Source organism: Nonomuraea sp. JJY05, assembly GCF_043496855.1.
In the GTDB taxonomy this organism is placed as follows: Bacteria; Actinomycetota; Actinomycetes; order Streptosporangiales; family Streptosporangiaceae; genus Nonomuraea.
In genome coordinates this window covers 1-57,508 of record NZ_JBIEIS010000024.1, presented here as the reverse complement: position 1 = coordinate 57,508, position 57,508 = coordinate 1, and the positions used below count along the sequence as shown (strand labels likewise).

The following is a 57,508-nucleotide window of genomic DNA, read 5'->3' as shown; positions in this document are numbered from 1 at the left end:
TCTCCAGCAGGTCGGCCAGCATCGACTCGAACCGTTCGAGCTGGGCCTGCATGAGCTCCGCCGAGCGGGCGGCCATCGGGTCGAAGTCCTCGCGGGCGTCGTAGAGCAGGTCGGCGGCCATGCGCACGGTCGTCAGCGGCGTGCGCAGCTCGTGGGAGACGTCGGAGACGAACTGCCGCTGGACCTGCGAGAGCTCCTCCAGCTGGTGGATCTTCAGCGCCAGGTTGGCGGCCATCTCGTTGAACGAGTTCGCCAGGCGGGCCAGGTCGTCCTCGCCGCGCACCTTGAGCCGTTCGTCCAGCTTGCCGGAGGCCAGGCGCTCGGCGGCCTGGCGCGCCAGCCGTACGGGGGCGACGACCTGGCGGGCGACCAGGTACGCGATGGCGGCGAGCAGCAGCACGAGCCCGAGGCCGACCACGACGATGGCCAGCCGGACGTTGGACAGCAGCTCCTCTTCGTCCGTGAACGGGAAGAAGTGGTAGACCTCGTAGCTCTGGCCGCTGGACGGCACGTGCACGGTGCCGCCGACCACGTACGTGAGCCTGGGCTGGCTCTCGCCGACGAACTTGATCTTCTCGATCGAGCCGACGGTCTTCTTCTGCACGTTGTGCCGCAGGCTCTCCGGCACGTTGGACGGCACGACGCCCCCGGACGCCCGCGACTGGCCGGGGATCGCCTTGTTGAGAATCAGCACGTCGTAGCGCTTCTTGGAGCCGTTCTCGCCCGATCCGGTGACGATGTCCATGACGTCGTCGAGCGGGTTGGCCGAGCCCTTCTTGCCGCTGTCGGGCTTGGTCGGGTCGTCGGTCTCGGGCGCCAGCGCGTCGGCGATCTGGAGGCGGTCGGCGAACGCCTCGCTGGCGGAGGAGCGCTGGCTGCTCTGCACGACCGACCGGTTGATCTGCTCGGACAGGAACGTGCCCAGCACGACCACCACGATCACGGAGATCACCAGCGTGCTGGTGACCACCTGGAGCTGGAGCGACCGTCGCCACACGCTCCGTGTCCTGCCTGCCGCACGGCGCACCCGCCGGCGAACGCCGCCGAGAATCTGGCGGAATGTCCGTCGGCGGGAACGCTTCTTCTTCGCCGGGGGCATGGCAGGACGAGTCGTGGACTAGGCGGGGCCGGCCTTGTAGCCGACGCCGCGGACCGTCACCACGATCTCGGGGTGCTCGGGGTCCTTCTCGATCTTGGCCCTGAGCCGCTGCACGTGCACGTTGACCAGCCGCGTGTCGGCCGCGTGGCGGTAGCCCCAGACCTGCTCCAGCAGGACCTCGCGGGTGAACACCTGGCGCGGCTTGCGGGCCAGCGCCACCAGCAGGTCGAACTCCAGCGGCGTGAGGTTGATCGTCTCCTCGCCCCGCTTGACGGAGTGCCCGGCCACGTCGATGGTGATGTCGCCGATCTGGAGGATCTCGGGCGTCGGCTCGTCGGTGCGGCGAAGCCGCGCCCGTACCCGGGCCACGAGCTCCTTCGGCTTGAACGGCTTGACGATGTAGTCGTCGGCCCCCGACTCCAGGCCGAGAACGACGTCGATCGTGTCGCTCTTGGCCGTGAGCATGACGATCGGGACTCCCGACTCAGCCCTGATCCTGCGCGCGACGTCGATGCCGTCCGCCCCCGGCAGCATCAGGTCGAGCAGGACCAGGTCCGGGCGTGTATCCCGGAACGCATCGAGGGCCTTGTCGCCGTCGGAGACAAAAGACGGCTCGAAGCCTTCCCCTCGCAGGACGATCCCCAGCATCTCGGCGAGAGCGGCGTCGTCATCGACGACCAGCACGCGACCTTTCATGGCCCCTCATTCGTTCTACGCATTGTGGGACATACCCGCACGATCGCTGAAGGTTACCCTTGGTCGGCCCATGAGTGTGACATGAGCCATGCAAAAGGCGAATTTTAGGTTCGCCCCCTGCGACCGCAATCTCAAGTCTGCGGTAACAGAGCAACTTCCTGCCATCCCCTGGCCCTGAACCTTGACCGGATTCGCCGCGGAATACGGCAAGGATGCGACGGCGAATGCGCTCAGCGACACCAATGCCCCGTTCAGCATGCCAGGATTGGGATATGTCAGACGGTCACGGTCCCCCGCCCGAGACGCCATCAGGCTGGTCGGCCGAACAGCCTCCGCCCTACAGCGCCCCGCCGGCCTCCCCGTGGACCGCGCCAGGCGCGCCGCAGCAGACGCCCTACGGGCAGCCGTACGGGGAGCCCCTTCAGCAACCTCAGCCACTGGGACCCGGGCCCCAAACACCCTATCCGCCCCATCCGCATCCTCAGCCCGGTTACGGCTACGCGCCGCCCCCGCCGGCGCTGAGACCGGGGATCATCCCGCTGCGCCCCTTGGGCCTCGGTGACATCCTCGACGGCACGATCAAGCTGATCCGGTCCAACCCGAAGGCCGTGCTCGGCCTGTCGGCCGTCGCCGCCCTGCTCGCCTCCGTGCCCCTGGCCGTCGGCCAGGCGTTCGTGCTCGACACCATGAGCGGCGCGCTCGACGACCCCGAGAGCGCGTACATCTCCTCCGACGGGCTCACCGGCGTGTACGGCATCGCCGCCCAGTACGGCAGCACGCTCATCTCGTACGCGGTCCAGTTCGTCGTGGTCACGCTGCTGACCGGCGTGCTGACCAGGATCCTCGGCCGGGCCGTCTTCGGCGGCGGCATCACCGCCAAGGAGGCGTGGCAGCTCGTCAAGGGCAGGGTGCCCGCGCTGTTCGGCGTCGTGGCGCTGATGGCCGTCATCATGCTGGTGCCGCTGGTCGTGATGGTGCTGCTCATCGTGGTGATCGCGATGAACTCCTCCTCCGGCGGGGCAGGCATGGTCCTCGGGCTGACCTTGCTGTTCATGGTCGCCTACCTCGGCTACTACCTGTTCTTCACGACCCGCTTCGCCTTCGCCTCGCCCATCGTGGTGCTGGAGAGCAGAGGGGCGATCGAGGCGATGCGGCGCTCGTGGCAGCTGGTGAGCGGCGACTTCTGGCGCGTCTTCGGCATCCTGCTGCTCACGTCCATCCTGGTCGGGCTCGTGGCGGGCATCCTGTCGGTGCCCTTCACGCTGGCGGGCACGCTGTTCGGCATGTTCGGCGCGGGATCGACGGCCACCACCGTCGCGTCGGCCGTGCTCATCGCCATCGGCGGCACGCTCGGATCGATGCTCACCTATCCGTTCCAGGCCGGGGTCGCCGGCCTGCTCTACGCCGACCGGCGCATGCGCAGCGAGGCGTTCGACCTCGTGCTGCAGACGGCTGCCATCGAGCAGCAGCGCCAGGGATGGGTGCACGCCTCCGCGGACGAGCTCTGGCACCCCTCCAACTCCGCCAGGCCGTGAGCCCGATCGACAGGGAGGAGGCCGCGCGCCGGGCCGCGGAGGAGCTCCTCAAGCCTGCATACGAGAAGGAGTCCCTGCTCGACCTGATCTACCGGCGGGTCATGCAGTTCCTCGGCGACCTGGTGGACACGGCCGCGGGCGGGGGCACCGCCGGAGGCGTCATCGCCTCCGGCATCATCGTGCTGATCATCCTCGCGCTGATCGTGCTGATCTCGTGGCAGCTCCGCAAGGCCACCCGCAAGAACGCGCTCGCCGTGGGCGGGCTCTTCGGGGAGCGGGTGATGACGGCGGCCGAGCACCGGGCGGCGGCCGCCGGGCTGGCCGCCGAGGAGCGCTGGACCGAGGCCGTCCAGGAACGGCTCCGCGCCATCGCCCGTGACCTGGAGGAACGCGCGCTCGTCGACGGCATGCCGGGGCGCACGGCCGACGAGCTGACCCGCGAGGCGGCCCTCTCGCTGCCCGACTTCGCCACGAGGCTGGCGGCGGCGGCCCGGTCGTTCGACGACGTGACGTACGGCGGGGTGACGGGGACGCGGGAGGCGTACGAGGCGATGGCCGACCTGGACGAGCAGCTCCGCCAGGCCAGCCCGGTCCCGGTCGGGGCCGGCGCGGTGGCCACGGCCTGGACCCCGGTCGGCGCGGCCCCGGGCGAGCGGCCCGGGGCAGGTGGGACTGCATGAGCGTCCTCACGCGGCCCACCGGCGGCGCGTCCTACTCGACCTCCCCTACCGCGCGCTCCACCTGGCGCGGCAGCCGGATCATCGTCCTGCTCGGCCTCCTGATCGTGGTCATCGCGGTCGCGGGCGTCCTGTTCGGCCCGGAGTCGCGCCCGTCGCGGGCTCTGGACCCCGACGACACCACGTTGGCGGGCTCCAAGGCGCTGGCCGAGGTGCTCAGGTCCCGGGGTGTCACGGTGGACCGGGTCGACTCCGTGGAAGCCGCCGCCGCCAAGGCCACGGGTGGCAACCGGCTGCTGCTGATCACCGACATGTCGTACTTCGATGAATACGAGCTGTCCCGGATCCAGGGCGACCGGCTGATCGTCGGCAACGTTCCCGGTCTCGACGCCCTCGCCCCCGGTGTGCGCAGCGAGCCGGGCCTGGTGCGCACGCGCTCGCGCGAGCCCGAGTGCGCGCTGCCCGCCGCCCGGGCCGCGGGCAGCGTCCACCTGGGCGGCGCCGTCTTCAATGGCCCCTCGGGGGCCACCGGCTGCTACCCGGCCGGCGACGGCTACACGCTGGTCAGCTTCCCCAACGCGGGCGGCGTCACCACGCTCGTCGGCGACGGCGCCTTCATGACCAACCTGCGCCTGGCCGAGGACGGCAACGCCGCGCTCGCGCTCAACCTGATCGGCACCGGCAGGCCCGTGACCTGGCTGGTCCGTCCCGCGACCCCGCCGCCGATCGCCGAGCTGCCGGGCGAGCGCGGCAAGTCGATGTACGACCTCATGCCCGAGAGCATCCGCTGGACCGTCTACATGTCCCTCATCGCCCTGGCCGTCACGGCGTTCTGGCGGGGCAGGCGGCTGGGCCCGGTGGTGACGGAGAAGCTGCCTGTCGTCGTGCGCGCGGCCGAGACCGTCGAGGGCCGCGGCCGGCTCTACCGGGCCAGGCGCGCGCGCCGGCGGGCGGCGGAGTCGCTGCGCGAGGGCACGATCGACCGGCTGACGCCCAGGCTGGGGCTCGGATCGGGGGCCGGGCCGAACGAGGTCGTCGCGGCGCTCGCCGCCCGCACCGGCCAGGACGCCCAGCAGGTCGGCGCGGCGCTCTACGGGCCGCCGCCGGTGGACGACGCCGGGCTCGTCGGGTTGGCCGGATATTTGGACTTCATCGAAAGGCAGGTCAGTGAACTCTGAGGAGACGTTCCGCGTCACGGGCTTCGGCGACTCGGCCAGGGAGGCGCTGGGGGCGTTGCGCGCCGAGGTGTCCAAGGCCGTGGTCGGCCAGGACGCGGTGGTGACGGGGCTGGTCATCGCACTGCTGTGCAAGGGGCACGTGCTGCTCGAAGGCGTGCCGGGCGTGGCCAAGACGTTGATGGTGCGTACGTTGTCGGCCGCCCTGGCCCTTGACTTCAAACGGGTGCAGTTCACGCCGGACCTGATGCCGGGCGACGTGACCGGCTCGCTGATCTACGACGCGAAGACCGCGGAGTTCGAGTTCCGCGAGGGGCCGGTGTTCACGAACCTGCTGCTCGCCGACGAGATCAACCGCACCCCGCCGAAGACCCAGGCGGCGCTGCTGGAGGCGATGGAGGAGCGGCAGGTCAGCGTCGAGGGCTCGGCGCGGCGGCTGCCCGAGCCGTTCGTGGTGTGCGCGACGCAGAACCCCGTCGAGTACGAGGGCACCTATCAGCTCCCCGAGGCCCAGCTCGACCGGTTCCTGCTCAAGCTGACCGTGCCGCTGCCGCCGCGCGAGCAGGAGATCTCGGTGCTCGAACGGCACGCCCGCGGCTTCGACCCGCGCGACCTGAGCGAGGTCAAGACCGTCGCCACGGCCGACGACCTGGCGGCCGGGCGGGAGGCGGTCTCCAAGGTGCACGTGGCGCCCGAGGTGCTCGGCTACATCGTGGACGTGGCCCGCGCCACCAGAAACTCGCCGTCGCTGCAGCTCGGCGTCTCGCCGCGTGGGGCCACGGCGCTGCTGGCGGCCTCGCGGGCGTGGGCGTGGCTGTCCGGGCGCCCGTACGTGACTCCTGACGACGTCAAGGCGCTGGCCAGGCCCGCGCTGCGGCACCGGATCCAGCTGCGGCCGGAGGCCGAGCTGGAGGGTGCGACCGCCGACGGCCTGCTCGACGGCATCCTGGCCTCCGTCCCGGTCCCGCGCTGATGGCTCTCACGGGACGGGCCGGGCTGGTCGCGGCGATCGGGATCGTCGTGGTGCTGCTGGCGCCCCAGCCCGGGGCCGCGCTGGCCGGGGTCTGCCTGCTGCTGGCCGCCGCGATCGTGGTGGACCTGGTGTTCGCCGGAGCCGTGCGCCCGCTGAGGTTCCACCGTTCCGGCGACACGCTCGTACGGCTCGGCCAGCGGGCCACGGTCGAGCTGATCGTCGAGAACCCGGGCCCCAGGCGGGTGCGCGGCGCGCTCAGGGACGCCTGGCCGCCGTCGGCGGGCGCCACGCCGCGCGTCGCCGACCTGGACGTGCCCAAGGGCGAACGCCGCAAGATCGTCGTGACGCTCGCCCCGACGAGGCGCGGCGACCGCTCGTCCGTGGCGGTCACGGTGCGCTCGCTCGGGCCGCTGGGCCTGGCCGCCCGCCAGGGAAGCCACCAGGCGCCGTGGTCGGTACGCGTGCTGCCGCCGTTCCTGTCACGCAAGCACCTGCCGTCCAGGCTGGCCCGGCTGCGCGAGCTGGACGGCCAGCACCCGGCGCTGGTGCGCGGGCAGGGGACGGAGTTCGACTCGCTGCGGGAGTACGTGGTGGGCGACGACGTACGCTCCATCGACTGGCGGGCCACGGCGCGCCGCCACGACGTGGTCGTGCGCACCTGGCGCCCGGAACGCGACCGCCGCGTGCTGATCGTGCTCGACACCGGCCGTACCTCGGCGGGCCGGGTGGGCGACGCGCCGATCCCCATGGCCGGGGCCGCCGCGGGCGGCGCCGGGCTGCTGGTACGGCCGGATCCGCGGCCGGCGCCCGGCTGGCCGCGGCTCGACTGGTCGATGGACGCCGCGCTGCTGCTGGCCGCGCTGGCCGCCAGGGCCGGTGACCAGGTCGACTTCCTCGCCTACGACCGGGCCGTACGCGCCTGGGTGAGCGGGGCGTCGCGGACCGAGCTGCTGTCGTCGCTGGTCAACGTGATGGCGCCGATCGAGGCGGAGCTGATCGAGGCCGACTCCCAGGGCATGGTGGCGGCCATCCTGTCGCGGGCCAAGCGGCGCTGCCTGGTCGTGCTGCTCACCGATCTCAACGGGGCGGCCCTGGACGAGGGGCTCATGCCGGTGCTCTCCCAGCTCTCCTCGCGCCACCTGGTGCTGGTGGCCGGAGTGTCGGACCCCCGGGTGGCGGCCATGGCGGGGCTCCGGGCGTCGGCCGAGGAGGTGTACGACGCGGCGGCGGCCGAGCACGCCCAGCTCGAACGCAGGCGCATCACGGCCCGCCTGCGGCGGCACGGGGTGGAGGTCGTGGACGCGCCCCCGGAGGACATCGCCCCCGCGCTCGCGGACGCGTACCTGGCCCTGAAGGCGGCCGGACGGCTGTAGGGGGCGGGCCGCCGTACGGGCGAGGCGGCCGTACGGGCCGGGTCCGGGGCGTCAGGCCGTCGGGGCGAGCAGCGCCACCGAACGTCGGGGGACGTCAGGCCGTCGGGGCGACGTCCGGGGCGCGTTCGAGGTCGCCGGTCTCGTTCTGGCGGAGGGCGCGGCGGCCGAACGCGATCACGTACAGCAGGAAGACCGCCTCCGCGAGCACGCCGATGCTCACGCGCGCCCACGTCGGCAGCCCGGAGGGCGTGACGAACGCCTCGATCAGGCCCGACACGAACAGCACCACGACCAGCCCCAGCGCCACGCTCATCACCGCCCGGCCCTGCTCGGCCAGGGCCTCCGTCCGCCGGCGCGGCCCGGGGTCGATGACCGTCCAGCCCAGGCGCATCCCGACGGCCGCCGCCAGGAACACGGCGGTCAGCTCCAGCAGCCCGTGCGGCGTGATCAGGCCGAAGAAGATGTCCAGCTTGTCGCGGGAGGCCATGAGACCGCCGGAGACGCCGACGTTCGCGGCGTTCATGTAGAGCACGTACGGGATCGGCAGGCCGAGCAGCACCGAGTAGATGATCGTCTGCGCCGCGACCCACGCGTTGTTCGCCCACACCTGGCTGGCGAAGGAGGCGGCCGGGTGCTCGGAGTAGTAGTTGACGAAGTCGTGGTCGACGAGCTGGGCGATCTCGTCCGGCGAGCCGATCGACGCCTGGACGTCGGGGTTGGCCGCCACCCACGCGCCCATCACCCACGCGACCGCCACGAACGCCACCGTGCTGCCCAGCCACCACCATCGCGCCCGGTAGGCCACCACGGGGAACGACACCGTGAAGAACCTCACCAGCTCCCGCCAGGCGGGCGTGTGCGCCCCGGTCACCGCCGACCTGGCCCGCGCCACCAGCGCCGACAGCCGCCCGATCAGCATCGCGTCCCTGGACGAGGAGCGCACAATGGACAGATGGGTGGACACGCGTTGGTACAGGTCCACCAGCTCGTCCACCTCGGCGCCCGTCAGCGACGAGCGGCGCTTGACCAGGTGATCGAGCCGGTCCCACACGGGGCGGTGTGCTGTGACGAACGCATCGATGTCCACCCGAACATTCTGGCCGCTCAAAGACCAGTACATAGCCGTTAGGCTCCACATATGTCTGAGGTTGTGACCGGCGACGCGGTCGTCGTCGAAGTGCGGATCGCCCAGATGCCCTCGCGCGCGCTGGCGATCGTCATCGACATGGCCGTGCAGTTCACGGTGCTGATCGCCGCCTACGCGATCTTGGGCGCGTTCTCGGTCATCTCGGACTCGGCCATGCTGGGGGCCGCGATGATCGTGTTCATGGTGCTGGTGCTGGTCGGCTACCCCGTGATCTTCGAGTCGCTCACCAGGGGACGCAGCCTCGGCAAGCTCGCGCTCGGGCTCCGGGTGGTCAGCGACGACGGCAGCCCCGAGCGCTTCAGGCAGGCGCTGTTCCGCGGCCTGGCCGGGGTCGTGGAGTTCTGGATGCTCTCCGGGGCGCCCGCGCTGATCGCGTCGCTGGTCTCGCAGCGGGGCAAGCGGCTCGGCGACGTCTTCGCCGGCACCATCGTGATCTCCGACCGGGCGCCGCGCGAGTCCGGGCAGCTCATCGTGATGCCGCCGCCGCTGGCGGCCTGGGCGGCGACGCTGGAGCTCTCCCAGCTCCCCGACGAGGTGGCGCAGGCGGCCCGGCAGTACCTGTCGCGCTGGCACGACCTGTCACCGCAGGTCCAGCATGAGATGGGGGTGCGGATCGCGACCCAGGTGGCGTCCTTCGTCTCGCCCGCGGCGCCCGCCGGGGTGCCGCCGCACGCGTACCTGAGCGCCGTCCTGGCCGAGCGCCGCAGGAGGGAGCAGGTACGTTTCGCGCAACGCGCCGCCAACGGCCGCCCGCCCCAAACCCCCTACACCCAACCAGGCCCGTACCAGCCCCAGCCCCCGGCGCCCTACCAACCCCAGCCCCGGCCACCCGCACCGGAGCCGCCAAGGGCGACTCCGGGCGGGTTCGCTCCGCCTCAGTGAGCGAGGCGATCGATGGCCGGATCGGTCAGTTGTGCCACCAGTTGCGGTACGACTCCTGCGTCTGCACGTTCAACCGGTCGGTGCGGACGTGCCTGGCGCCGTTCGTGAGCGGATCGTTGACCTTGACGACGTCGAGACCCTCGTGGAAGTCGGCCGCGTAGATGTAGCCGTTGTAGTAGTAGGCGGACCAGATGCCGCCGCCACCGCCGGCCGAGCGGGGACCGCGCTCGAAGTAGCCGATCTCCCTCGGGTTGGCCGCGTCGGTGAAGTCCCACACCGACAGCCCGCCCATGTACCAGGCCTGGACCATGATGTCCCGGCCCTTGACGGGGATCAGCGAGCCGTTGTGCGCGACGCAGTTCTCGCTGTCGGCCTGGTAGCGCGGGATCTTGAAGTAGCTCTTGAACGTGAACTGCCCGTTCGAGATGTCGTAGATCGCGTCCGCGCCGCGGTTCGGCCCGGTGGCCTCGTTGCAGGTGGCCCCGCCGCCGCCGCCGAGCTCGTCGGTGAAGACGACCTTCTTGGCGTCGTTGCTGAAGGTGGCCGAGTGCCAGAACGCGAAGTTCGGGTCCGTGGTCCTGGCCGTGACCTTCGGGTTCAGCCGGTCCGAGATGTCGAACAGCACGCCGTCACCCATGCACGCGCCCGCCGCGATGTCCTTCTCGGCGTAGGCGGTGATGTCGTGGCAGCCGCTGGTCGGCAGGAGCAGGCCGGGCTGGGTCTCGTTGCCGCCGTCGGGGAAGACCACCGGGGTGGCGGCGACCGCCGCGGACGCCGGGTCCCTGAGCGGCACCTTGATGATCGAGATCTTGTCGTGCGGCGGCAGGCAGTCGGGGAACGTGGCGTTCGGGTTGTAGGACGAGACGTAGATGTAGACGTTCTTGTTCCGGTCGCGGCCCTTGCCCGGCACCAGGGTCAGGGTGTGGGAGCCGCAGTTGGTCTCGACCGACTTGATGTACTTCGGGCTGGCCTTGTCGGAGACGTCGAAGATGCGGACGCCTTCCCAGGCCTCCTTGTGGTCGGCGGTCAGCGCCGTGCTGTTGCACGAGTCGTCGCTGCGCGAGGAGTCCACGGCGGTGAACAGCAGGTTGCCGTAGACGCTGACGTCCATCTGGGAGCCGGGGCAGACGACGGAGCTGACCGGCTTGGCCTTCTTGGGGTTGCTGATGTCGTAGATCGAGAAGCCGCCGTAGTTGCCGACGTAGGCGTAGTCGCCCTGGAAGGCGATGTCGGTGTTGATCGTGCCGGCGATCGGGGCGGGCTTGGGGATGTTCAGTACGTGGGTCACGTTGGGGCTGGTGACCACGGTGTCGGGCGGTGGGATGTCGGCGGCCAGGGCGGGGACGCTCGTCAACGCTAACGCGACGGCGGCCGCGGCCATGACGAGGGCACGGCGCGGATTGGACACTCCGGGACTCCTTATTGATAGGTCCGGATAACTGAAAGCGGCGAGGACCCGGTCGGGGTCCTCGCCGCCCGGTGATCAGTGGCCGTGTTCGGGATACGACGTCTGGGTCTGCGCGTTGAGTGAGCGCATCTTGACGCCGTTCGCCCGGTCGGTACGCCAGTCGTTGATCTTCAGCACATCCAGGCCCAGGTTGAAGTCGGACCCGTAGATGTAGCCGTTGTAGTAGTACGCGGACCAGAAGCCGCCGCTGAGCGCCGGCGCGGTGCTGTCGGGACCGCGCTCGAAGAACGCGATCTCCTGCGGGTGGGCCGAGTCGGTGAAGTCCACCACCGAGATCCCGCCCTGGTACCACGCCTGCACCATGATGTCGCGGCCCTTGACCGGGATCAGCGAGCCGTTGTGCGCCACGCAGTTCTCGGTGTCGGCCTGGTGGCGCGCGATCTTGAAGTAGCTCCTGAACTGGAGCTGCCCGTTCACGATGTCGTAGTAGGCGTTGGCCCCCCGGTTCGGGCCGATGGCCTCGTTGCAGGTCGCCCTGGTACCGCCTCCGAGCTCGTCGGTGAAGATGACCTTCGTGCCTTCGTTGTTGAACGTGGCCGAGTGCCAGAAGGCGAAGTTCGTCTCATCGCGCACGGTCGCGGTGACCTTGGGCTGTTCGGGGTTGCGGATGTCGAGCAGGATGCCGTCACCCATGCAGGCGCCCGCGGCGATGCCCTTCTCCGGGTAGGCCGTGATGTCGTGACAGCCGGTGGTGGCGGACTTCCCGTCCGGGTACGGCAGCTGGACGCCGCCGTAGCCGCCGTCGGGGAAGAGGTTCGGCGTCGCGATCACGGTGGCGGCCGTCGGGTCGCGCAGCGGCACCTTGATGATCGAGATCAGGTCATGGGGCGGCTGGCAGTCGGGGAACGTGGCGTTCGGGTTGTAGGACGAGACGTAGATGTAGACGTTCTCGCGCTTGCGGTCGGGCACGAGCGTGTTCGTGTGGGAGCCGCAGTTGGTCTCGACCGACTTGATGTACTTCGGGTTGGCCTTGTCGGAGACGTCGAAGATCCGGATGCCCTCCCACGACTCCTTGACCGACGCGGGCTGCGAGGTGCTGTTGCACGAGTCGTCGCTGCGCGAGGAGTCCACGGAGCCGAAGAGCAGGTTGCCGTAGACGGACATGTCCATCTGGCCACCGGGGCAGACGACCGAACTGACCAGCGACGTCCGCTTCGGACGCTTGATGTCGTAGATCGAGAAGCCGTAGTAGTTACCGACGTAGGCGTAGTCGCCCTGGAAGGCCATGTCCGTGTGGATGTCGGCCAGAGCCTCGGGCTTGGGCACGTTGGTGACGTGCTTGATGTTGGGGCTCATGACGATCTCGCCAGGAGCCGGGATGTCCGCGGCCTGAGCCGGTAAGACGGTGCCGGCCATCGCCACGACCGCCGCGACCAGGGTGAGGGCCCTGCGGAGGGTGAACACTCGCAATCCTCCTATAAAGGGGGCATAAATCTACGCCATCCTCGCGTTTCCTCCATCGACTGGCCAAGCCGACAACTTGTCAAATTTTGTTCCTGTTCACCCTCTTTTGCTTTGTCCGCTTATGACCTAGAGTGCGCATTCTCGACCGAGTCAGTCAGGGAGGTTGTGGGTGCGCGCCGCGCTCATTGTGGTCATGGGCACGGTCGTTGCCCTCTCCGGCTGCACCTCCTCCTCCCCGCCGCCGGCTCCACGGGCCGACTCGACCGCGCCCGTGATCGCTCCCGGCCGCCCCGGGGAGCAGGCCAGGACGCTGGCGCCGAGCGAAGCCGCCACCGCCGTCCCCTCGGCCACGGCCAACGCGGCCGACATCAAGTACGTCCAGGACATGATCGTCCACCACCGCCAGGCCCTGGACATGTCGCTCCTCGCCCCCAGCCGGGCCGAGTCGGCCCAGCTGAAGAACCTGGCCGGCCGGATCAAGGACGCCCAGGGGCCGGAGATCCAGTTCATGACGACGTGGCTGCGGGAGCAGCAGCAGACGGTGCCCGACCACCACGCCGCGCACGAGGGCATGCCGGGAATGGCCACGCCCGCCCAGATGGAGGCCCTGAAGGCGGCCAAGGGCAAGGACTTCGACCGGATGTTCCTGGAGCTCATGATCAACCACCATCTGGGGGCGATCAAGATGTCGGAGCAGGTGCTGACGAGCGGCTCGCACATCCGGATCGAGGAGCTGGCCGGCGACGTCAGCGTGACGCAGACCGCCGAGATCCGCCGCATGCAGCAGATGCAGTCCGCCCTCTAGGAGGGCGGGGACGGTGAGGACGAGGGCCTCGTCCCAGCGCTAAACTACACTATCCCTGCAGGTAGTGCATGCAATGTGTGAGGAGAATGTTACGTCTATGGCAGATTCAAACGCTCCATCCGCATCGCCCGCTCCTACCCCCACGCCTACAGGAACGCCGACACCGAGCCCCACAGGAACACCCTCGCCCAGCCCCACGACCTCGGAGCCCAGCCCGAGCCCGACGTTCCCGAGCCCCACGCCCACTCCGAGCCCCACGCCCACTCCGAGCCCCACGACCCCGACGCCGAGCCCAAGCCCGACGTCGCCAAGCCCTTCCCCCACGCCCACACCGACACCCACCAGACCGCCTGGGGCATCGCCGGTTCCCACGTTCCCCCTCCCCACCCCTTCGCCGAGCTCCCCCGGCCTTCAACGCCCGGGCATGCCGAACACCGATGTCCGCGGAAGCACCTTCACCACGGCGGCCGGCGGATTCGTCGCCGAGCACGACGAGCTGGCGAGGGACGCCCGCCGGATTCTCGACGCCATCGCCGCCCTGGGCGACTTCGCCGGCACGGATGAGACGGCGAACACCTTCAGACAGGGCTATTCCACCGCGTTGAAGAAGGCCGAGACGTACGTCAACGCGTTACGCGACGTCTATCCCGAGGTCGCCGAACGGCTGGCCGGCATGAAGACCGGCTTCGACGTCGCGCACTGGGCGACCATCGAATCCCTGCCGAAAGTGTCCGACCCGCCCGAGTACTCGAAGTCGGACAAGAAGTTCACCCCTTGACGTTGTTCGGAGACCCGATGCCCACACCAGACGACGGCGCCCCCTTCCTCGACGAGGAGATGCAGCGCCTTCTCGCCCAGTTCCAGGCCGATGTCCGGCCGCTGCAGGAGCTGCGCGAGAGCCTCAACGACATCCGCGGCCGCGGTGAGGCGGCCAATGGCCAGGTGAAGGCCGAGGTGCTGCCCAGCGGCGCGCTCGGCGGCCTGCGCATCGACCCGCGGGCGATGCGGCTCGGCGCGGACGCGCTGGCGGAGGCGGTGCTCGCCGCCGCGAGCGACGCCGCCGCCGACCTGACCAGGCAGCTGGCCGGGACGTTGACGGACGGCCTGACCCCGTTCGCCGACGAGGTCAGGCGGTTCAGCGAGGACTAGCCACATGCACCGGCGGTCAGTACCCGCGCCAGCGCCTGAACTGGTCCTGGCCGGCGGCGACGCCCAGCTTGGCGAGCATCTGCTCCCAGGTGGGCAACAGGCTGACCGGATCGTCGATCACGTCGCCGGGCCGGTTGAGCGCGTTCGCCGTGGTGGTGAAGATGGAGGACCCGGTCAGGAACACGATGGCGTTCGACGCCGCCTTGTTCTTCGGCAGCAGGTTCGCGGCCTTTCCGAAGTTGGCGGGATCCACGTGGTAGAAGACCATCGCCGCGGCGAAATTCTTGAACATGTACTCGCCGCGGTCACCCATCGACCCCATGTCCTCGCCTCTCAGCCCCTTGATCCCGTCAACGAGCAGCTGGTCGAGGACCGTGTAGGCGAAGCTGCCGCCCACGGCGTAGATGAAGCGCTTGCCCACCGCATGATTGAACATCCTGAGCAGCAGCCCCGCCTGCTTCCTGCGCATCGCCCAGTTGATCAGCGTCTGGACCTTCTTGTCGATGGCCGGCCAGCAGAAGAACATCAGCAGCTCGAGCCACTGGATCATTGCCATCGTCCTGAGCGCGTGCTGGGTCTGCTCCAGCATGTCCGCGTAGTCGTCGACCGCGTCGGCCAGCCCTCGGAGGTACGCGGACACGTGCGGCGGATAGGGCCCGACCTCTTCGTTGAAGTATTTCCTGAAGGCGTCGATCCCCGCGCCGGAGCTGGGCGGCCGCCACACCGTGCGCGCGACCTCCTCCACGTCGTCCAGGCTGACGTCCACCCGCGTGGCCAGCTGCCGCAACAGGCTTGCGGCCTCGCGCGCCTTGGCCGGGTCTCCGTCGGGGTAAACGACGGACAGCATCTGCAGGACCACGCCGGCGACACCGGCGGCGGAGAAGACGAACCCTGCCTTCGGAAGGAACTTGGGGGACGGACTCACGCAGCAGACCCTTTCTCCACCGCTGGACATACCAGGATCATCCGATCATCCTGGAATATCACCAGCCACGCCAACCCCACAGCGCGCTGGAGCCCGTCTAGGAGCCGACCCTCCAGGAGTGCAGGTACTCCTCTTGCTCAGGGGTGAGCTCGTCGATGCCGATCCCCGCCGCGGCCAGCTTCAGCTTGGCGACCTCGTGGTCGATCTCCTCCGGAACGTCGTAGACGCCGGGGTCGAGGCGGGAACGCTCGCCGACCAGCCAGGCCACGGCCAGGGCCTGCGCGGAGAACGACATGTCCATGACGGCCGCGGGATGGCCTTCGGCGGCGGTGAGATTGACCAGCCGCCCTTCGGCGAGCAGCAGCAGCCGCCGGCCGTCGGGCATCAGGTACTCGTCGGTGTTGGGCCGCACCCCGCGGTGCACCTCGGTGGCCAGCTCGTCCAGCGCCCGCACGTCGATCTCCACGTCGAAGTGCCCGGCGTTGGCCAGGATCGCGCCGTCCTTCATGACCGACAGGTGCTCGGCCCTGATCACGTCGCGGTTGCCGGTCACGGTGACGAACAGGTCGCCGGCCATCGCCGCCTGCGCCATGGGCCGCACCTCGTACCCCTGGAGGGTCGCGTCGAGCGCCTTCACCGCGTCGATCTCGGTCACGATCACTCGCGCGCCGAACCCCTTGGCCCGCTCGGCCACACCCCGCCCGCAGAACCCGAACCCGGCCACGACCACCGTGCGCCCGGCCAGCATGGCGTTGGTGGCGCGCATGATGCCGTCCAGCGTGGACTGCCCGGTGCCGTAGCGGTTGTCGAACATGCGCTTGGTCCGCGTGTCGTTCACCGCCACGACGGGGAACTTCAACGCGCCCTCGGCGGCCATCTGCCGCAGCCGGATGATCCCGGTGGTGGTCTCCTCGCACCCGCCCGTGACGTGTTCGAGCAGGTCGGTACGTTCGGTGTGGAGAATGTTCACCAGGTCGCACCCGTCGTCGAGCACGAGGTCGGGCTCGAGGTCGAGCGCCTGGTGGATGTGCCGGTAGTAGGTGGCCCGATCGACGCCGGCCCGCGCGTGCACGGCGATCCCGTAGGCACGCAGCGCCTCGGCCACGTCGTCCTGCGTGGACAGGGGGTTGGACGCGGCGAGCGCGATCTCGGCCCCGCCCGCCTTCAGGGCCCCCATCAGTACGGCCGTCTCGGCGGTGACGTGCAGGCAGGCGGCGATCTTCAGCCCGTCCAGCGGCCGTTCGATGCCGAACCGCTCCCCGATCGCGGTCAACACCGGCATCGAACGAGCGGCCCAGGAGATCTGCCGCTCGCCACTTTCCCAGAGATCCATGCCAGCCCTTTGAGCGAAGAAGACGGCCAAGAATACGCGTCGTCACGGCGAGCGACCCGTGAGCCTTCACGACCGGCCATGACGGACGGCCACCGACGTCGGCGCGTGCGGCCCGCCGTGCTTGGCCGTAAAAGACGACGGGGTATAGCGGAAAGCTCCGGGAGGCGAGAAACCCCTCCCGGAGCTTGCCGAAAGCAGAAGATCAGTACCGGTAGTGGTCGGACTTGTAGGGGCCCTCGACGTGGACGCCGATGTAGGCGGCCTGCTCCTTGGAGAGCTCGGTGAGCTTGACGCCCAGGGCGTCGAGGTGCAGGCGGGCGACCTTCTCGTCCAGGTGCTTGGGCAGCGTGTAGACGCCGATCGGGTATTCGGCCGTCTTCGTGAACAGCTCGATCTGCGCGATCACCTGGTTGGTGAACGAGTTGGACATGACGAAGCTCGGGTGGCCGGTGGCGCAGCCGAGGTTCATCAGGCGGCCCTCGGCGAGGACGATGATCGAGTGGCCGTCCTCGAAGACCCACTCGTCGACCTGCGGCTTGATGGTGTTCCTGACGATGCCGGGCAGCTTGGCGAGGCCGGCCATGTCGATCTCGTTGTCGAAGTGGCCGATGTTGGAGACGATCGCCTGGTGCTTCATCTTCGCCATGTGGGCGGCGGTGATGATGTTGAAGTTGCCGGTGGCGGTCACGAAGATGTCGGCGATGCCGACGACCTCGTCCAGCGTGGTCACCTGGAAGCCGTCCATGGCCGCCTGGAGCGCGCAGATCGGGTCGATCTCGGTGACGATGACGCGGGCGCCCTGGCCGCGCAGCGCGTCGGCGCAGCCCTTGCCGACGTCGCCGTAGCCGCACACCACGGCCACCTTGCCGCCGATGAGCACGTCGGTGGCGCGGTTGAGGCCGTCGATGACGGAGTGGCGGCAGCCGTACTTGTTGTCGAACTTGGACTTGGTGACCGAGTCGTTGACGTTGATGGCCGGGAAGAGGAGCTGGCCGTTCTTGTGCATCTCGTAGAGACGGTGCACGCCGGTCGTGGTCTCCTCGGTGACGCCCTTGATGCTCTCGGCGATCTTGGTCCACCGCTTGTCGTCGCCGACCGTGCGGGTGAGCAGGTCGATGATGACGTGCCACTCCTCCGGGTCCTCGGCGGTGGCGGCCGGCACGGCGCCCGCCTTCTCGTACTCGGCGCCCTTGTGCACCAGCAGCGTGGCGTCACCGCCGTCGTCGAGGATCATGTTGGGGGCGTCGCCGCCGGGCCAGGTGAGGGCCTGCTCGGTGCACCACCAGTATTCCTCCAGCGTCTCGCCCTTCCAGGCGAACACCGGCACGCCCTGCGGGTCGTCCGTGGTGCCGTTGGGGCCGACGACCACCGCGGCGGCGGCGTGGTCCTGCGTGGAGAAGATGTTGCAGCTGACCCAGCGGACTTCGGCGCCGAGCGCGACGAGCGTCTCGATGAGGACGGCCGTCTGGATCGTCATGTGCAGGGAGCCCATGATCTTCGCGCCGCGAAGGGGCTGGGAGGCCGCGTACTCCTTGCGAATCGCCATGAGGCCGGGCATCTCGTGCTCGGCGAGCCGGATCTCCTTGCGCCCGAAGTCGGCAAGTGAAAGGTCTGCGACCTTGAAGTCCATCGGGTTTCCCCTCGCGTCACTGATGGTTGTCCCGACGAGTTTAGGCGGCCCTTCGAGGGGTGCGCATCTCGGGGCGGTCGAAACTGACGTAAGAATGTAAGAATGCGTATCACGGAGGCCGCGAAGCGGCTCGGCATGTCCCCTCGAATGCTCCGGTATCGGGAGGCGCTCGGTCTGTTGCCGCCCGTGCGGGAGCAGGGGGCGCACCGGCGGTTCGGGCCCGACGAGCTGGCGGCGGTCGCGCAGGGGGTGGAGCTGGAGAAGCAGTTCGACGTCTCGCCCGCGGAGCTGGCGTTCGCGCTGCGGGTGCTCAGCGAGCCCACGGTGGCGGCGGCCGTCCGCGACCTGGGGATACGGATCGGGCGGATCCAGGTGCCGCGCCGGGCCCTCGACTTCGAGAAGGAGAAGGCGCTGCGCCTCCTGCGCCCCTCGGGCCGCTGACCCGTTCACGCCACGAGTTGCTGGGCCAGCCACGGGAGGGCCTGCGGGAGCTCGCGGTTCCAGGTGTTGAAGTTGTGCCCGCCGCTGGGCAGGATCAGCGAGGACGCCCGCATCGGCGGCTTCACCGCACTCAGGAACCTCATGGTCGCCGGATAGTCGCTCTCCCCCTTCCGGCTGCTGGTGACGAGCACGTTCACGGGGGGCGCGGGCAGGTTGGCCAGCCGCCACATGAGATCGTTGCGCTGCTCGACCGACTTGTCCCCGTGGAACAGGTCGCCGGTGGTGCCGTCGACGATCGTCTTGAAGTAGCCCGATTGGGAGACCGCCGCCGAGAACTGGTCGGGATGGCTCATGACGATCTTGAGCGCGCAGTACCCGCCGGTCGAGCCGCCCAGGATGCCCCACGAGTCCCGGCCCTCCGCCACCCGGTAGTGAGTGGTCATGTCATGTTTGACGTCGTTCGCGAAGTACGCCTGGACCTGCGGCCCGCCCGGCACGTCCACGCACTCGGTGTCGCGCGGCAGCACCACGCTGGGCCGCATCATGACCAGGACCGTGGGCTTGACCTGGTGCTGGGCGATCGCCTTGGCCATCCGGCCCGGCAGGTCGAGCCGCGTCATGAGGTTGCGCGGGTCACCCGGGTAGCCGGTGAGCGCGAGGATCGCGGGGAAGCGCTCCGTGGTGTGCTTCAGATACGCCGTGGGCAGGAACACGTACGCCTCCTCGCTCAGGCGCGTGGACGGCCCCGGCATGATCACCTCTTCGATCCGCCCGCCCGGGACCGAACGGGTGCTGAGCACCTGCAGCCCTGAGGCGGCGACCGTGATCGGCGCCGTCGCCGTGTCGGTGCCCAGGAGATCGCTCCAGGAGCTGTAGAAGGCGAAGTACTGGTTGACCGCCAGCCCCAGGGCGGCCAGCGTGAACGCCTGGCAGACGGCCAGCGCGCCCACCCGGCCCAGCACGGCGCCCCAGCGCGCCGCGCTCAGCCGCGGCCACTGCCAGACCGTCGTCGCCAACGCCGCCACCGCCAGCACCGAGAAGGTGACCAGCAGGCCGATTGAGTTCAGTCCCATGAGGCATTGGATACAGGGAGGGCCGTAAGCAGGGAGTTAACATGGAGATTACCCGGCCGGGTCTTCAATTTCGGAGTGTGAAGCGCTCCTGGATTCCCGCCGTCGCCGCCTACGCGTCGTTGGTGGTCGGCCTGCTGGACATCAGCAAGGCTGTGTTCCCCCGTTTCGAGCACAGCCGCATGGGTGAGTGGACGGATCTTCTGCCCGGCATCGTCACGACCGTCGCCAGAGCGTCCTCCCTGGTCGTCGGCATCATGCTGATCATGCTCGCGCACGCGCTGCGCCGAGGGAAGGTGCGGGCCTGGCGCGCGGTCGTGGTGCTGCTCCCGGTGAGCGCCGCCGTGAGCTTCGTCCACCTGCGCCCGGCCTCCGCCGTGATCAGCCTGGCCCTGCTGGCCCTGCTCGTGTGGGGCAGGGCCGAGTTCTCCGCGCTGTCCGACCCGCGCTCGCGCTGGCGCGCCCTGGGCAACCTGCTCGTGCTCGGCGCCATCGACGTGGGCCTCGGCTATCTCATCGTCAGCGCCCGCCCCCACGTGATCGTGGGCGATCCCAGCGTGCTCGACCGCCTCGAACACGTCCTCCTCGGCCTGTTCGGGATCGAGGGCCCGGTCACGTTCACCGTCGAACGGGTCTCCGACCTGGTCTACTTCTCCCTGGTCGCGCTCGGCACGCTCACCGCCGTCTCCACGCTCTACCTGGCGCTGCGCCCCGAGCGGCCGGCCGCCGAGCTCACCGAGGACGACGAGCGGCGCCTGCGCGCCCTGCTCGCCCAGCACGGCGAACGCGATTCGCTCGGCTACTTCGCGCTGCGGCGGGACAAGAGCGTGCTGTTCTCCCCCTCGGGGAAGGCGGCCATCGCCTATCGCGTCGTGTCCGGGGTAATGCTGGCCAGCGGCGACCCGATCGGCGACCGCGAGGCCTGGCCGGCGGCGATCAAGGTGTTCATGAACGAGGCCAGGCGGCACGCCTGGGTGCCCGCCGTCATCGGCTGCGGCGAGACCGGCGGCGAGGTGTGGACGCGCGAGGCCAGGATGTCCGCGCTGGAGATCGGCGACGAGGCCATCGTCGAGGTCGCCGACTTCACGCTGGAGGGCCGCGCCATGCGCAACGTCCGCCAGATGGTCAACAGGACCGAGCGGAACGGCTACACGTGCCATGTGCGCCGCACCGCCGACCTGACCGCCCAGGATCGCGAACGCATCCGGCAGGCGGCCGACTCCTGGCGCGGCACCGAGACCGAGCGCGGCTACTCCATGGCGCTCGGCCGCTTCGGCGACCCGGCCGACTCCCAGTGCCTGGTGGCCACCGCCCACAAGGACGGGGAGCTCAAGGCCGTGCTGCACTTCGTGCCGTGGGGGCCGCACGGCATCTCGCTCGACCTGATGCGGCGCGACCGCGGCGCCGAGCCGGGGCTCAACGAGTTCCTGATCGCCAAGACCCTCCAGGCGGCGCCCGCCCTGGGCATCGCGCAGGTCTCACTGAACTTCGCCATGTTCCGCGCGGTCCTGGCCCGCGGGGAGCGCCTCGGGGCCGGACCGGTGCTGCGGGCCTGGCGGGCGATGCTGATCTTCCTGTCGCACTGGTTCCAGATCGAGTCGCTGTATCGGTTCAACGCCAAGTTCCGGCCGATCTGGGAGCCCCGCTTCGTGGTCTATCCGAACGCCCGCGACCTGCCCCGCATCGGGGTCTCGGCGTTGCAGGCCGAGGCGTTCATCACCCTGGGCCGGCCCGGCAGGCCCCGGCTGCGCCTCCCGCGCCTTCGCCCGGCCCAGCTCACGTCGTGAGCTTCAGGAGGCGGACGTGCTGCGCAGGCGGTCCAGGTCGGGCTCCAGGTAGATCACGCGGGCGATCGGCACGGCCTCGCGGATGCGGCGCTCGGCCTCGTCGATGCCCTTCGCGACCTCGGCCGCCGTGTCGTTGTACTCCACCGCGATCTTGGCCGCCACCAGCAGCTCCTCGGGACCCAGGTGCAGCGTGCGCATGTGGATGACCCTGGCCACCTCGGGCGAGCCCTCCAGGGCGGACCGGATCTGGGCCTCCATCTCGGGGGTGGCGCCCTCGCCGACCAGCAGCGACTTGGTCTCCATGGCCAGCACCACCGCGATCACGGCCAGCAGCACGCCGATCATCAGGGTGCCGATGCCGTCCCAGGTGCCGTCGCCGGTGACGACCGCCATCGTCACGCCGAACAGCGCGAAGATCAGACCGAGCAGCGCGCCCAGGTCCTCCAGGAGGATGACCGGCAGCTCGGGCGACTTGGACCGGCGGATGAACGAGACCCACGACTGCTTGCCGCGTACCTCGTTCGACTCCTTGATCGCCGTGCGGAACGAGAAGCTCTCGGCGATGATCGCGAAGATCAGCACCGCGAACGCCCAGATCGGCGCTTGCACCGGCTCCGGAGCGGAGAGCTTGTGGATGCCCTCGTAAATCGAGAACGCCGCGCCGATGGTGAACAGCACGACAGCCACCACGAAGGCGTAGAAGTAGCGTTCGCGGCCGTAGCCGAAGGGGTGTTCCTTCGTGCTGGCCCTGGCCGCCCGCTTGCCGCCCACCAGCAGCAGCACCTGGTTGCCCGAGTCGGCGACCGAGTGAATGCCCTCCGCCAGCATCGAGGACGACCCGGTGAAGAATGCGGCCACGAATTTGGACGCGGCGATTGCCAGGTTCGCGGTCAAGGCCGCAATGATCGCTTTAGTACCGCCGCTCGCGCTCACCGGTCTACTCCACTCATAAAGATCACGTACAAAGGCCTGAAAAGGGATCCTATTGCGAAATTCTGGCCTTCAGCTCAGTGATCGCTGACACAGGGGTCGGATCGACGGCATATCCCAGCGCCAGATACGTGCTCGCGTAGTCGCCGAGCGAGATCAGCGTGGCCATCCGTTCCAGCGGGTGCACGCCCTCCGCCGACAGCTCCGTCACCGGGACGTCGCGCTCTCGCGCCAGCCGTACCGACGCCTCGCGCCGCCGCGTCACCTGGGGATGCTCCTCGACGTCGCGCAGCACGACGAGCCGGAGCGTGCGCCCGGCGGAGTCGGCGAAGATGTCGCGCTCGGCCAGCGGCCCGTCGAGGACCTCGACCTGGTTGTGGCCGGCCTCGGGCAGCTCGCCGTGGGCGGCGGGGTATTTCGCGTTGGTGTTGAGCTGGCAGGCCAGCCGGTACGCCGCCACCGACGCGACCGGCGACGACCCCCAGATCATCGGCACGCTCTCGGCCAGGTCCATGGCGAGCGACTTGCCGGGGTTGATGAACGACTCGCTGGACGGCCGGCACCGGTGCGCCATGTCCTCCAGCGTCTTGGCCATCCGTTCGAACAGGTCGGCGTCGGCCTGGACGAGCCGCAGCGCGGCGGCGGCCACGATGACCGGGACGGCCAGCAGCCAGAGGCTCGACCTGGACTGGCCGGTGACCGGCACCGGCACGTAGATCGCCGATGCCTGGGTGGCGACGGCCTCCAGCGGGGAGCCGGGGGCGCCCACGCCGAGCAGCGCGCATCCGCGCCGCACGGCCTGGGTGGCGACGGACACCGTCTCCTCCGCGTCACCGGAGCCGGACACGGCCACGACCAGGTCCGTGGCGCCCACCCAGCCGGGGAGCTGGTAGGAGCGCAGCGTGACGATCGGCAGCGGCGCGCCGTTGCCGACGATCGCCGCCAGGATGTCGCCGACGATGCCCGAGCCGCCCACGCCCGCGACCACGATGGCGCGCGGCCGCCCGTGGTCGGCCAGGCGGTCGACGCGGGTCTCGACCGCGGTGCGATAGCCGGTGCGTACGTGCGCCGCCGAGGAGGCGACCGCCGGCAGCATCCCGCCGGGATCCGCCTCGCTGAGGTGGCGCTGGTCGTCGAGCCGCTCCGGCTCCCAGGTCACGGCTTCCTGGCCTCGTCGACGAGCAGGACGGGGATGTCATCCCGTACCGGATAGATCAGGCCGCAGCCCGTGCAGACCAGCTCCTCGGCCTCGTTCTCGGCGCGCAAGGGGGCCTTGCACGCCGGGCAGGCCAGGATCTCCAGCAGCCAGTCGTCGATCTTCACTCTGACACCCTTCCCACGATGGCGAGGACCTCGTCCCTGATCGCCCTCATTGTGCTCTCGTCGGCCGCCTCGGCGTTGAGCCTGAGCAGCGGCTCGGTGTTGGACGCCCGCAGATTGAACCACCAGCCCGACCCGGTCACGGTGAGCCCGTCGAGCTCGTCGAACTCTCCCCGAGCCGCGAACGCCTCCCGCACCCGCCGCAACGCCTCGCCCTGGTCCGCCACGGCGCTGTTGACCTCGCCGGAGGCGTGGTAGCGCGAGTAGGCCTCCACCACCTCCGACAGCGGACGCTCCTGCTCACCCAGCGCGGCCAGCACGTGCAGCGCGGCCAGCATCCCGGAGTCGGCGAACCAGAAGTCGCGGAAGTAGTAGTGGGCCGAGTGCTCGCCGCCGAAGACGGCTCCCGTGCGGGCCATCTCGGCCTTGATGAACGAGTGGCCGACCCGCGTGCGCACGGGCACCCCGCCCTGCTCGCGCACGATCTCGGGAACGGCCAGGGACGTGATCAGATTGTGGATGATCGTCGACCCGGGGTGTTTGGCCAGCTCCCGCGTCGCGACCAGCGCCGTGACGGCCGACGGCGAGACCGAGCGCCCCTGCTCGTCGATCACCCAGCACCGGTCGGCGTCACCGTCGAACGCCAGCCCGATGTCCGCCCCGCCCTCGACCACGGCCCGCTGGAGATCGACGAGGTTATGCGGCTCGATCGGATTGGCCTCGTGGTTGGGGAAGTTGCCGTCCAGCTCGAAGTAGAGCGGCGTCAGCTCGATCGGCAGGCCCTCGAACACGGCGGGGACGGTGTGCCCGCCCATGCCGTTGCCCGCGTCGACGACCACCTTCAGCGGCCTGATGCGCGACAGGTCGACGAGCGTGCGCAGGTGGTCGGCGTAGCCCTGCAGCAGATCCTTCTCGATCACCGACCCGCCGGGCGTGGCCGTGCCGCCCACCAGCTCGGCGGCCCTGTCACGGATGTCGACGAGCCCCGTGTCGCCGCCGATCGGCACCGCGCCGGCCCGGCACATCTTCATGCCGTTGTAGCGGGCGGGGTTGTGGCTGGCGGTGAACATCACCCCGGGCAGCCCCAGGCTGCCGCTGGCGTAGTAGAGCAGATCGGTGGAGCCCAACCCCGCGTGCACCACGTCCGCGCCACGCGAACGGGCGCCCCTGACGAACGCGTCGGACAGCGGACCGGAGGACTCGCGCATGTCGTGCGCGACCACGATCGACTCGGCCCCTGTCACCTCGACGAAGGCCGCGCCCACGGCCTCGGCGGTCGGCTCGTCGAGCTCGTCGGGCACCACTCCGCGAACGTCGTACGCTTTGAAGATCTTGGCGAGGTCGCCCACTCTCCAGCTCCGCCCTTGGGTCGATTCTCCTGCGTAATCGAGCCTACCGGTCGCGGTGCTGCTGAGCCGACCTCAGAACGCGCAGGTGCCCCCTGCGACCGACCTCCACGCCCTGACCGACCGGCTCACCCCCGCCGGGGGGCGTGGGCCGCGCGGCCTCCCTGACCGCGTTGGCCAGCGCCTCGAGGTCGTCGGAGCTCGGGGAGGCACCGTCCGTCGGCAGCCGTACCACCTCCCAGCCTCGGGGAGCGGTCAACCGCTCGGCGTGTTCGGCGCACAGGTCGTAACAGTGTGGCTCCGCGTACGTCGCCAGGGGGCCGAGAACAGCGGTCGAGTCGGCGTATACGTACGTGAGCGTGAAGACGGCAGGCTGACTGCAGGCGGTGCGGGAACAGCGGCGGACGGGGCTCACGGAGGGACCGTATCTGGTAAGTGTGCGAGGCGCCACTATCTGAGCGCTCTTAACGAGCGTGTCGCCACAATTCGGACACCTGTCGCAGCCTTTCCACCCACATGCCCCGAAGACACCGGCCCTCCGGACCTTGGGGGATCACGCAGAGGTGGTGAACGGTGACGCTTGATCAGAGCCTAAGGGGATCAACGCGTGGTGCGGAGCGGCAACGCCGCACCAGAGTCCCCAGAGCTCACCCTCCCGACCCCACTCCACCCGGCCACCGCGCCCTGGAGACGCCCGACACCGCGCCCCGGAGACGCCCCACACCACCGGGACACCGCGACACGGACGACGCCCCAGCACCCATCCCGACGCCGGGACACGGACAACACCTCAATGCCTCCGCCTCCGCCGACCCTCGCCTCCCCGTGGAGCCCCACCCTGCCCCCGCGGAACCGACACCACGGACCGACTCCCCGAACCTCTCGAGGTGCCGGCAACCACCCAGAACCTCCGAACATCACCCAGAGGCGCGGGGACGTGACACCATTCCTCAGAATCGACAGGCCATCCCCGTACACTTGCTTGCGTGACACAGAAGCGCGGTCCCAGACGGCGCGATCGCCACGGTCGCGGCCTCCGCGGCCCGCTCGCTCCCTCCCACGTGCCCATGGCCAAGTCCCGGAGCGAGCGCTTCGACGACCTCGTCCTGGACGCGGTCGACCGCCTCCGCCCCCGCTGGGAGCGCCAGCTGTCGGCGGTGGAGTTCGCGGTGGAGGAGGTCCCTCCGCTGAGCGAGCTCGGCGACGGCCCAAGCCTGGGCACCGACCCCATCCCCTTCGGCCGCGCCGACGCCGCAACCGGCCAGAACCCGGCGTCGATCGTGGTCTACCGCCGCCCCCTGGAAGCCCGGGCCAGAGACCGTGACACCCTGGGCGCCATGGTCCACGACACGGTGGTGGAACAGGTGGCCACCCTCCTGGGCCTCTCCCCCGAAACCGTCGACCCCGGCTACGACGACCGCCGCTGAACCCCGCAACTGCCTAGGCCTCCGCCAAGTCAAGGCGCTTCGCGCGAATCGGTTCCGAGTAGCTGGCCCGCCCCCTTTCCATCTCCCAACGGCGAGGTCCTCGCACCGGGGCGCGCTTCGCGATGGAGAGCTCAGGCAGCGCCCTATGGGAGCAAGCCCACACCCCGGGCGAAGGGTCTCCCGGCCCCTCGCGCTCCCCGCCCCCCGGCCAATTCCGCCATGGTGATCTTTGACCAGCGGATCGCTTCCAGGCCCTGGAGAAATCAGTCGCGAAAGCGTGGGTGGGAGCCGTACCGTCACGGTCTATGAGGCTCCTCTCCGTCAATATCGGCAGACCCCGGCCCAACCCCTGGAAGGGTCTGAGCGCGACGGGCATCGACAAGCGGCCCGTCGACGGCCCGGTCGCGGTGAGGGCCCCGGGTCCGAAGGGCACCGGTGAGGTCGGTCTCGCGGGCGATCGGGTGTACGACGTGAAGCACCATGGCGGCGTTCACCAGGCCGTCTACGCGTACGCCCGCGAGGATCTCGACACCTGGGAGGCCGAGCTGGACAGGCCGCTCACAAACGGCGTCTTCGGGGAGAACCTCACGAGCCTGGGTCTGGACGTCAACGGTGCCCTGATCGGTGAGCGCTGGCGGATCGGGTCGGACGTCGTCCTGGAGGTGGCGTGCGCGCGGATCCCGTGTGGGACCTTCCAGGGCTGGTTGGAGCGTGACGGCTGGATCAAGCGTTTCACGCAGGCTGCACGGCCGGGCGCGTATCTGCGCGTGATCGAGCCCGGTGATATCCACGCCGGCGATCCGGTCGAGATCGTGCACCGGCCCGATCATGACGTGACCGTCGCGCTCGTCTTCCGTGCGATGACCCTGGAGCCGGACCTACTGCCGCGACTGCTCGTCGCCGAGGCACTACCCCCAGAGGAGAAGGAACTGAGCCGCAGGCGCTCCGCGCAGAAGACCTCAGACTGACCCTGCGTTTCCGGTGCGCTCCCTCTGATTTTCCAGCTGTTACGAGCCCCGCCCTACGGACGGCCCTCCAGCCACACCAGCACTGTCAGCCGGAGTCGGCTTCACCGAATCGATGCCAACAGCCCCGGTGAGGTCGGCATCGCTGAGGTCCGCTCCGGAAAGGCTCGAGCCAGTCAGGTCGGCGTTCCGCAGGATGGCGCCGGCGAAGGTGGCTTCCGTGAGGTCGCATCCAGTGAGGATCGCGCCCTCGAGGTTGGAGCCGGCGAAGCAGAACCGGCTCAGGTCGTGCCCGGCCAGGTCGGCCGCCCGTAGGTCGATCTTCTCCAGTTCGATGCTGTCGCCCGGAAGAACCATCGTTCGTCGGCTGAGCACCGCCATCACCGCACCGATATCGTCGCGAAGCCCTCCGTGATAGCGCTTCCGTTCAAGGTCGACCTCCTGCATCGGGCGGCTCGGTGGCCACGGCGCGTGCAACCGGACGAAGGAGGCCAGCAGGGCGGCGGCGTGACCGCGATAATGCGGCGCGGCATACGCGATCTGCTCCATCGCATAGACACCGCCCATCCGGGTTCCGACGTGATCACTCGCCAACTGCTCGATGGCCTTGGTGAACAGGTCGATGAACTGTCCCTCCCTGCTCACCCGGATCTGGCGCAGCGTCATCACGGCGCCCAGCGCGACACTCCCCAGCGCCACCAGCGCAGCCAACGCCTGCAGCAAGGTCACCCGCACGTCGTTGATGGCTTTGAGCCGGTCACCGGCCGAGAACCCTGGCGCGCCGCTCCCAAGGTCCTGCCGGACAATCCAGGCGGGGAGAAAGAAGACACATGCGACGACCAGGACACCCACCACGACCCCGATCAGAGTCGTCAAGACAGCGCGCCGCTTCACAGCTCGAAGCATGACTGCACCACTCCGAAGTCACTCGCTGACGCAGAACCCTCATCGAACCCCAGGACGGTCATGGCTGACATCCTCCCTCTCCCAGATCGAGATCAGGTCAGATCGCGGCGACGCTGTCCGCGAGGCGCGCGGTAGGCAGATCCGCCGGGCTCCTCCACGCGACCGCGATGACCTCTTCGAGCTGCGGCGCGATCTGAGCGTCCGTCGCCCAGAAGGCGAAGCGGAAACGTGCAGGTGTGCGGGCTCGCGTTTGGCGAAATTGGCAGGGATTTCGTGAACGTCGATGTCCACAGGGACGATGTCGTGCGCAGGCCGGGGAGACGGCGTGCTGCCAGGTCGTGCTCGCTGTCCAGGGCCTCGCTCAGGAGGTGGACGTCAGCAGCGCCGTCGGGGTGAGCACCGAGGTAGCGCCCCAGAACGGCACTGATCTCCTCATGAGTGACGGTCATGGCACCCATAGAAGTCGGCCGGTCAGGCGGCCGCAATCGACTGCCGGAATCCGACTGAAACCTCCCGCGTGCCGGGACCGTAGTCTCATTGGCCAGTCGGACCAGGACTGAGACCAAGGCTTGGACGGCGAAGACGACGGGGCCGGATCCGCCACCCCGCCTGGTTGCCGTTCGCTGGGCCGCAAGGACCCGAGATGGCGACAGGCACTCGCGCTCTCTACAGGCCCTTACTTGATCCGCTCCAGCAGGCGAATGGTGACGCTGTCCCCAGGTCCCTTCCCGATCAGCTCCCGCACGTCGTTCTTCACGGGCAGCTTGTGCGTGCCATCCCCCAGCGCCATGAACGAGCTCCGGAACGGATGACCGTCGATGGTCCCCCGAATCTTCACCAACCCCCGCGTCCCGAAGAACTGGGCGGACCCGGGCATCACGACGTACGTCCACCCACCCTTGTTCGGGCTCTTCACCAGTGTCGCGGTGAACTCCTTGTCGAGCTCCTGAACCACGTCGTCCGCTCGCATGACACCACTCATCGCAGGTTCCCTCTCCGCTATTCGACGATCTTAAGGCCGTTGCCGTCCGGGTCGCGGAGGGCGAACATCGGCGGGACGCCCTCCCATCGCAGCAGCTCGTCCACGTCGGCCCCGCGCGCCACCAGCTCCTTGTGCAGGGACGCCGCGTCCGCCGTGCCGAGCCGGATGCCCGTCTCGACCCCGACCGCCGTCCCGGGAACCGACAGGATGAGCGCGATCGTGGTCGCCGCTCCCGGCGGTGCCACCTCGATCCATCGCCCGCCGAGCTGCTCGACGGGCGCGTCCAGCCGCTTCTCCAGTCCCAAGGTGCCCACGTAGAACTCGACGGCACGGTCCTGGTCGGTGACGGGGATACCGACGGTCCTGACGCCGGTGACCCCGGCACTCACTCGCTCGCCCACCTCGGGCCTCCTGTCGTTCGGTTCACCTGATTGGACTGGCGAACTGCCCGAAACTCATCGCTGGACGTTGAGGAGGCCGGCGTTGGTGCGAGCCCTTCCTCGGGCGGGGGCGTCGGTCAAGCGGTTGAGCCGGTGCACGGTCCATTCCAGTGGTCAACGGGCCAGGGCCGGGGAGCGCGAGGGGCCGGGAGGCCCCTCGCCCGGGGGCGTGGGGGCCTGCCCCCACAGGGCGCTGCCCGGAGCCGATCCGCGCGAAGCGCCTCGCTTGGCGGAGGTCCGTGCAGCTAAGGCGCAACCACGTTGGGGGTGTCGGTCAAGGGTGGGAGCAGGGTCCACAGGCGGGAAGGGGCCAAGGGCTGGGTGGTGAGCAGGAGGCCGGTTTCCAGGGGGTCCTCGATCACTCTCGCGCCGTAGACCTCCCCCGCGACCGGCGTGACCGCCAGCGCGTAATCCCCCTTCGGTTTCAGTTTGACGTTCTTGGTGCGACTCGCCGGTATCGACACCTCGAACGGCTCGTCCGGCCGGCCCTTCTCGGGTATCACCTGGATCCGCACCTTGCCGGGGCCGCCGACGGCCGTGAGGATCAGCTTCGAGCCCGGGCCGTTGCGGGCCACCGTGCTGCCCAGGTCCAGCGCCGGGGTGCCGGCGGTGAAGGCGACGTCCGAGCGGCCGCCCGTGCCCGTGACGACGAGGCCGGCCACGATCGGGGTGGATGAGGTGAGGACCAGGGCCGCCGGGGAGCCGCCGACGCCGGTGGTGACGTCCACGGCGGTCACGCTGCCGGCGGGCACCTCCAGGGACTCGCGGCCCTTCATGGCGTACTCGGCGTCCTCGCTCACCGCCTTGATCCGCACCTGGGCGTCGTTCTCGCCGGGGGCGGCGACCAGGAGTTCGCGCAGGCCGCCGCCCCCGGGGAGGCCGGGTACGACGACGCGGGTGGCGGGCGGGGCGGCGGCGGGGAGCCAGTCGACGCCGCCGGTCTCGAGGGTGGTCCTGGCGGCGACCGCCAGGCGGCCGAAGGCGGTGGTGACGCTCACGGCCATGATGTCCGCCGACGGAGCGATGGTCTTGAGGTCGATCTCGCGGTGTTCGCCGGGCGCGATCTCCAGGCCGGTGCCCTTGTCGCCCGAGATGGGGCCTTCCGCCGCATAGACCTGTACGTCCGCCAGGGCCGGCGCCTTGTCGGCGTTCGTGAGGTGCAGGCGGATGTCGGCGTTGGCGGGACCAGGGCCCACGAGCCACGTGGTGGGGGCGGGTTCGGTGCAGCGGACTCCCGCGAGGCCGCGGCCGGCGCCCTTGGTGGCTCGGGTGAGGTAGCCGGCCTCCAGCCCGCCGGGGCCTTTCGTCACGTACGGCTTGGCGTCGCGCATCGGCTCGTACGTGAGCGTGCCGGGCAGGTACACGCTGACCCGCTCACCCTTGGAGCCGGGGCACACCGCGGTGACCGACTCGACGGCGACTTTCCTGGGCTGCGGGGCGGCCGCCGCCGGAGGGGCCGGCCTGGTGACGTACGCGACGCCGTACAGGGCCGCGAGTGCCACGACGACCAGCGCCAGCAGCCCGAACCGGTTCTCCACGAACGCCTTCATCGCCCACCCGCCACGTTCACGGCCACTCTGGCGGCGACCGCCGGCGTCGTCTCCACGGCCTCGGGGGCGCTCTCGCGCCGCCCCGGCGCCGCCAGCACCGCGATCACCAGCACCAGCACCGCCTGCGTCCACAGCCACGGCGTGTGCAGGGCGCTGACCGGCTGGGCGGGTACGCGGGCCACCGGCTCGGCCAGCCGCCACAGCCCGCCCGCCTCCGACAGGCTCATGCGCGCCAGCGACGGCTGCGAGTCGAGCGTTCTGGCGAGTTCGGCGGAGACGGGCGGCGCCACGGCCACCATGCCCACGCCGAGCCTGCCCAGTGTGGCCGCGTCGCCGCCGCGTCCGCCGACCAGGCCCTGGACCGCCGTCCCCAGGCGGGTGCGGGCCTCGGACGCGATCGGGAGCTCCGATTCGCCGATCAGCGGGGTACGGCCGTGCAGCACGGTGAAGGCGGAACCCCTGATCACCAGCGTGCGTTCCCCCTGCGTGGTACGGGCGGCGGCCAGCACGGGCAGCACGTCCGGCGCGTCACCCACGAGCGGTCCCCGCACCCCGGTGGCGACCCAGTATCCGGCCGCCAGCAGCGGCGTGCTGAACGCCACCGCGGCCACCGCCATCGCCCCCAGCCGCCGCAGCCCTCCCCCGGCGCGCAGCTCGGCCAGCCGGTGGGCGGTCAGGCCCACCAGGACCACGAGCCCGGTCCCCGCGAACGCCAGCGGGACCCCCGGCCAGGCCCGCGCGCCTTCGACGGTGACCCGGCTGACCAGGATCGCCGCCAGCACCCCGTACAGGGTGATGCCCCAGCCGATGGCGACGATCATCCGCTGGCGGCGCATGAGGAGCGCGGCCAGCGCCGCGGCCACCAGGCCCCCGGTCACCCAGAACGGCGGCAGCCCCGGCCCTCCCGGGCTGAGCGCCAGCAGCGACTCGGGGGCGAGCGCGGCGTCCACCAGGGCCGGATCGTGCAGCCCCGCTTCGAGCAGGATCTTGCCCGGGGCGGTCACCAGCCCCGCCAGCCAGGGGAAGAGCAGCAGCAGCGGCACCACCAGCGCGATGGCCATCGAGGTCACCACGCCGCGGAACGCGACTGCCGCCAGCACCCCCAGCACGGCGAAGAGCGGATAGACCAGGGGCGCGAACGCCGTCCCCACGGCCAGCAGCAGCCCGAGCGCCCACGCGGCCCGGCGGGCGCGGCGGCGTTCGCCGGACAGCACCACCGTCCCGAGCGAGGCGTAGAGCGGCATCAGCACGAACACCACCGCCGTGCCCAGCCGTCCGGCCGCGATCGCTCCCGTCGCGACGGGCAGCAGCGCGTACGTCCCCGCCGCCCAGGCCCGCGCGGGCACCGCCGGGATGACGTGCCGGGTGGCCAGGTACGCCGTCGCGCCCGCCAGCGGCACCGAGCCGAGCAGCAGCACGGACACGGCCAGCCACGTCTTGCCGAACGCGAGCGTGGACAGGGCCGCGAGCACGGCGACGTACGGAGGCGCCCAGGCGTTCGAGCCGAGCCCGATGTCGTGGAAGCCCTCGGTGTAGAAGGCCCACAGGTCGCCGGCGCCACCCGTGACCGGGACGAGGGCGCCGCCGCCGAGCCGTGGGCCGCCGAGGAGTGAGCGTTCGGCGACCAGCGCGACCGCGGTCAGCGCGAGCATGAGGACGACGCCCGGGCGGCTGAGGAAGCGCTTGACCGCCCCCGTGTCCGCCGGGGCGACCTCGTACTCGTCTTCGGTGGAGACGGTGGCGTGGTGGTGGCGGCCCGCCGAGTCCACGGGCGCCTCGCCGGCGAGGAAGCTTTGCACCATGTCGGTGAGCCGCCGCCAGGCCGCACCCCGAGGGGTCATATACCGCTTTATGCGGATATATCCCTTCTTGCGCCCGTTACGGCGGGCCCGGCGCGCCCGCAGCAGCCGGAACGGATGCAGCAGGATCGACGCCATCGCCACCATCTCGTCCAGCGCGTTCGCGGGCTGCTTGCTCACCACGAACAGCGCCGTGCGGAAGGCCGAGCCGAGCACGTTCCGCAGCAGCGCCCAGAGCATGGCGCCGAACGGCAGGTTCGCCATCACCACGAAGATCGCGTTACGCCGGTCCAGCCTGCGGGGATGGTCGCCGCTGACCGTGATCCTGCGCCGCCTGCGCGCCGCCGCCTCGGCGTGCCAGGCCACGGCGGAGGTCACGTTCAGGACCTTGTGCCCGGCGTTGCGCACCCGCCAGCACAGGTCGAGGTCGTCGCGGAACAGCGGGAAGAACGGATCCAGCCCGCCGACCCCCTCCCACACGTCCCTCCGGATGAGCATCCCGGCCGTGGACACCGACAGCACGTCCCGCGTCCCGTCGTGCTGCCCCTGGTCGAACTCGCGCGGCTCCAGCCCTGTCTCCCTGCGCCCGGTACGGCCCACGGTGACGCCCACTTCGAGCAGGCGCCGGCGGTCGAGCCAGTCGAGCAGCTTCGGGCCCAGCACGGCGGCCTTCGGATCCTGCGCCGCCGCGGTGAGCAGCATCTCCAGCGCGCGTCTGTCGGGGGCGCAGTCGTCGTGCAGGAGCCAGATCCACTCGTCGCTTCCGGCGGGCGGCAGTTTGGTGAGGACTTCGGCGACGGACTCGCCGAAACCGGTGGAGCGCGGCAGGGAGATCAGGTTGCCGCGGCCGAACGCCTGGGCGAGCAGGTCGGCCGAGCCGTCCCTGCTGCCGTTGTCGACGCCGGCCACGCGGTCCGGCCTGCGACTCTGGTTCACCAGAGCACGCAGCGTCTCCCCCAGCCAGCGCGCGCCGTCGTGAGCGACGACGATCACGGTGACGTAGGGACGTGACATGGGCGGATGCTCCTGAGGGGGGTTGAGCAGGCGCGCCCACCATATACCTGTGACAGGGGGGACAGCAGATGCGAAAAGGGTCACGCGTTCGACCGCGTGACCCTTCCGCCCATATACCTAAACGGCCTGGCGCTTGATCCGTCTGCGCTCCCGCTCGGACAGCCCACCCCAGATGCCGAACCGCTCATCGTGCTCGAGTGCGTATTCAAGACACTCTGCACGGACCTCACACGATCGGCAGACCTTCTTGGCCTCTCTGGTGGAGCCGCCCTTCTCCGGGAAGAACGCCTCCGGATCCGTCTGCGCGCACAACGCGCGCTCCTGCCAGCCGAGTTCTTCAGCGTCAAGCTGATCCTGTGCGATGACCGGATCGGTCACTGCACACCTCCCTGCCGCCCGCCCGCAATGGAGCCCCCCATGGACGCCTTCCTTATTACCCACCCATCGGAAGGCGTAACAACATGGTTGTAATTACACGCGTGTGCTGTAGCTGACGTCAAGCGGCATGCAGCTATCCGGGGAAAGACCAGAGCTCGCCCCGGTGTGCTTGGCATGTGATGTTCACGCCCGGCCGACACCCTTTTGCGCGCGGCGTCGTAAGGCTCGTTCAACCTGTCAGCGGTCCGAACCGTACCAGGGCGGGATAGACACCCGCCCAGGCCCCACCTTCTCTCTAGTCGTTCATTACCGGTCCGTTACCTGCGGGGCTCGTTGGGGGTGTATATGGCCGTCGGGTCGATCGGGTCGTCTCCCGGGCGGGTGCCGTAGCCGCCGCCGAAGGTGGAGTCGAGCCGCATCGTCGCGTCGCCGACAGGCTCCGCCTGCTGCTGGGGCCAGGGCTGCTGCTGTTGCGGCGCCTGGTGGGTGGGCTGGTACTGGCCCTGCTGGGGCTCGTACCCACCCTGCGGCGGGTGCTGGGAGTGCTGGGGGTGGCCGAACGGGTCGTCGTACGACCTGGGCGCCGCCTGGCTGGAGTAGTCGGGCACGCGCAGCTCGGGCTGAGTGCCCGCAGTGGAGTGCTGGGCCGTGGAGTGCTGGCCGGTGGAGTGCTGGTACGTCTCCGCCTGCTGGTAGGCGTCCAGGAGCTGCTGGGACCGCGGGTCCACGGGCGGGTCGGGCTCCTGGTACGCGGGCGGGGTGGCGTACTCGCGGCCCGAGTAACCGGTGAACGGCTGGCCGCCCTGCTGGTCGAAGGCGCTCTGGCCGAAGTACGGCTGCTGCTGCTGTTCGGCGGCCGGCGGGTAGGGGACGCTCGGCGCGGTGTCGCCGGCCGGCGTCGGGAAGGCCTGGTCGGCGAACGCGTTGGGCGCGGGCTCCTGGGGCGCGTACGGGTTCGGACGGTCCGCGGGCGGCGCGTAGGGATTGGGCTGGTCCGCGGGCGGCGCGTACGGGCTGGGCTGCTGATCCGCGGGCGAGGCGTAGGAATTGGGCTGCTGGTCCGCGGCCGGGGCGTAGGGGTTGGGCTGGTCGGTCCCGGGCGGCGCGTACGGGTTGGGGCTGGGCTGGCCGTAGACGCTCGGCTGGCTGTCGGCCGGGACGTACGGGGCGGGCTGGTACTCGACGGCCGGCGGGGTGGAGTACTCCGGGACCGAGGGGGCCGTGTCGGCGGGGGCGTAGGCCGACGGGGCGAAGCCCTGCGGAGCGTAGGCCTGGTCCGGCTGGCCCTGCTCCGGCGAGCCGAAGCTCGGCGGTGCATAGGCCTGGTCGGGCTGCCCGGGCCCGAAGCCCTGCGAGGCGAAGGACGGCTCGGGCTGGCTCTGCTCCCCCGGCCCGAAGCCCGGGGCGGAATAGGCCTGGTCGGGCTGCCCCGGCCCGAAGCCCTGGGGGGCGAAGGACGGCTCTGGCCGGCCCTGGTCGCCCTGTCCGAAGCTCTGCGGGGCGTAAGCCTGGTCCGGCTGGCTCTGCTCCGACGGGCCGAAGCTCGGCGCGGAGTAGGGCTGCTCGGGCTGGCTCTGGTCCGAGGGGGCGGCCGGCAGGGCACCCCTGATCACGTGCGGCTGGGGCTGCGCGGCGGCGGCCTGGGGCTCCGGTTGCGCGCCCTGGGGCTCGGGCTGGCCGCCGAAGCTCGGAGGCTGCTGGCCGTACTGGCCCGACGGGGGTTGCTGGCCGTAGCCGGGCTGCTGGCCGGACGGGGGCTGATGGCCGTAGCCGGGCTGCTGGCCGGACGGCGGCTGCTGGGTGAAGCCCGGCTGCGTGCCGGGCTGCGGGCCGTACGCGCCCGAGGGCGGCTGCTGGCCATAAGGGGCCTGGCCGAAGCCGGGAGCCTGCTCGGGCTGCCCGAAACCGGGGCCCGGCTGAGGCTGGTCGGGCTGGCCGAAGTTCTGTGGGTCGGGCTGGCCGAACTGCTGGCCCTGGTCGGGCTGGCCGAACTGCTGGGGTTGCTGCCAGGGCGCCTGCTGGCCGAGGTTCGGGTGGTGGTAGACCTGCGCGGCGGGCCGCTCCGGCAGGATCTGCGGGAGCAGGTACACCAGCGCGACGGCGGTCAACGCGATGGAGGGCACACCGAGGAGCACCAGCTGCATCATCACCCAGAGGGGGAGCCCGGAGAACAGGCCGAGGATCAGCGACAGCATGCCGAACACCGTGGCCAGCACCAGCCCGACCGCCGACCCGTACATGATCGGCTTGGCCTTGGGCGACGGTTCGCCGACCTTGGTGACCAGCAGTACGGCTCCGAGCAGCAGCGCGGGCACGACGGGGTTCACCAGGTCCAGGACGTTGGCCGCTGCATTCCTCGGCAGGGACGACGACGAGCCGACCAGGACGTCGCCGACCGTCAGCAGCACGGTCAGCAAGCCGAGGACGAGCATGATCCATGCGCCTGGCTCCTTAAGCCGGGCGACGTCAAATTTGCTCACATGTACCCCCATCGGACCCTTTAGCCCGAAGGGAGTTTGCCACATGACTGACTTGGGTGGCGGGGGTCCCAGGAACCTCCTACATCCCAATTCGGCCTACACCTGGCACTTCTCCCAAAACAAGTGGGGTAAAACCACTCCCGAGACGGGGTTGTCAGGGGCCGGTGGAAGACTGGCGGCATGCACATCGTGTCACTCGCCGGCGGCATCGGCGGCGCCCGTTTCCTGCGCGGACTGCGCGCGACCGCGCCGGATGCCACCATCACCGTCATCGGCAACACGGGTGACGACATCACCCTGTTCGGCCTGCGGGTCTGCCCCGACCTCGACACCGTGATGTACACCCTGGGCAACGGCATCGACGAGGAGCAGGGCTGGGGGCGCGCCAAGGAGTCCCACGTCGTCAAGGAGGAGCTGGCCGCGTACGGCGTGGAGCCGCAGTGGTTCGGGCTCGGCGACCGCGACTTCGCCACCCACATCGTGCGCTCCCAGATGCTGGAGGCCGGCTACCCCTTGTCCGAGATCACGCAGGCGTTGTGCACGCGCTGGCAGCCCGGCGTGCGGCTGCTGCCGATGAGCGACGACCGCTGCGAGACCCACGTGGTGATCGAGGACGAAAACGGCAAGCGCGCCATCCACTTCCAGGAGTGGTGGGTGCGGCTGCGCGCCTCGGTCCCGGCGCAGTCGTTCGCGCTGGTGGGGGCCGACACGGCCAAGCCCGCGCCGGGCGTGCTCGACGCGATCGAGCAGGCCGACGTGGTCATCCTGCCGCCGTCCAACCCGGTCGTGAGCATCGGCACGATCCTGCAGGTCCCGGGCATCCGCGAGGCCCTGCTGCCCAAGACCGTGGTCGGGGTCTCGCCCATCATCGGCGGGGCGCCGGTCAGGGGCATGGCCGACGCCTGCCTGACCGCCATCGGGGTGGAGACGACGGCGCAGGCCGTGCTCGACCTGTACGGCTCTGAGCTGATCGACGGGTGGCTGGTCGCGGAGGAGGACGAAGGGGTCGCGCTCGACGGCGTACGGGTGATCGCCCGGCCGATCCTCATGCACGACGCCGACGCCGCCGCCGGCATCGCCCGCACCGCGCTCGACCTGGCCCAGGAGCTCGCCCGATGACTGCCGCTCCCCGGCGGTTCGAGGTGATCGCCGTCGAGGGCATCGGCGAGGTGCGGCCCGGCGACGACGTCGCGGCGCTGCTCAAGGACGCCGGCCTGCGGGACGGCGACATCGTCGTCGTCACGTCCAAGATCGTGAGCAAGGCCGAGGGCCGCGTGCGCCGGGCGCCCGACCGCGTCCAGGCCATCGAGGACGAGACCGAGCGCGTGGTGGCCAGGCGGGGCGACACCGTGATCTCGCAGACCCGCCACGGCTTCGTCATGGCCGCCGCCGGGGTCGACGCCTCCAACACCGAGCCGGGCACCGTGCTCCTGCTCCCCGAAGACTCCGACGCCTCGGCCAGGCGCATCAGGAAGGGCCTGGCCGTGCGGGCGGGCGTGATCGTCTCCGACACCTTCGGCCGCCCGTGGCGCCACGGGCTCACCGACGTGGCCATCGGCGTGGCGGGCGTGCGCCCGCTCGACGACTTCCGCGGCACCTCCGACGGCTACGGCAACGAGCTCAACGCCACCGTCACCGCGCTGGCCGACGAGCTCGCGGGCGCGGCCGAGCTGGTCAAGGGCAAGCTGAGCGGGGTCCCGGTGGCGATCGTGCGCGGGCTGTCCCACCTGGTCACCGACGACGACGGGCCCGGGGTCAGGCCGCTGGTGCGCCCGGCCGACGACGACCTGTTCCGCTACGGGTCGCGGGATGTCGTGTTCGCCCGCCGTACCATCAGGGAGTTCTCGGACCAGCCGGTCGATCCGGAGAAGGTGCGCAGGGCGGTCGCGGCGGGCATCGCCGCGCCCGCGCCGCACCACACGACCCCTTGGCGGTTCGTGCTGGTCGAGTCGCCGGAGACGCGCACCAAGCTGCTCGACGCCATGCTCGAGGCGTGGATCGAGGACCTGCGCGGCGACGGGTTCACCGAGCAGTCGATCGCCAAGCGGATCAAGCGGGGCGACGTGCTGCGTGACGCGCCCTGTTTGATCGTGCCGTGCCTGGTGATGGAGGGCTCCCACACCTATCGCGACGATCGGCGCAACGCGTCGGAGCGGGAGATGTTCGTCGCGGCGGCCGGCGCCGGGGTGGAAAACCTTCTCATCCAGCTCGCCGTCGAGGGGCTGGGCTCGGCGTGGGTGTCGTCCACGATGTTCTGCCGCCCGGTAGTCCGCGAGGTGCTCGACCTGCCCGCCTCCTGGGACCCGATGGGCTGCGTGGCCGTCGGGCACGCGGCCGCCCCGCCGCGCGATCGCGCGCCCCGCGACCCGGACGACTTCATCGTCACCCGCTGACCGCGGCCGAAAGGGTGGGTCAAACGGGCATTTACCGTTAGGAAAGTTTCCTTTACATTTGGGGCATCCCCCCATGTGAAGGAGCAACTTCATGAGAAGGACGCTCACGTCAGTCGCCGTGGTGGTGATCGCGGTCGCCACCACGGTGTTCAACACGGCGCCGGCGTTCGCGCACGGCTACGTCAACTCCCCGCCCAGCCGGCAGGCCAACTGCGCCCAGGGCAAGGTGCCCAGCTGCGGCAACATCATCTACGAGCCGCAGAGCGTGGAGGGCCCGAAGGGGCTGCGCAGCTGCCACGCCAACCTGTCCCAGTTCGCGCAGCTCAGCGACGAGAGCAAGCCGTGGCCGGCCGCCCAGGTGGGCACCACGGTGACCTTCAACTGGACGTTCACCGCGAGGCACGCCACGCTCAACTACGAGTACTACATCGGCAGCACGCGGGTCGCCGTCTTCGACGGCCACGGCCGGCAGCCGCCCGCGACGGTCTCGCACACGGTCAACCTGTCCGGCTACTCGGGCCGGCAGAAGGTCCTGGCGATCTGGAACATCTCCGACACCACCAACGCCTTCTACTCCTGCATCGACCTGCAGATCGGCGGCGGTGGCGGCAACCCGACCCCGACGCCCACCCCGACCGTCACGCCGACCCCCAACCCGACGCCCACGCCCACTCCCACGACGCCGTCGGGCTCGTGGAAGGCCGGCACCGCGTACGCGGTCGGCAGCACCGTCACCTACAACGGCGTCACCTACCGCTGCATCCAGGCCCACACCGCGCTGGCCGGCTGGGAGCCGCCCAACGTCCCGGCGCTCTGGCAGCGCGTCTAGCCCGTCCAGCCCGTCTAGCCCTCAGGGGGCGTTCCGCCGGGAGCGCCCCCTTACTCAGGTGGTCGGCTTGCAGGTGGGGTGGCAGAGCCGGCGGGCCAGGGCGCCGAGGAAGACGTCGATGATCTCCCCCGGTTCCTGGGCCTCGTGCAGCGAGCCGTTCGTGGCGGCCGTGATCCGCGACAGGCTGTCGTGATCGACGCCCTTGCCGAAGGCGATGATGATGATCTGTACGGGCTTGTCGGGGTTCCACTCGCGCCGCAGCTTGTCGAGGAGTTCCGGGAGCTTCGTGCCCTTGCCGTCGTCCTTGCCGGCCGTGATCACCAGGAGCGCGTTGTTCATCTCCTCGCGGTACTCGCTGGTGACCTTGCGGAAGCCGCCGAGTATCGCGTCGTAGAGCGAGCTGTCCAGGGTGGGATGGGCGGTGATCGTGCCGGTCAGCTCGGCGAGGCGGCTCTTGCGTACCACCTGTCCGGTCTGGGGCTCGTTGATCGGGCCGAGCCCGACCCGCTCCCGGTAGGGCTTGACGCCGCCCAGCCGCTCGGCGAACTCCCACAGGCCCATGTGCGTCGAGTCAGGGAAGAGCTGCAGCCCGATCTTGGCCGCGTCCAGCGCGATGCTGATCCTGGTGCTGCCGTTCAGCGGCTCGGCCATGTGCTTGGAGGTGTCGGCCAGGACGAGGATGTTCGTCGGCGGGGCCAGCCGGCTCCAGGCCCGCAGCGCCTCGTCGATGTCCTGCGGCGACACCGACGACCTGGTCTTCGGGGTCTCCGAGGGGATCTGCGGCCCCGGCGAGATCGGGCCCAGGGTGCCGTCGCCCGACCTGAACCCCGCCCGCCGGACGATCTCCTGCGCCTGCGAGCCCTTCAGCCAGCCGGCGAAGACCGTGGACGCCTCGGCCACCGTGGGGTCGGTGGCGGTGACGACGTACGGGTAGTCGAGGTTGATCGTGCCCTCACGCGGGTGCAGCGCGACGACCGGGTCGGCGGAGGGGCGCAGGTTGTGGTTCCAGACCGACTGCTCGGGGACGATGACCACCGGACGCTGCCAGAACGTGTGGTCGTCGACCGCCGCCAGCATGCTGCGGTAGTCGGGGGCGGAGCCGGCCTGCGCCCACCGTACGAACGCGGTCAGCGCCTTGTCCGCCGCCGGCCCCGCGCCGACGACGTCCCTGGCGGCGGCCACGGTCGCGATGCCCGCCCCGGCCAGCGACGGGTCCGGTACGCGTACGACGTCCGGCTCGTTCGAGTTGGGCGTCAGCCGCCCGCGCACGGTCGCGGGGAAGACCATGCGCCAGTTCATCTCGGTCTTGCCCACGGAGAAGCGCTGGGCCAGCGACGAGCGGGTCGCGAACACCAGCGGCGAGGTCGCCACCACGCTCTCACCGGCGGGCAGCGCGCTCGCGCCCTGCTGGCGGGCCAGCCTGATCCAGGCCGACGAGTCCGCGATCCACCCGTCGGGCCGCTCGCGCAGGACGCCCGCGCGGTCACCGATCAGCGTGCGCAGGACGGTGGCCGGCGACTGCTCGGTCACCTGGACCAGCACGCACCGGCCACCCACGGACGTCTTGGTCTCGTTGAACCGCTCGGCGGCCTCCATGACCGCCGGGGCCACGTCGACCGCGGCCGCGACACTGACCAGAACAGGCTCTCGTGTGCTGCACAGCAGGCCGCCACCGCCGAACACCACCACGAGGCCGGCGGCCACGATGGCCAGGGCGGTGACGCCCGCCAGCATGCCGCGCCGGAAAGCCTTCCTGCGTCGCTGCTCAGCGGGCAGCGGCGCGCGGTGCCGACCTAACCGCACGGTGAACCTCTCTCCCAGGGGAGTGATGATTCTTCCAGCGCCTCCCATGGCGGGCGCAAGCCTTGTTAGAACATGTTACAACTACGCCATCGGCAGGACCCTTCTGACGCTCTTGCACACGCCGTCGCTGGCCTCGGACGCCGCGAGCCGTTCGTCGGTGGGGACGCCGTACTCGGTGGTGCGCTGCCTGACCGGCCTGCCGGTGACCTCGACCATCTCGCGCAGCTCGCTGATCGTCTTGTACGAGCCGTTCTCCGAGCCCGCCATGCGGCTGATGGTCTCCTCCATGAGGGTGCCGCCCAGGTCGTTCACGCCGCCCTGGAGCACCTGGCGGCACAGGTCGTCGCGGAGCTTCACCCAGGAGCACTGGATGTTCTTGATCGCGCCGTGCAGGAGGATCCTGGCGAGCGCGTGCACGGCCCGGTTCTCCTGCGCCGTGGGGCCCGGGCGGGCGATCCCGGCCAGGTAGATGGGGGCGCTGGTGTGCACGAACGGCAGCAGCACGAACTCGGAGAACCCGCCGGTCCGCTCCTGGAGGCTGCGGATCAGCTTGATGTGCCTGACCCAGTGCAGGTGGTTGTCGACGTGCCCGTACATCATGGTGGACGTGGTCGGGATGCCCACTTTGTGGGCCGTCGTGATGACCTCGACCCACTCCTTCGCGGGCAGCTTCCCCTTCGTCAGCACCCACCTGACGTCGTCGTCCAGGATCTCGGCCGCCGTACCGGGCAGCGAGTCGACCCCGGCCTCCTTGGCCGCCTCCAGCCACGCCTGGATGGACATGTCGGTGCGGCTCGCCCCGTTGATGACCTCCATGGGAGAGAACGCGTGCACGTGCATCCCGGGCGTCCGCTCCTTGACCGCCCTGGCCAGGTCGAAGTAGGCGGTGCCGGGGAGGTCGGGGTGGATGCCACCCTGCATGCACACCTCGGTCGCGCCCGCGTCCCACGCCTCCTGCGCCCGGTCGGCCACCTGGTCGAGGCTCAGGGTGTACGCGTCGGCGTCCGTCCTGCGCTGGGCGAAGGCGCAGAAGCGGCATCCGGTGTAGCACACGTTGGTGAAGTTGATGTTCCTGTTGACGACGTAGGTGACCTCGTCGCCCACGGCCTGCCGCCGGAGGTCGTCGGCGATGGCGGCCAGCTCGTCCAGCGCCTCCCCTTCGGCGCCCAGCAACGCGACGGCCTCGGCGTCGCTCAACCCACCCGGATCGACCGCCGCCCGCCGCAACGCCCGCCGCACCTCCCCAGACACCCCACCACCCATCGCACCAACCCCGGCAAGCGGGGCGCGGCCCGCCGTCGCGCCATCCCCCGCACCGGCGCCGGTGATCGAGGCACCGGCCGAAGCGTCGCCCGCCGTCACGCCGTCCACCGGCGCACCCGCCGAAGCGGCGTCCTCGGCCGCAGCGCCCGGCGGCGCGGCGTCGACGTCGGCCGCGCTCGAAGCGCGCTCGGCAGCGGCGCTCGAAGCGCCCCCGGCCGCAGTGCCCGCGTGCCCCGCGTCGGGGTGCGCGGCCTCAGCGGCCGTGCCCTCCGCAACCCGCCCTCCAGGCGCCGGTACGGCGGGCACCCCGGCGGCGGTGCTCGGCGCAACGCGTGCGGCGGGATCCGACTCCGCGCGCGGCGAGACGCTGGCCACCGACCGCGTCGCGCCGGACTCCGCCGTACCACCACCCGCCGCGCCGTCCGACAGCGCACCGTCCGACAACGAGGTGGACGGAGGCGTGGTGGACGGAGGCGTGGTGGACGGAGGCGTGGTGGACGGAGGCGTGGGCGGGGTTGAGGGGAGGCGGTCGCGGAGGGCGGTCCAGTCGCCGTAGACGTGGTCGAAGTCGTCCCGCCGATCGCTCGTGCGCCCCGACGTGTCCACCTCCACGTGCAGGTCCACCCGCCCCGACGACGCGAACCCCCCGTCCGGCTCCTGCCACGGCAACCCCCGCAGCACGGCATCAGGGCGGGCGAGCCCCGTGGCGGGGTCCGCCAGGGCGGCCACGTGGGCGAAGAGCCGGGGGTCCAGCCACGGCTCCCCGGCCACCACATACTCGGGATAGATCGTCAGCCGCTCCCGGAGCTCGAACCCGGACTCGGCGGTCCGCTCCTCCAGGAGGGAGATCTGCGGCCAGGGCCGCTCGGGGTTCACGTGGTCGGGCGTGAGGGGCGACACCCCGCCCCAGTCGTCGATGCCCGCCCGGATCATCAGCGCGTACTCGGAGTCCACCAGATTGGGCGGCGCCTGGATGCGTACCCGGGGCCCGAGCACGAGCCGCGCGACCGCGATCGTGGCCGCCAACTCCTCCAGGGACGCGTCCGGCAGGCCCCGCATCGCCGTGTCGGGCTTGGCGCGGAAGTTCTGGACGATGACCTCCTGGATCCCGCCGTACTCGCGCGCCACCCGCCGGATCGCGAAGATCGACTCGGCCCGGTCCTCGACGGTCTCGCCGATGCCGATCAGGATCCCGGTGGTGAAGGGCACGTTCGTCCGTCCGGCGTCCTCCAGGACGCGCAGGCGTACGGCCGGGTCCTTGTCCGGCGACCCGTAGTGGGCCTCCCCTTTCTCCTCGAAGAGCCGCCGCGACGTCGTCTCCAGCATCATCCCCATGGACGGCGCGACGGGCTTGAGCCGCTGCAGGTCACGCCAGGTCAGCACCCCCGGGTTGAGGTGCGGCAGCAACCCGGTCTCCTCCAGCACCCGGATCGCCATGGCCCGCACATAAGAAAGGGTGTCGTCATAGCCGTGCGCGTCGAGCCAGGAGCGCGCCTGGTGCCAGCGGTCCTCCGGCCGGTCCCCCAGCGTGAACAGCGCTTCCTTGCACCCCATGGCCGCCCCCTGCCGGGCGATCTCCAGCACCTCGTCAGGACTCAGGAACGGCGCGGGCAGCTTGTGCGGCGCGGTCGCGAAGGTGCAGTAACCACAACGGTCCCGGCAGAGCCGGGTCAACGGGATGAACACTTTCTTGCTGTAGGTGATGATCCCTTCGCGGCCCACCGCCCGCAGCCCGGCGTCACGTACGCGGGAGGCGTGTTCGAGCAGGGCGTCGAGGTGCTCGCCCCGGGCGTGCAGGAGGACGGCCACCTCCGTGACGTCGAGGGCCTTGCCGTCGCGGGCACGTGCGAGGGCCCGGCGGAGCGCGGAATCACTGACGAGACTCATACGGGCACAGTACCGACGGCTGAGTTCGCTGCCCGCACTCAGGGGGCCCGCGGCTCTCTGAAAGGCCGGTGGTCGGGCATCCGGAGTCCGCGGGTCTGGAAGGCCGCTGGTCGCGTGCGGGCATCCGGAGCTCGCGGGTCTGGAAGGCCGGTGGTCGCGTAGTCAGAAGGACCGGTAGTCGCGTACGGGCATCCGGGGCCCGCGCGCCGGCGGGCGCAGGCCGCTGAGCCAGACCAGCACCGTGGCGCGGTGCCGATGCCCCTGGTACGGCTCCAGCAGCCGCAACATCCCTGGGTCGTCGGTCTTCTCCCCGGTCAGCGCGTACCCGACGAGCTTGGCCAGATGGTAGTCGCCGACGCTCACCGCGTCCGGATCGCCCAGCGCGCGCTGGCGCACCTCGGCCGAGGTCCACACCCCGATCCCGGGCAGCGCCCGCAGCAGCCGGTCGAGCTCCCCGCTGGTCGCGGCGGACTCCAGCTTGTCGGCATGCCAGGCGGCGTTCGCGATCGTCCGGGCGCGCACAGCCTCCGCTCCCGCGCGGTGCCAGTGCCAGCTGGGGATCTGCCGCCACACCACGGTCTCGGGCACGACCCGCATCCCTTCGGGCGCGGGGCCGGGGGCGGGCTCGCCGTAGCGGTCGAGCAGCCACCGCCAGGCCCGCCACGCCTCCTGCCCGACGACCTTCTGTTCGAGCACGGCCGGTACGAGGGCCTCCATGACCCGCCCGGTACGCCCGATCCGCAAGCCCGGATTTTTCCTGACAACCTCCGCCAAAACCTCATGTTTGGCGACAAATCCTGAAGCGTCGTCAAGCGCCCCCAACAGCGCGGGCAGCGCCTCCAGCGCCCACTCCGCCCCCGGCCCCCACGCCTGCCCGTGCACGCACCCGGCCTTGACGCTCACCCGCAGCGTGGACGGCCCGTCGGGCGTCCTGGACGTGCGCCACACGGCCCCGTCAGGGCTCTGCCGCCAGGTGGGATCCCCGCCGCCGCGCTTGTGCGGCTGCAACGCCAGCCCCACGTCCAGCGGCCCCTCGGGCACCCACCTGCGCTCCCTCACCCGTCCAGTCTGCCTCCACTCCCCGCTGCCCGTGACCGGGCCGCGGGAGCGAGGGCAGACCCTCAGAGGCCAGGCCCTCAGAAGGCCAGGCCCTCAGAAGGCCAGACCCTCAGAAGGGCTGAGGCTCAGACGTCGCTCGAATAACGCATCGCGCGCTCGGGCAGCTCGACCCCCGGCCAGATGCGCACGCCGTTCTGCAGCTCGTTGCCGGGCCCCACGATGGCCCCGTCGCCGATCACCGCGTCGCACACCACCGTGCCCGCGCAGATTCGCGCGCCCCGGCCCACCACGGAGTCCGTCACGGAGGCGCCCGTCTCGATGACGCAGTCGTCCGTCAGCACCGAGCCCACCACCGTAGCCCCGGCCTCGACCACGACCCGCGCGCCGACCGCCGTGCCACCCTGCACCTTGGCCTCCGGCGAGACCTGAGCTCCTTCCAGCGCGAGGAACTCCCCGGTCGGCCCGGGCAGCGCGGGCGAGCCCACCCGCCCCAGCACCAGGTCGCGCGACCCCCGCACGAACGCCGCCGGCGTGCCGACGTCGAGCCAGTAGGTGCGGTCGGCGTAGCCCAGCACCAGCTCCCCCGCCTCGATCAGCCCGGGGAACGTCTCCCGCTCCACGGACACGACCTCGTCCCGGGGGATCGAGTCGATCACCGACCGGGTGAACACGTAGCAGCCGGCGTTGATCCGGTTGGTGACCGGGTTGGGCGTCTTCTCCAGGAAGGCCGTCACCCGCCCGGTCTCGTCGGTCGGGACGCACCCGAACCGAGAGGGATCGTCGACTTCTGTCAAATGGAGCGTTACAGCGGCATGTCGCGCGAGGTGGGTGCGCACCTGATCGCCGATGTCGTGGCCGGAGAGGATGTCCCCGTTGAGGATGAGGACCGGGTCGGACGGCCCCACCGTAAGGGCTTCGGCGGCGTTGCGGATCGCGCCGCCGGTGCCCAGCGGCGTCTCCTCGGTGATGTATTCGAGCGAGAGCCCGAACGCCGACCCGTCGCCGAAGGCGGGCTCGAACATCGAGGCCTTGTAGGAGGTCGCGAACACGATCCGGCGGACGCCGAAAGATCGCGCACGGGCGAGTTGGTGCGCCAGGAACGGCACTCCGGCGGTCGGCAGCAGCGGTTTCGGCGTGCCCAGTGTCAGCGGACGCAGGCGCGTGCCCTGCCCCCCGACCAGGAGGATCGCCTCGAGGTCTGGCAAAGAGCTCTCCATCACTCCGTGAGGTTACCGAACTATTCGATCGCGCGTTGATAAGAGCTGAGATGCGCCTCGGCCGAGGCCTCCCAGGTGAACTCGCGTGCTCTTGCCAGCCCCGCCTCCCGCAGCTGCTCCCTGCGGGCGGGGGAGCCCAGCAGGTGTCCGAGCGCCGCGGCGATGCTGTCGGCGTCGGGCTCAGTGTAGGCCACGGCGTCGCCGCCGACCTCTGGCAGAGACGTGTGATGCGTCGTCAGGACCGGCGCCCCGCAGGCCATGGCCTCCAGCACCGGCAGCCCGAACCCCTCGCCGCGCGACGGGAAGGCCACCACGAGCGCCCCGCCCAGGAACCCGGGCAGGTCGGGCGCGCGCAGGTAGCCGGGCCGGATGACCCTGACCGTGGCCTCGACCTCCCGGCAGGCGGCGTCGACGTCGTCCTCGTGGACCCCGCCGCCGATCACCAGCGCGGGCGGCGCGTCCAGGCGTTTCGCGGCGGTGGCGAAGCCCCGGATGAGGTTGGGAACGTTCTTACGGGGGTCGAGCGCGCCCAGGAACGCCACATAGGGCTGGCCGTGCAGCCCGCACCGCAGGGCGACCCGGCGGATCTCGTCCTCGCTCGGCGGGTGGAACTGCCCCAGGTCGACCCCGTGGTAGGCGACGTCGATGCGGGTGGGGTCGGCGGCGAGCACACGGACGAGCTCGTCCCTGGTCGCCTTGGAGGGCACGATCACCCGCCGGGCGTGGCGCACGGCCGTGCGGGTGGCCGATCGGAAGAACGACGCCCGCGGACTGTGCTGGTCGGGCTCGGTGAACCAGGTGGCGTCGTGGATCGTCACGACCGTCGGCAGGCCCGAGCCGAGCGGGATGGAGTAGTAGGGGGCGTGGATCACGTCCGCCCCCGCCTGACGGGCGAGCAGCGGCAGGCCGGTCTGTTCCCAGGCGAGCCGGGCGGCCCTGTTGGAGATCGCCACGGGCCCCGGGAGGACCAGGGCCGAGGGCGCGAGGCGCCGGTATCGTTCGGCTTCGGAGCGCTGGCAGACCACGGCGAGGTCTGCGCCGGCCCGGTCGAGCGCGGCCACGAGCCCGTCCACATATCTGATCAACGCGCCGCGGTCCGCGGGGACCGCCGCCGCGTCGACGAGCACTCGAGGCATTACGTAGATCTTCTCCCCTCAAGATCAACGTGGGACTGGGCGTCCCCCTCTGAAGTTCAGCTTATGACCAGCCTCCCCTAAAACGACGGTCAAATCACACGGAGTCGCGACGCGCTGCGATTCCCGCCATACCGGCGCAGATCAGGTCCCCCAAAATAATGACAATGCGGGACGAAAGCGCCACCGCGATCGCCGCGCCACCGTCCACGTGAGGCGCCAGCACCGCGACCATCGCGAGCTCCCGCACGCCCGCGCCCGCCGGCACGACGAAGGTCAGGATGCCCAGGCACCACGACACCGCGAAGGCCCCGACGGCGAAGAGCAGGCCGCCCTGGGGGGCGACGAAGTAGAGGTGCACGCCGTAGCAGAGCCAGCCGGCCAGCGCCCAGCCGAGGGCGGTGAGCATGCCGCGCCGGGTGAGCGGGCGCTCCAGCGGCTCCCGCTTGAGCTTGCGCAGGGCGTAGCCGATCACGGCGTTGATGACCTTGGGCTCCAGCAGGACCAGCAGCAGCGGGACGAACAGCACCAGCCAGCCGTAGCGGTCCCAGCCGAGCGTGACCAGCGTGACGAGCAGGCCGGTGGCCAGCTGGATGGGCATCATCAGGAAGAACGCCGCCGCGCTGCGCGAGCGCGGCACGCCGAGGTCGCGGCCCATCTCCATCTGGGCGATCACCGGCCAGACGGCGCCGGGGATGTACTTGCCGAGCTGGCCCACGAAGAAGACCTTGGCGGCGGGCCTCAGCGGCAATGGGGAGCCGAGGTCGGCCAGGAGGGTGCGCCAGGTGAGCATGGCGCCGAGCAGCGCGGCGACCACGGCGACCAGCGACCCGGCCAGCGCGGCCCACGACAGCCGGGCGAACCCGGCCACCACGGCGTCCCACTGCTTCGCCACGGCGTAGGCGCCGAAGCCGAGCGCGACGGCCAGGAACCCGTACCGGACGAGCCTGCGGACCGGCGACCGGCGCGGCGCGGCCTCCGCGCTCTCAGGCTGCTCCACGGTGGCGCCCTGGCTCACAGCGGACGGACCCGCTCGGGCGGCTGCGGCAGCGCCGCGCCCGCGGGCCGCCGCGGCGTCTTGGTGGCCACCCACAGGTACGTGGGCACCAGGGGCAGCAGCAGCCTGAGCACCTCGCGAGGGGTGCGGGCCAGCACGGTCTGCGCGATCCGCCCCAGAGCGCCCGGGAACAGCTCGCCTCCCGCGAACCGGCCCGGCGTGGCCAGCACCGGGAAGGTGTAGTCCCACACGTGGAAGGCCCGCAGCATCCTGCGCAGCCCGCGCCGTGTCCTGAACCGCTCGTAGTAGTGGTCGGCCCGCCCGGACGCCCGCACGTAGCGGTCGGCCAGCGCGGGCGGCAGGTAGGACAGGAACGGCAGCTTGTAGTGGGGCTCCATGATGCCGAGCCGGTTGCCCAGCCCCAGGTAGAGGACGCCGTCGTCGGACAGCACCCGGCGCATCTCGGCCACCACGGCGTCGGGGTCGACCACGTGCTCGTAGATGTGGTTGAAGACCAGCACATCGATCGACCCGTCGGGGAACGGCAGCGCGGTGCCGTCACCGCACACGAACGCCACCCGCTCGCCGAACCTGTCGGCGGCCTTGCGCAGCCCCGGCACGTCGATGTCGATGCCCAGCGTGTGCTTCGCCCCGGCCTGCGCGAGCTCGTCGGCGATGAACCCCGCGGAGCAGCCCACGTCACCCACCGTCAGCCCGCTGAGCGGCCCGCGGAAGTGTTCGAGCACCGCGATGATCTTCGCAGCCTTCCGCCGCCGTTTGCCCTCGTCGAGCATGGCTGACTGGAACTCCGAGTATTCGAGCTGCGCGACCCGTTGCTTACCCACGAGGACCCACAGTACCCAAATGGGCTTGGTACGGTGGCCGACCCGGCAGGGGCGGGGCTCGCGATCGCCGGCGCCGTCGTCTGGCCTTACCTGGCGAACCGCGCGTAGCCTGAGCGAATGCTCCGTCGCCTGCTGCGCGTCGTACTCGCCCTGATCGCCCTCGGGTTCCTGGGCTACGGGCTGGCCACGAACTGGCACGAGACCACCGGGGCGGTGGCGGCGATGTCGCCGTGGGCGGTGCTCGGGGCGTTCGCGGCGGTGCTGCTCGGCCAGTTCTTCATCCTGGTGGCCTGGCGGGAGATCCTGGCGGGGCTCGGCACGCGGGTGCCGGTGCGGGTCGCCGGGCGGATCATGTTCGTGGGGCAGCTGGGCAAGTACATCCCGGGCGCCGTGTGGGCGTACGCGGCGATGATGGACCTCGGGCGCGACCACGGAAGCCCGCCCCGGCGCACGTTCGCGACGATCTCGCTGAGCCTGGTGATCAACCTCGGCGTCGCCGTCTCGATCGCCGCCGCCACGCTGGGCTCGCTGGAGGCGGTCCGCAAGGCCTGGTACCTCGTGCTGCTCGTGCCGCTGATCATCGTGTGCCTGCATCCCAAGGTGCTCACCTGGGGTCTCAACCTGGCGCTGCGGATCGCGCGCAAGGAGCCGCTGGAGAGCGTGCTGCCCGGCCGTACGGTGGTCGTCTCGGTGGCGTGGACCGCGCTCGGCTGGTTCGTGTACGGCCTGCACACGTGGCTGCTCTCCGGCCGCTCCGACCTCTACCTCGTCGCGACCGGGGCGTACGCGTTCGCGTGGGCCACCGGGATCCTCACCATCGTCGTGCCCGCGGGGGTCGGGGTCAGGGAGGGCGCGCTGGTGCTGGTGCTCGGGCCGATCATCGGCACCCCGGCGGCGCTCGCGGTCGCGATCGTGTCGCGGCTGGCCTTCACGCTGGCGGACGCGACGGCCGCGGGCATCTCGTTCGTGCTCGGCCGTCAGGCGGCCAGCAAGGCCCCCGCGTACGCCGACCAGAACGGCTCGGGGTCGACGGCCTTGACGCCCGACCGCAACCTCTCGGGCTCGCCCGAGGCGTAGAAGCGCTCGATCGCCGCGCGCAGCGCCCCGGCGTCACCCGGCTCGACCAGCAGCCCGTCCACGCCGTCGGTGACGTGGTCGGCGAGCGCGCCGACCCGGGTGGCGATCACCGGCACGCCGTGCTCGTGGCCGAGCCAGACGTTCTGGCTTGCGGTCGCGTTCCGATAGGGGAGCACGAGCGCGTCCGCCCGCGCGAACAGCCCCGGCACGTCCTCGGCGGCGACGTAGCCGGGCCGCAGCTCGACCCGGTCACCGAGGCCCAGCTCGGCGATCAGCGCCCGCGTCTCGTCGAGCCCGCCCCAGAACTCCCCCGCGACCGTCAGCGAGATCCCGTCGGGCAGCGCCCTGAGCAGCAGATCCAGCCCCTTGTACGGCCGCACGATGCCGAAGAACAGCAACCGGCGATGGACCTGGGTGGACTTCTCCGCGTTGGTGGAGGGCAGGTGCGGCGGCAGCGCCGCCACGCTGACCGAACTGCCCGTCAGGCCCCTGGCCAGCCCGGCCTGCTGCTCGGAGTGGGTCAGCACGCCGTCGACCCGCTTGAGCAGCGCCTTCATGAGCGGCTCGTCGTACGGCTTGCGCTCGTGGGGCAGCACGTTATGACAGAGGGCAATAGTCCTGACCTTTCGCCTTATCCCGTACAAGATCCCCAAATAAGCGGGAACCTGCACCGGGCTCAGCACGGCCAGCACCACCAGATCCGCCGACCTCAGCCGCCTCCCGGCGGACACCCACCCGTCGGGGCGCCGCCAGTCGAGCCTGCGCAGGGTCTTGGGGAAAGGCGTGCCCTCCGGCGCGGAGATGGTCTGCTGCCCCGGGTAGAGGAACGACGGATACTGCGCCCGCCACGACTCGATCACCACGTCGTGGCCCTGGGCCGCGAGGCGGTGCGCCAGCTCGGTGGTGTGCTGGGCCCCGCCCCCCTTGTACGGATAGGTCGGGCCGACGATCGCGATCCGCACCCGCTACTCCCCCCGCGACCGCACGATCAGGTCGGCGAGCAGCGCCACGGACCCGATCAGCAGCCCGGACAGGAAGATCATCACGGTGTTGGCCGGGAAGTAGAACGGGTGCATGACCATGTCCCACAGGCCCTTCACGAACCCGATGCCCACCAGCCACAACGCGGGCGGCATGAGCACCTTGAGCGGGTTGAAGTACATGATCATCCGCAGCACCTGCAGGATGTAGCGGTACGCGTCGGACACGAAGCTGAACTTCGACTTCCCTGCCCGCTTGGCGTAGTCGATCGGCAGGTAGTAGATGTCGTGCTGGTTGGACAGGAACGACAGCGTGATCGTCGTCACACACGAGAACCCGGGCGGAAGCAGCCGCAGGTACGGCTTGGCCACCGTCCTGCGGAAGGCCCGCAGCCCCGAGTTGAGGTCGGGGATCTTCTGCCCGGCCAGCTGCTCCGCCACCTTGCGGATCACCCATTTGGCGGGGACCCGCAGCAGCTTGTGCGAGCCCTCCTCGCTGGTGCGCGCGCCGACCACCTGGTCGATCATCGGATCCTTCTCCAGGATCTGCACCAGCTCGGGGATGCGCTCGTTGGGGTAGGTCATGTCGGCGTCGGTCCAGACGACGATCTCACCCCTGGCCTCCTGCGTCCCGATGCGCCGCACCGTGCCCGCGCCGCCGTTGCGGTGGAAGGCGCGGATGCGCAGGTGGGGGTAGTCGGGAGCGGCCTGCTTCAGCCTGGCCAGCGTCTCGTCGGTCGAGCAGTCGTCCACGGCCACGAGCTCGTAGGTGTAGCCGCTCGAGTCCATGGCCCTGGTGATGCGCTCGACTTCATCGATGACGTGATCCTGCTCGTTGTAGCAGGGAAGGACGATGGTGACGTACGGCGCTTCTTCCACGGCAGGTCCACTCTTCGGGGTCTCTAGCGTGCTCACGGGCCTTGAGGGTACTCTGCCCAACTCAAAGCCGAGTCCACGCGCGCCCACTGGGAGCTCCCACTTCCAAGATCACCCATTCCCTCCGGGGAAGGCCATCCAGGCGCCGATCCGCAGGGACCAGGTGCCGTTCGGGGCGTCCACGAGAGAGCGTTCGTCCTGGCGGGAGACCAGGGCCATGACCTGAGACGGACGTCCGTACGGCGCCACCTGGGCGGCGTCGGCGGCCAGCACGACGGGGACGCGGCCCGCGGCGCGCACCCGCGCGATCAGGCGGCGCACCTGCGCCTCGGGGGCGGTGTCCAGCGTGCCCTCGCGGGCCACGATCGCCGCCGGGCGGTCGCACATGCCGCGTACGAGCTGGGTGAACCGATCGCCGGTGACCCGCTCCACGATCAGCACCGACGCGTCGGGCGGGAACTTCGCGCACATCGCCGCCACCGCCGCCGCCTCGCCCCGCTCGACCGGCGTGAACGCCGTCCCGATCGAGGTGACGGCCGGCGGCACGAGGACGACCAGGACGGCGAGCGCCACCCCCCACCGCCGCGCCCGGGGCCCGCGCGGCCAGGACGGCGGGTGTGCCCGGAGCAGGTCGCGCAGCCGGTCCAGGCCGTACATGGCGAGCAGGATCAGGCCCGGGATCACGATGGGGACCAGGCGGCGGGCTGCCCACGGGTGGTCGGGGGTGATCTCGGGGCGCAGGAGCGTGGTGACGGTGGTCCAGCCGATCACCGCGAGGGGCAGCAGCCACTCGAACGGCCCGCCGTCCCGCAGCAGCCTCCTCACCAGCACCGCCGCCGCGACCGTGGCCAGCACCACCACGGGGAGGCCGACGTACCAGGTCACCCAGTGCAGGGAGTTCTCGAAGTAGAGCCGGGTGTCGTCCACGGGCAGGCCGTTGGCCTGCTGGGTCTGCGCGATCATCAGAGCCGTGCGCCGGTCGTCCTCCGTCACGGGCTCGCGGGTCACGGTCTGGAACCACGGGCGCGCGTACAGGCCGGCCATGAGCAGCACGACCAGCCCGGCCCCGGCCGCGGGGACCCACGCCGGCGGCCGGATCCTGGCCAGCAGCGGGGCCGCGGCCGTGCCCACCGCGGTGAGCACGAGGACGGCGGCGCAGATGGCCAGCAGCGGCTTGACCGAACCCGACAGGTACGAAAGGTAGGGCCGGGAGAGCAGGTACGCCGCGAGCATCCCGGCGCCGGCGCCCGCCACCAGCCCGGCCAGCAGCGGCACGCCCAGCGCCCCCTGCGGCCTGGCGAAGCGGCGCATCGCGATCAGCAGCCCCGCGAACGCCAGCACCGGCAGCACGTCGCGCAGCCCGTCGACCCGGACCAGTACGGCGAGCCCGAACGCCAGCCCTGCCAGCAGCCCACGCGCCCGGCCCGGCCGGGCGAGCGCGTCGTGCGCCAGCGCCAGCCCGCCGAACAGCAGGATCAGCGACGGGATCTCGCTGAACGTGCTGCGCGAGGTGTAGAGGATCGGCAGGCTCACCGCGAACACCGCCGCGCCCAGCACCGCCCACCGCGCCCCCGCCAGCCGCGCCACCACGCCGGCCACCGTGAGCACGGCCAGCCCGCCCAGCACCGCCGGGACCGCGAAGGGCACCCCCAGCCAGTCGCCGACCGCGAACAGGATCGGCGGCCCCGGCATGAACTGCGGCACCACCGCCCCGTCGAAGGCGTAGAACCCGACGCTCTTGAAGATCAGCCACGAGTCGGGGCCGCCGAACGCCTCGGCCTGCGTCGGGACGGGCAGCGAGCCGTGACCCGCGATCCAGGCCGCGTACTGCGCGTACGTGGCCGGGTCGCGCCGGACGACGATCTGCTCGGTGTGCATGAGCGCGTTGAACACGCCGGACGCCACGGCCACCGCCACGACGCCCATGACCTGCCGGGACGTGGCCTCGACCACCTTGCCGAGCCGGCGCGTGCCGGCCCGGCAGAGCAGGGCGGCGGCGGGCAGCCCGAGCAGCGCCGCGGGCAGCGGCGCGAAGTGGCCGAGCAGCAGCAGCGGCAGCCCCGCCAGCAGCCAGCCCGCCACGGCGAGCGCGGGCGCCACCGAGAGCGCGGCGAGAATCCGCCCGGATCGGTCGAGTCCCATCGGTGAGCGAGCGTATCCAAACTGGAGGTCCCGGTGGGTTCCGCCACACGGCGAGCGATCTTGACTCAACCGGGAAGACCCGGCGTGCGTACCCCCTATCGGCCGGTTGGCACGGGGTTCACTGAATGGCGGGTAGCGTACGTGGGCACTACGGGACATGCCGGAGAGACAGCGGGAGGGCGTGCGGGTGATGGCGGAGGCTCGCGCCGACAAGCCCGCTCGCGGCTGGCCGGCATGGGTGGGGGATCCGTCCCGTTGGAGGCGGCACGGGTGGTTCCTGGCGGTCCTCGCCCTCGGTACGGCCCTGCGCGCCCTGGCGATGCTGGGCTACCGGCCCGCCCTGTGGTTCCCCGACTCCTACACCTACGTCGTCACCGTCTTCAAACCCCGCCCCGACCTGGTCCGCCCGGCGGGCTACTCGATGTTCCTGAAGCTGCTGGAGCCGTTCCACGGCTTCGGGATGGTCGCGGCCGCGCAGCACCTGCTCGGCCTGGCCACCGGCGTGCTGATCTACCGCGTCGCGCGACGGGCGCCGAGGTGGGTGGCGACGCTGGCCACGGTGCCGGTGCTGCTCGACGCGTACCAGATCGAGCTGGAGCACCTGCTCGTCTCGGACACGCTCTTCATGTTCCTGGTCGTGGCGGCGGTGGCGCTGTGCGTGTCGGAGCGGCCTGCCCCGGCGGCGGGCGTGGTCGTCGCGATCGGCCTGCTGCTGGCCGCCGCCACCCTCACCAGGACCGTCGGCCAGCCCCTCATCGTGCTGCTGGCCGCCTGGTACGTGCTGCGCGGGCGCCTGCGGCTCGCCGGGCTGCTGGTGGCCACCGCGCTCGTGCCGGTCATCGCGTACGGTGCCTGGTTCTACGCCACGTACCAGCGGGTCGGGCTCGTGGGCGCGAACGGCGTCTTCCTCTACGCCCGCACGATGTCGTTCGCCGACTGCGCCAGGATGGACCCGCCGCCGGACCTGCGGGTCCTGTGCGACCCGCGCCCCCCGGAGCGGCGGCCGCCGTCGCAGGAGTACATCTGGGCGAAGGACTCCCCGCTCGTGCTGCTGCCCGGGATCACGTTCACGAAGGAGACCGACGACCTGGCGGGCCGGTTCGCGACGCTGGCGATCACCAGGCAGCCGCTCGACTACGCCGCGTCGGTGCTGACCGAGCTGGGCCGCACGTTCACGTGGGGCCGCCCGGTCTACCCCGATCCGGAGATCTACGCCTACTACCAGTTCCCGGTGACGGAGCCGGGGCCACCTGGCCGCTATCCCGCACAGGTCGGCGCCGACTATGCCAAGCTCTACGAGCGGGGTGCGATCGGCACGGAGATCGTCGAGCCCTACGCCGGCTGGCTGCGGGCCTACCAGAGCATGGTGCGACTGCCCGGCCCGGTGCTCCTGGGGGTGCTGCTGGTGCCCCCGGTGGCGGCCGTCATGCGCCGGCGCGGGCGCGGGCGTCCCACGCCCTGGCCGGTGCCCTGGTCGGCGGCCGTGATGCTGCTCGTCACACCGGCCGCGGCGGCGGAGTTCGACTACCGATACGTGTTGCCGGCCGTGCCCCTGGCCTGTTTGGCGGCGGCCCTGAGCATCAGGTCTGACGTGCGAAGACAGTGCGAAAGCAAGAAAGAGTTTGGCGATGATATTCCACGTAATGTCCAGCTCTGAGTATGCTTTGCCGCGGAAACATCACGCCCGGGTCACGGTCGTTCCCCGCGGTCATGGCACCTGGCACGCCGTACGTGACCTCGTCTCGTGGCGCGAGGCGACGAAGCCAGCGCGTCAGGCGCGAGAAGTGAGGCTAGGGGACGTATGACTGACTACAGGAGCGTGCCCGTAGTCACCTCCGGGCAGGACTACCGGGCTGCCCCCACTCAGCCCGGCAGCAGGATGGCGCGCAGAGCGGCGGCCG

50 protein-coding genes (1 of these 50 cut by a window edge) are annotated in these 57,508 nt (G+C 70.8%); 18 read left to right on the top strand and 32 right to left on the bottom strand.

What is annotated here, in order from left to right:
- Together mtrB and mtrA are read right to left on the bottom strand one after the other, a co-directional pair.
- Positions 1-1,099, bottom strand: the 5' portion of a protein-coding gene (mtrB, locus tag ACFKCF_RS33705) for an MtrAB system histidine kinase MtrB (protein WP_394499321.1). 623 nt of this gene lie to the left of the window's left edge; only the first 1,099 of its 1,722 coding nucleotides appear in the window; it begins with the start codon at positions 1,097-1,099; its stop codon lies beyond the left edge, outside the window.
- Between the two features lie 18 nt (positions 1,100-1,117).
- The gene (gene mtrA, locus ACFKCF_RS33700; protein ID WP_043620615.1) at positions 1,118-1,795 is read right to left on the bottom strand and encodes an MtrAB system response regulator MtrA; all 678 of its coding nucleotides are present in this window, start codon (positions 1,793-1,795) and stop codon (positions 1,118-1,120) included.
- A 548-nt stretch (positions 1,796-2,343) separates the two neighbouring features.
- Between mtrA and ACFKCF_RS33695 the strand changes: the two genes are divergently transcribed.
- The 5 genes from ACFKCF_RS33695 to ACFKCF_RS33675 are packed head-to-tail and all read left to right on the top strand — an operon-like array spanning position 2,344 to position 7,528.
- On the top strand, positions 2,344-3,330 hold the full coding sequence (locus ACFKCF_RS33695) for a glycerophosphoryl diester phosphodiesterase membrane domain-containing protein (protein ID WP_394499320.1): 987 nt from the start codon (positions 2,344-2,346) through the stop codon (positions 3,328-3,330).
- A complete protein-coding gene (locus ACFKCF_RS33690) occupies positions 3,327-4,010 on the top strand; it encodes a DUF4129 domain-containing protein (RefSeq protein ID WP_394499319.1) in 684 nt (227 codons plus the stop codon). The genes ACFKCF_RS33695 and ACFKCF_RS33690 overlap by 4 nt, the downstream gene beginning before the upstream one ends.
- Complete coding sequence (locus ACFKCF_RS33685) at positions 4,007-5,185, top strand: DUF4350 domain-containing protein (protein ID WP_394499318.1); 1,179 nt, start codon at positions 4,007-4,009, stop codon at positions 5,183-5,185. The genes ACFKCF_RS33690 and ACFKCF_RS33685 overlap by 4 nt, the downstream gene beginning before the upstream one ends.
- Entirely contained in the window at positions 5,175-6,155 is a 981-nt protein-coding gene (locus ACFKCF_RS33680; protein WP_394499317.1) for an AAA family ATPase, read from the top strand. The genes ACFKCF_RS33685 and ACFKCF_RS33680 overlap by 11 nt, the downstream gene beginning before the upstream one ends.
- Positions 6,155-7,528, top strand: a complete 1,374-nt coding sequence (locus ACFKCF_RS33675) for a DUF58 domain-containing protein (protein ID WP_394499316.1) — start codon at positions 6,155-6,157, stop codon at positions 7,526-7,528. The genes ACFKCF_RS33680 and ACFKCF_RS33675 overlap by 1 nt, the downstream gene beginning before the upstream one ends.
- Before the next feature lie 94 nt (positions 7,529-7,622).
- On the opposite strand, the gene ACFKCF_RS33670 is transcribed toward ACFKCF_RS33675, so the two are convergent.
- Positions 7,623-8,615: a stage II sporulation protein M gene (locus ACFKCF_RS33670; RefSeq protein ID WP_394499315.1), complete on the bottom strand. Its 993-nt coding sequence runs from the start codon at positions 8,613-8,615 to the stop codon at positions 7,623-7,625.
- A 51-nt stretch (positions 8,616-8,666) separates the two neighbouring features.
- Here ACFKCF_RS33670 and ACFKCF_RS33665 point away from each other — a divergent pair, with 51 nt between their 5' ends.
- Positions 8,667-9,557: an RDD family protein gene (locus tag ACFKCF_RS33665; RefSeq protein WP_394499314.1), complete on the top strand. Its 891-nt coding sequence runs from the start codon at positions 8,667-8,669 to the stop codon at positions 9,555-9,557.
- Positions 9,558-9,582: 25 nt separating this feature from the next.
- Here ACFKCF_RS33665 and ACFKCF_RS33660 read toward each other — a convergent pair whose 3' ends face one another.
- Both ACFKCF_RS33660 and ACFKCF_RS33655 read right to left on the bottom strand, forming a co-directional pair.
- On the bottom strand, positions 9,583-10,965 hold the full coding sequence (locus ACFKCF_RS33660; protein ID WP_394499313.1) for an LVIVD repeat-containing protein: 1,383 nt from the start codon (positions 10,963-10,965) through the stop codon (positions 9,583-9,585).
- Between the two features lie 75 nt (positions 10,966-11,040).
- Entirely contained in the window at positions 11,041-12,429 is a 1,389-nt protein-coding gene (locus tag ACFKCF_RS33655; RefSeq protein ID WP_394499312.1) for an LVIVD repeat-containing protein, read from the bottom strand.
- 169 nt (positions 12,430-12,598) lie between these two features.
- Between ACFKCF_RS33655 and ACFKCF_RS33650 the strand changes: the two genes are divergently transcribed.
- Positions 12,599-13,234 (top strand): DUF305 domain-containing protein, encoded by a 636-nt coding sequence (locus tag ACFKCF_RS33650; protein ID WP_394499311.1) that lies wholly within the window; start codon positions 12,599-12,601, stop codon positions 13,232-13,234.
- A 146-nt stretch (positions 13,235-13,380) separates the two neighbouring features.
- Here the strand turns inward: ACFKCF_RS33650 and ACFKCF_RS33645 are convergent, their stop codons facing one another.
- Entirely contained in the window at positions 13,381-13,593 is a 213-nt protein-coding gene (locus ACFKCF_RS33645; protein ID WP_394499310.1) for a hypothetical protein, read from the bottom strand.
- 65 nt (positions 13,594-13,658) lie between these two features.
- On the opposite strand from ACFKCF_RS33645, the gene ACFKCF_RS33640 reads away from it, so the two are divergent.
- Together ACFKCF_RS33640 and ACFKCF_RS33635 are read left to right on the top strand one after the other, a co-directional pair.
- Positions 13,659-14,012 carry a hypothetical protein gene (locus ACFKCF_RS33640; protein ID WP_394499309.1) on the top strand — a complete coding sequence of 118 codons (354 nt, stop codon included), beginning with the start codon at positions 13,659-13,661 and terminating at the stop codon, positions 14,010-14,012.
- Positions 14,013-14,029: 17 nt separating this feature from the next.
- Positions 14,030-14,383, top strand: coding sequence for a YbaB/EbfC family nucleoid-associated protein (locus ACFKCF_RS33635; protein WP_394499308.1), 354 nt, complete (start codon positions 14,030-14,032; stop codon positions 14,381-14,383).
- A gap of 16 nt (positions 14,384-14,399) precedes the next feature.
- Here ACFKCF_RS33635 and ACFKCF_RS33630 read toward each other — a convergent pair whose 3' ends face one another.
- From ACFKCF_RS33630 to ahcY, 3 genes are all read right to left on the bottom strand, one after another.
- A complete protein-coding gene (locus tag ACFKCF_RS33630; protein WP_394499307.1) occupies positions 14,400-15,308 on the bottom strand; it encodes a hypothetical protein in 909 nt (302 codons plus the stop codon).
- Positions 15,309-15,405: 97 nt separating this feature from the next.
- A complete protein-coding gene (locus ACFKCF_RS33625; RefSeq protein WP_394499306.1) occupies positions 15,406-16,641 on the bottom strand; it encodes an adenosylhomocysteinase in 1,236 nt (411 codons plus the stop codon).
- Positions 16,642-16,843: 202 nt separating this feature from the next.
- Positions 16,844-18,271, bottom strand: a complete 1,428-nt coding sequence (ahcY, locus tag ACFKCF_RS33620) for an adenosylhomocysteinase (protein ID WP_394499305.1) — start codon at positions 18,269-18,271, stop codon at positions 16,844-16,846.
- Between the two features lie 102 nt (positions 18,272-18,373).
- Here ahcY and ACFKCF_RS33615 point away from each other — a divergent pair, with 102 nt between their 5' ends.
- Positions 18,374-18,712 (top strand): MerR family DNA-binding transcriptional regulator, encoded by a 339-nt coding sequence (locus tag ACFKCF_RS33615; protein WP_192790205.1) that lies wholly within the window; start codon positions 18,374-18,376, stop codon positions 18,710-18,712.
- Positions 18,713-18,717: 5 nt separating this feature from the next.
- On the opposite strand, the gene ACFKCF_RS33610 is transcribed toward ACFKCF_RS33615, so the two are convergent.
- Positions 18,718-19,785, bottom strand: coding sequence for an alpha/beta hydrolase (locus ACFKCF_RS33610; protein ID WP_394499304.1), 1,068 nt, complete (start codon positions 19,783-19,785; stop codon positions 18,718-18,720).
- A 77-nt stretch (positions 19,786-19,862) separates the two neighbouring features.
- Here ACFKCF_RS33610 and ACFKCF_RS33605 point away from each other — a divergent pair, with 77 nt between their 5' ends.
- Positions 19,863-21,569 carry a phosphatidylglycerol lysyltransferase domain-containing protein gene (locus ACFKCF_RS33605; RefSeq protein WP_394499303.1) on the top strand — a complete coding sequence of 569 codons (1,707 nt, stop codon included), beginning with the start codon at positions 19,863-19,865 and terminating at the stop codon, positions 21,567-21,569.
- A 3-nt stretch (positions 21,570-21,572) separates the two neighbouring features.
- Here the strand turns inward: ACFKCF_RS33605 and ACFKCF_RS33600 are convergent, their stop codons facing one another.
- The 5 genes from ACFKCF_RS33600 to ACFKCF_RS33580 are packed head-to-tail and all read right to left on the bottom strand — an operon-like array spanning position 21,573 to position 25,580.
- Positions 21,573-22,502 carry a cation diffusion facilitator family transporter gene (locus ACFKCF_RS33600; protein ID WP_394499302.1) on the bottom strand — a complete coding sequence of 310 codons (930 nt, stop codon included), beginning with the start codon at positions 22,500-22,502 and terminating at the stop codon, positions 21,573-21,575.
- Positions 22,503-22,551: 49 nt separating this feature from the next.
- Positions 22,552-23,658 carry an SIS domain-containing protein gene (locus ACFKCF_RS33595; RefSeq protein ID WP_394499301.1) on the bottom strand — a complete coding sequence of 369 codons (1,107 nt, stop codon included), beginning with the start codon at positions 23,656-23,658 and terminating at the stop codon, positions 22,552-22,554.
- Positions 23,655-23,822 (bottom strand): Trm112 family protein, encoded by a 168-nt coding sequence (locus ACFKCF_RS33590; protein ID WP_080042874.1) that lies wholly within the window; start codon positions 23,820-23,822, stop codon positions 23,655-23,657. The genes ACFKCF_RS33595 and ACFKCF_RS33590 overlap by 4 nt, the downstream gene beginning before the upstream one ends.
- Positions 23,819-25,168 carry a phosphomannomutase/phosphoglucomutase gene (locus ACFKCF_RS33585; protein ID WP_394499300.1) on the bottom strand — a complete coding sequence of 450 codons (1,350 nt, stop codon included), beginning with the start codon at positions 25,166-25,168 and terminating at the stop codon, positions 23,819-23,821. The genes ACFKCF_RS33590 and ACFKCF_RS33585 overlap by 4 nt, the downstream gene beginning before the upstream one ends.
- 43 nt (positions 25,169-25,211) lie before the next feature.
- Positions 25,212-25,580, bottom strand: coding sequence for a DUF3499 domain-containing protein (locus ACFKCF_RS33580; protein WP_185070975.1), 369 nt, complete (start codon positions 25,578-25,580; stop codon positions 25,212-25,214).
- A 652-nt stretch (positions 25,581-26,232) separates the two neighbouring features.
- Here ACFKCF_RS33580 and ACFKCF_RS33575 point away from each other — a divergent pair.
- Complete coding sequence (locus tag ACFKCF_RS33575; protein WP_221519419.1) at positions 26,233-26,592, top strand: metallopeptidase family protein; 360 nt, start codon at positions 26,233-26,235, stop codon at positions 26,590-26,592.
- 305 nt (positions 26,593-26,897) lie between these two features.
- Positions 26,898-27,560, top strand: coding sequence for an MOSC domain-containing protein (locus ACFKCF_RS33570; RefSeq protein ID WP_394499299.1), 663 nt, complete (start codon positions 26,898-26,900; stop codon positions 27,558-27,560).
- A 39-nt stretch (positions 27,561-27,599) separates the two neighbouring features.
- On the opposite strand, the gene ACFKCF_RS33565 is transcribed toward ACFKCF_RS33570, so the two are convergent.
- The 7 genes from ACFKCF_RS33565 to ACFKCF_RS33535 all read right to left on the bottom strand — a co-directional run bounded on the left by ACFKCF_RS33565 (position 27,600) and on the right by ACFKCF_RS33535 (position 37,106).
- Positions 27,600-28,451 carry a pentapeptide repeat-containing protein gene (locus ACFKCF_RS33565; protein WP_394499298.1) on the bottom strand — a complete coding sequence of 284 codons (852 nt, stop codon included), beginning with the start codon at positions 28,449-28,451 and terminating at the stop codon, positions 27,600-27,602.
- Positions 28,452-29,139: 688 nt separating this feature from the next.
- Entirely contained in the window at positions 29,140-29,445 is a 306-nt protein-coding gene (locus tag ACFKCF_RS33560) for a DUF1905 domain-containing protein (protein ID WP_394499297.1), read from the bottom strand.
- 17 nt (positions 29,446-29,462) lie between these two features.
- Positions 29,463-29,846: a VOC family protein gene (locus ACFKCF_RS33555; protein WP_394499296.1), complete on the bottom strand. Its 384-nt coding sequence runs from the start codon at positions 29,844-29,846 to the stop codon at positions 29,463-29,465.
- Between the two features lie 284 nt (positions 29,847-30,130).
- Complete coding sequence (locus ACFKCF_RS33550; RefSeq protein WP_394499295.1) at positions 30,131-31,435, bottom strand: DUF5719 family protein; 1,305 nt, start codon at positions 31,433-31,435, stop codon at positions 30,131-30,133.
- The gene (locus ACFKCF_RS33545; RefSeq protein WP_394499294.1) at positions 31,432-34,248 is read right to left on the bottom strand and encodes a glycosyltransferase; all 2,817 of its coding nucleotides are present in this window, start codon (positions 34,246-34,248) and stop codon (positions 31,432-31,434) included. The genes ACFKCF_RS33550 and ACFKCF_RS33545 overlap by 4 nt, the downstream gene beginning before the upstream one ends.
- Before the next feature lie 117 nt (positions 34,249-34,365).
- The gene (locus tag ACFKCF_RS33540) at positions 34,366-34,626 is read right to left on the bottom strand and encodes a WhiB family transcriptional regulator (RefSeq protein ID WP_020546325.1); all 261 of its coding nucleotides are present in this window, start codon (positions 34,624-34,626) and stop codon (positions 34,366-34,368) included.
- A 317-nt stretch (positions 34,627-34,943) separates the two neighbouring features.
- Complete coding sequence (locus ACFKCF_RS33535) at positions 34,944-37,106, bottom strand: hypothetical protein (protein ID WP_394499293.1); 2,163 nt, start codon at positions 37,104-37,106, stop codon at positions 34,944-34,946.
- A 180-nt stretch (positions 37,107-37,286) separates the two neighbouring features.
- On the opposite strand from ACFKCF_RS33535, the gene cofD reads away from it, so the two are divergent.
- From cofD to ACFKCF_RS33520, 3 genes are all read left to right on the top strand, one after another.
- Positions 37,287-38,225: a 2-phospho-L-lactate transferase gene (gene cofD, locus ACFKCF_RS33530; RefSeq protein WP_394499292.1), complete on the top strand. Its 939-nt coding sequence runs from the start codon at positions 37,287-37,289 to the stop codon at positions 38,223-38,225.
- Positions 38,222-39,499 (top strand): coenzyme F420-0:L-glutamate ligase, encoded by a 1,278-nt coding sequence (locus ACFKCF_RS33525; protein ID WP_394499291.1) that lies wholly within the window; start codon positions 38,222-38,224, stop codon positions 39,497-39,499. Before cofD ends, ACFKCF_RS33525 begins: the two co-directional genes overlap by 4 nt.
- Positions 39,500-39,590: 91 nt before the next feature.
- Positions 39,591-40,328 carry a lytic polysaccharide monooxygenase gene (locus ACFKCF_RS33520; RefSeq protein WP_394499290.1) on the top strand — a complete coding sequence of 246 codons (738 nt, stop codon included), beginning with the start codon at positions 39,591-39,593 and terminating at the stop codon, positions 40,326-40,328.
- Between the two features lie 54 nt (positions 40,329-40,382).
- Here the strand turns inward: ACFKCF_RS33520 and ACFKCF_RS33515 are convergent, their stop codons facing one another.
- The 7 genes from ACFKCF_RS33515 to ACFKCF_RS33485 all read right to left on the bottom strand — a co-directional run bounded on the left by ACFKCF_RS33515 (position 40,383) and on the right by ACFKCF_RS33485 (position 50,532).
- The gene (locus tag ACFKCF_RS33515; protein ID WP_394499289.1) at positions 40,383-42,131 is read right to left on the bottom strand and encodes a substrate-binding and VWA domain-containing protein; all 1,749 of its coding nucleotides are present in this window, start codon (positions 42,129-42,131) and stop codon (positions 40,383-40,385) included.
- Positions 42,132-42,212: 81 nt separating this feature from the next.
- Positions 42,213-45,281, bottom strand: coding sequence for a 5-amino-6-(D-ribitylamino)uracil--L-tyrosine 4-hydroxyphenyl transferase CofH (gene cofH, locus ACFKCF_RS33510; protein ID WP_394499288.1), 3,069 nt, complete (start codon positions 45,279-45,281; stop codon positions 42,213-42,215).
- Positions 45,282-45,443: 162 nt separating this feature from the next.
- Entirely contained in the window at positions 45,444-46,340 is an 897-nt protein-coding gene (locus tag ACFKCF_RS33505; RefSeq protein ID WP_394499287.1) for a DNA-3-methyladenine glycosylase family protein, read from the bottom strand.
- Positions 46,341-46,465: 125 nt separating this feature from the next.
- Positions 46,466-47,557: a sugar phosphate nucleotidyltransferase gene (locus ACFKCF_RS33500; RefSeq protein WP_394499286.1), complete on the bottom strand. Its 1,092-nt coding sequence runs from the start codon at positions 47,555-47,557 to the stop codon at positions 46,466-46,468.
- A gap of 20 nt (positions 47,558-47,577) precedes the next feature.
- The gene (locus ACFKCF_RS33495; protein WP_394499285.1) at positions 47,578-48,693 is read right to left on the bottom strand and encodes a glycosyltransferase family 4 protein; all 1,116 of its coding nucleotides are present in this window, start codon (positions 48,691-48,693) and stop codon (positions 47,578-47,580) included.
- Between the two features lie 94 nt (positions 48,694-48,787).
- Positions 48,788-49,690: a YbhN family protein gene (locus ACFKCF_RS33490; protein ID WP_394499284.1), complete on the bottom strand. Its 903-nt coding sequence runs from the start codon at positions 49,688-49,690 to the stop codon at positions 48,788-48,790.
- 14 nt (positions 49,691-49,704) lie between these two features.
- Entirely contained in the window at positions 49,705-50,532 is an 828-nt protein-coding gene (locus tag ACFKCF_RS33485; protein ID WP_394499283.1) for a methyltransferase domain-containing protein, read from the bottom strand.
- 117 nt (positions 50,533-50,649) lie between these two features.
- Here ACFKCF_RS33485 and ACFKCF_RS33480 point away from each other — a divergent pair, with 117 nt between their 5' ends.
- Complete coding sequence (locus ACFKCF_RS33480) at positions 50,650-51,609, top strand: YbhN family protein (protein WP_394499282.1); 960 nt, start codon at positions 50,650-50,652, stop codon at positions 51,607-51,609.
- On the opposite strand, the gene ACFKCF_RS33475 is transcribed toward ACFKCF_RS33480, so the two are convergent.
- The 3 genes from ACFKCF_RS33475 to ACFKCF_RS33465 form a co-directional block, all read right to left on the bottom strand.
- The gene (locus ACFKCF_RS33475; RefSeq protein ID WP_394499281.1) at positions 51,510-52,571 is read right to left on the bottom strand and encodes a glycosyltransferase family 4 protein; all 1,062 of its coding nucleotides are present in this window, start codon (positions 52,569-52,571) and stop codon (positions 51,510-51,512) included. The two genes, ACFKCF_RS33480 and ACFKCF_RS33475, sit on opposite strands and share 100 nt — an antisense overlap.
- 3 nt (positions 52,572-52,574) lie before the next feature.
- Positions 52,575-53,504, bottom strand: a complete 930-nt coding sequence (locus tag ACFKCF_RS33470; protein WP_394499280.1) for a glycosyltransferase family 2 protein — start codon at positions 53,502-53,504, stop codon at positions 52,575-52,577.
- A 72-nt stretch (positions 53,505-53,576) separates the two neighbouring features.
- On the bottom strand, positions 53,577-55,607 hold the full coding sequence (locus ACFKCF_RS33465) for a hypothetical protein (protein ID WP_394499279.1): 2,031 nt from the start codon (positions 55,605-55,607) through the stop codon (positions 53,577-53,579).
- A 157-nt stretch (positions 55,608-55,764) separates the two neighbouring features.
- Here ACFKCF_RS33465 and ACFKCF_RS33460 point away from each other — a divergent pair, with 157 nt between their 5' ends.
- Positions 55,765-57,264, top strand: coding sequence for a hypothetical protein (locus ACFKCF_RS33460; RefSeq protein ID WP_394499278.1), 1,500 nt, complete (start codon positions 55,765-55,767; stop codon positions 57,262-57,264).
- Positions 57,265-57,508: the final 244 nt, after the last annotated feature.

Coding starts and splice junctions, on each gene's coding strand:
- cofD (WP_394499292.1), top strand. CDS start 37,287: ATGCACATCGTGTCACTCGCCGGCGGCATCGGCGGCGCCCGTTTCCTG.
- ACFKCF_RS33550 (WP_394499295.1), bottom strand. CDS start 31,435: ATGAAGGCGTTCGTGGAGAACCGGTTCGGGCTGCTGGCGCTGGTCGTC.
- ACFKCF_RS33575 (WP_221519419.1), top strand. CDS start 26,233: ATGGCCAAGTCCCGGAGCGAGCGCTTCGACGACCTCGTCCTGGACGCG.
- ACFKCF_RS33465 (WP_394499279.1), bottom strand. CDS start 55,607: ATGGGACTCGACCGATCCGGGCGGATTCTCGCCGCGCTCTCGGTGGCG.
- ACFKCF_RS33625 (WP_394499306.1), bottom strand. CDS start 16,641: ATGGATCTCTGGGAAAGTGGCGAGCGGCAGATCTCCTGGGCCGCTCGT.
- ACFKCF_RS33675 (WP_394499316.1), top strand. CDS start 6,155: ATGGCTCTCACGGGACGGGCCGGGCTGGTCGCGGCGATCGGGATCGTC.
- ACFKCF_RS33500 (WP_394499286.1), bottom strand. CDS start 47,557: ATGGAGAGCTCTTTGCCAGACCTCGAGGCGATCCTCCTGGTCGGGGGG.
- ACFKCF_RS33570 (WP_394499299.1), top strand. CDS start 26,898: ATGAGGCTCCTCTCCGTCAATATCGGCAGACCCCGGCCCAACCCCTGG.
- ACFKCF_RS33560 (WP_394499297.1), bottom strand. CDS start 29,445: ATGAGTGGTGTCATGCGAGCGGACGACGTGGTTCAGGAGCTCGACAAG.
- ACFKCF_RS33480 (WP_394499282.1), top strand. CDS start 50,650: ATGCTCCGTCGCCTGCTGCGCGTCGTACTCGCCCTGATCGCCCTCGGG.
- mtrA (WP_043620615.1), bottom strand. CDS start 1,795: ATGAAAGGTCGCGTGCTGGTCGTCGATGACGACGCCGCTCTCGCCGAG.
- ACFKCF_RS33610 (WP_394499304.1), bottom strand. CDS start 19,785: ATGGGACTGAACTCAATCGGCCTGCTGGTCACCTTCTCGGTGCTGGCG.
- ACFKCF_RS33545 (WP_394499294.1), bottom strand. CDS start 34,248: ATGTCACGTCCCTACGTCACCGTGATCGTCGTCGCTCACGACGGCGCG.
- ACFKCF_RS33525 (WP_394499291.1), top strand. CDS start 38,222: ATGACTGCCGCTCCCCGGCGGTTCGAGGTGATCGCCGTCGAGGGCATC.
- ahcY (WP_394499305.1), bottom strand. CDS start 18,271: ATGGACTTCAAGGTCGCAGACCTTTCACTTGCCGACTTCGGGCGCAAG.
- ACFKCF_RS33460 (WP_394499278.1), top strand. CDS start 55,765: ATGCCGGAGAGACAGCGGGAGGGCGTGCGGGTGATGGCGGAGGCTCGC.
- ACFKCF_RS33640 (WP_394499309.1), top strand. CDS start 13,659: ATGCCGAACACCGATGTCCGCGGAAGCACCTTCACCACGGCGGCCGGC.
- cofH (WP_394499288.1), bottom strand. CDS start 45,281: ATGAGTCTCGTCAGTGATTCCGCGCTCCGCCGGGCCCTCGCACGTGCC.
- ACFKCF_RS33645 (WP_394499310.1), bottom strand. CDS start 13,593: ATGCCCCAGGCGGTCTGGTGGGTGTCGGTGTGGGCGTGGGGGAAGGGC.
- ACFKCF_RS33685 (WP_394499318.1), top strand. CDS start 4,007: ATGAGCGTCCTCACGCGGCCCACCGGCGGCGCGTCCTACTCGACCTCC.
- ACFKCF_RS33495 (WP_394499285.1), bottom strand. CDS start 48,693: ATGCCTCGAGTGCTCGTCGACGCGGCGGCGGTCCCCGCGGACCGCGGC.
- ACFKCF_RS33635 (WP_394499308.1), top strand. CDS start 14,030: ATGCCCACACCAGACGACGGCGCCCCCTTCCTCGACGAGGAGATGCAG.
- ACFKCF_RS33665 (WP_394499314.1), top strand. CDS start 8,667: ATGTCTGAGGTTGTGACCGGCGACGCGGTCGTCGTCGAAGTGCGGATC.
- ACFKCF_RS33615 (WP_192790205.1), top strand. CDS start 18,374: ATGCGTATCACGGAGGCCGCGAAGCGGCTCGGCATGTCCCCTCGAATG.
- ACFKCF_RS33520 (WP_394499290.1), top strand. CDS start 39,591: ATGAGAAGGACGCTCACGTCAGTCGCCGTGGTGGTGATCGCGGTCGCC.